Raw genomic sequence first — 57,671 nt, forward strand, 5'->3', positions numbered from 1 at the left:
CTAAATTTTATGCCTTGTAATTATCCATTTTTCCTCATGAAAAAGTAGATCACTTCATTAATCAAATTGGTATAATTAATTTAAACTACCCCTTACGCCAGGTGGTTTTACCTGCTGAATCTTCAAGTATGACATTCATGGCTTTAAGTTTGTCTCTTGCTTCATCTGCTAATGCCCAGTCTTTATTAGCACGCGCATCGTTACGTTGTTTAATTAACGCTTCAATTTCTTCAGCTTCAGAATCATTTGCAACACTACCTTTAAAGAACTCTTCTGGTGAGCTTTGTGCAATACCTAACACTTTACCTAATTCAATAAGAATATAAGCTAGCTCCCCTGCTTTGTTTGCATCTTGCTCTTTTATGCGGTTAATCTCTTTAGATAATTCAAAGATAACTGGCATAGCTTCTGGACAATTAAAGTCATCATCCATCGCTTTTTCAAAACGATTAACGTACTCATTACCAGCCAATTCTACTTTTACAGGTGTTACATCACGTAATGCCGTGTATAAACGCTCTAAGCTAGAACGTGCTTGCGTTAAGTTGTCTTGCGAGTAGTTTAATTGGCTACGATAATGACTCGATGTTAAAAAGAATCGCACGGTTTCAGCATCATACTCATCTAAGACACTACGTAATGTGAAAAAGTTGTTTAATGATTTAGACATTTTCTCTTTGTTAATTTGCACCATGCCGCCGTGCATCCAGTAATTAACATAAGGCGTATTGGTAGCACAGCACGATTGTGCGATTTCATTTTCATGATGTGGAAATTGTAGATCTGAACCACCACCATGAATATCAAAATGATCGCCTAAATGCTTTTGGTTCATGGCAGAACATTCAATATGCCATCCTGGTCGACCTTTACCCCAAGGTGAATCCCAGCTTGGCTCATCAGGTTTAGCCATTTTCCATAAAACAAAATCTAACGGACTTCTTTTAGCTTCATCAACATCAACACGAGAACCGGCTTGAAGCATATCAAGATTTTGCATACTCAACTGACCATAATCTTCGTATGTACTAACCTCAAACATCACGTCGCCATTTGAAGCAACATATGCATGACCTTTTTCAATAAGTGTAGAAACAAGGTTAATAATTTCAGGCATATGCCCTGTAACTGTTGGTGCAATATCAGGTCGCATGATATTTAAATCATCAAAGTCTTGATACATTTGAGCTGTCATTCGAGTTGTTAAAGACTCACAACTTTCGTTATTCTCAAGAGCGCGTTTAATAATTTTATCGTCAACGTCAGTAATATTACGAACATGCGTAAGTTCGTACCCAGAATACTTTAAGTAACGAGCAATAATATCAAAAGCCACATAAGTTCTAGCATGCCCTATATGGCATCGGTCATAAATGGTGATACCACAAACATACAAGCCAACCTTCCCTTCTGTGATAGGTTTAAAGATCTCTTTTTTTCGGCTAAGCGTATTAAAAATTTGCAGCATAACTATTTTGTATTCCTATTATTGTGCTTATAAAAATCTGTGTGGCACTTATTGAAGTTGGTTAATTGTATTTAAACAAAAAATCGAAGCGTAATTGTACATCAACATTTCTTTTGAATCATCAGATGGATAGATTTTAGCAGAGAAATAATTGAAATCTTGAGGTACAATCTCCACATTATAAATATCGTACAAATAGAGAGAACATATAGTGATTACTTTTAAAACAACATTAGGCGACATCAAAATCGCATTAGACTTTGATAAAGCCCCTGTTACAGCTAAAAACTTCCAACAATATGCTGAAGATGGCTTTTACAATGGCACTATTTTTCATCGCGTAATTAAAGGTTTTATGGCGCAAGGTGGTGGTTTTTCATCTGGCTTAGAAGAGAAAAGCACGAAAGAAACAATTAAAAACGAAGCAAACAATGGCGTAAGTAACACACGTTGTACTTTAGCAATGGCTCGTACACAAGACCCTCATTCAGCTTCTGCTCAATTTTTTATTAACCTAGTCGATAACACCTTTTTAGACTTCTCAAGCGAAACAGTTCAAGGTTGGGGTTACTGTGTTTTTGGTGAAGTAGTAGAAGGCATGGACATCGTAGATAAAATGACTTTAGTTGATACCGGTCGCTTAGGTCATCATGATGATGTTCCAAAAGAAGAAATTGTTATCACTGAAACCGTTATCGAAGAATAGTCGAAACTGAAATTTCGATTGAATAATTGGATTTAAATCTTTAGTGAAAAATAAAGAACAAGTCACTTACTTTATTGCTGACTTACATTTAGCAGAAAACAGGCCCGATATTACGGCCTGTTTTTTAGCTTTCATGAAAAATGACGCAATAAAAGCTGAAAAGCTTTACATCTTAGGTGACTTATTTGAAGTTTGGTTTGGTGATGATTACAAAACAGAACTTACTGAAGCGGTAATTAATGCGGTAAAAACATTAAATAGCTCAGGTACAAAGGTTTATTTTATTCACGGTAATAGAGATTTCTTGCTTGGTAATCATTACGCCAAACAAGCAAATATGATTTTATTACCTGAAAAACAATTGATCGACCTTTACGATGAAAAAGTATTACTTATGCATGGCGATACCCTTTGCACACGCGATGTTGATTATCAGAAGTTTAGAAAAAAATCACGAAGCTGGTGGTGGCAAGGTTTTATGAAAAGTCTTCCATTATGGTTAAGAAAGCGAATTGCAGATAACTATCGAGCAAAAAGCAAGCAAGCACAACAAACTAAATCTCTTGATATCATGGATGTTACAGAGTCTGAAGTTGTTAAAGACTTAGAAGAATATAATTGCCAGCTTATGATCCACGGTCATACCCACAGACCAAATATTCATAACCTAACAGCAAATAATGGCCCGGCTCAAAGAATTGTTTTAGGCGATTGGTATGAACAAGGTGCTTGGTTAAAGGTTACCCCTACAGAAAAAACACTGCTCAACACACACTTCAACTAAATTCACCTACTATATATATCATTTAAAAACATTTAGTTTGATAAGTATGCGAAAACATTGATAAACTCATTTACTTCAAGGAAGATAAATCAGTTTAGTTAAAATTCATTTTGGCTAAATATAAAATTGGATTTTGTTATTACTCATCTTTGAGGAAAAACAAGTGGTAGATCAAAATTTTAAAGTCGCAGTAAAACATGCACAACTCACTAATGAATTATTAAATAAACACCAGTTAGCACCAACACCGATTAATTATTCAGTTTTTTTTGTTTATGTTAAAGGCAGCAACTCCACTTTAACTAAACAATTAGAATTACTAGTAGAATCCAATCAAATTGATGATACTTCCATTAATGAGCTTTACGAATTACATGTTTCTCAAGTAACACAAATAGATGAAGAAATTTTATCACCTTTAAGTGAATCTATTGGCTTAGTTCTTGGTAAGTTACAACAACAGGTTAGTTCTGAAGAAGAAGCGGTAACTAACTTACAAAAGATAGATAAAGTCCTCGCCAAATCAAAACAAAACAGCTCATTACAACAGATTATTAATTACGTTCAAAATACAGTTAATGGCTCTGTTACTCAGCATAAAAGTTTGTCCCAAGATTTAACTAAAACCAATAATGAAATAAACGAATTAAAATCTAAATTAAGTGAAGCTAAGGAACAAGCTATTTCAGACCCATTAACTGGTTTCTTAAACCGAAGAGGTGGAGATGAAAAACTTGCTGAAATTGATATTGAAGATACACACACAACATTGATTATCGATATAGATCATTTTAAATCAATTAATGACAATTTTGGTCACCCTATTGGCGATAAAGTTATTCAAAAAGTCACTCAGTTAATCAGAAAACAGCTAACTGATGAAGATATTACAGTACGTTACGGTGGCGAAGAATTTGTTGTTGTGGCAGTAAATAAAGCCCTATATGAAGCTCAAGACATTGCCGAGAAGATAAGATTAGCTATTAGCCAATTAAAACTTAAGCAAAAAAACTCTGATAAATTTTTACCTAAAATCTCTGTTTCAATTGGTATTGCTGAAAATAAAAATGAAAAATATTGGCAAGACATTATAGAGCGTGCTGATAAAGCTCTTTATGAAGCCAAAAACTCAGGTAGAAACTGTATAAAAATTGCAGCTTAAACTTTATGAAATGAGTTAAGTTGAACTATAAGTGACGTTTTCAAAAGAGATCACGTCACATTTCTTGAAAACGTAAATCTAAAAATTCACACTAGTTTCTATCGTAATATATTTAACGAATGAAAAGTTAACCTCATCTAGAACATACCTGTAAGATTAAATAACCTGAGATCGGCTTAATATACTCTTCTCTAACAACTACGTTTAATTGCTCGATCGTTAAATTTACTTGCAATAGGCTAGCTATTGACGCGAAATTACCTTAAAGAAAGAAAAACTATCGAGCTAGAATATAAGTTAAATTTTATGAGTAATAATTTCAACGAATTAAAAACACCTTAAACCGAGTGCAGGTTAAATAGGCTTACCGCTATGAAACTTAAAATCAGCATCTTCAGAACAAATAAGCTCAGCTTCAACTTGTCCAAAGTATTCAACTTTATCCGTAATATCTTTCGCTGAAATAGACTGTGCTAAAGCCAAGTAGTCTTGATAATGCCTAGCTTCTGAGCGTAATAAAGAGATATAAAAATCACCTAATCGCTTATCTACATGAGGAGCGACTTTTGCAAAACGTTCACACGATCGCGCTTCAATATAAGCACCACAAATTAACTTATCAATTAACGTATCAGGTTCATGAGTTTTAACATGAGTTAACATACCTTTAGCATATCGACATGGTGTAATACTTTTATATTCAATGTTGTAATGTTCCATCATTTCTAATACTTGATAAAAATGATGTAATTCTTCTTTGATCAATAACACCATTTTATCAATAAGATCTTGTCCGTAAGGTGAATCTGATTTTGGAATAACAGATTTTGTGAGCTTATTTTTGGCTGCAAGATCACGCCAGTTACCTTCACGTTTATATATAAGTTGTTCAAAAGGCTGTAACCAGTCTAATAAGGCATGACCACTTGCTTTGTCCACGGCATACTTACGGATCAAAAACATCGCAGATTGCGCAGCTTTTAATTCGCAAATTAAATGGTCAATTAATAAAACATTTAAGTTTTCGGGTTTGATCGCTTCATCAATCCATTCTTGAGGGGTTTCACATTTTAAAAATGACAGTATGGGTGTTAATAATTCTGCAGTCGACATTCAACCAAACTCTTTAAACTTTACATTAGGTAATGCCTAATTTTATCATATTCATTGTGCTAGCTAGTCTAATTTTTATAATAAATTTGGTTAATTAAAAAATACTGAGACCTTGTAGCCATTATTTAGCTTTGTTGTTGTGTATTTCCAGCCAAACTGTTTTGTTAGCTTTTCAACTAACTGCATTCCTAAGCCAAACCCTAATTCTTTTTGTATAGATGTGTCACTTGTATTTATTGATTCTAAACCAGTTTCAATATTAGTTATCAACACTTCATTGCCTTTCTGAACAATATCAACAGTGCCTTGTTGTGTATGTTGAAATGCATTTCTAATAAGGTTATTAAGTACAATTAAACTAGGCACTAAGGCTAACTCAACCTCGCTATCATCAACCTTAATATTAACCTCTACAGATTTACCCATAAGTAAATACGACAATTCTGTTTGTGTGTTATTTAACAAAGTACCCAAGCTTGTTATTTCTCTGGGCATTTCAGCATTACCCTCACGACTTAACCAAAGCAAAGTTTCTGTCATGGACTTCATGGTTAAACTTGCTCTTTGAATACGGTCGCGTATCTTTCTCTCTCTTTCTGAAGGGTTAGGATTAACCTTTTCAAGCAATGCGCTATTACTTCTGAGTACAGCAATAGGAGTACGTAATTCATGGCTAGCGTAACTTAAAAAGGTTTGTTCACGTTCTACAGAATCTGCAACCGATCCTAAGTTTTCAAGAATAAGTTTTGCTAACGAGTTTAGTTCTTTAAATTTAAAATCAGGATGTGTTTGTTTAAGATCGTCAATGGTTAAGGTTTTAGACCATTTTTGTAATGACTGAACAGGCACTGTAATTTTTTTAAAAATAAGCAATAACACAAGCACAAAAATAATAAGACCTGATAAACCCAACAAAATAATAACCATAATGGGGTCTAAAAGAATGCCATCTTCATTGTGCTTTTTAATGATGTACTCTTGAAATTTTTCATTGAATTGAGAAACAAACACTCGTTGCCCATCCCTCTCATAAATAACAAGCGCATAAATTTCTTTTGGAGGAGCAATATAAATCCAATCAACAAATTTCGAATAATACACATTGCTTTCAGTTGATATATCTTCAAATTGCTTTTGAACAGGTTTAGGTACACGCTGCCAATCAGTGGTTACATGAAATTGCAAAACTGTTTGTTCTACTTTTCCTTGTTCTGGATATTTTTTAGCAACCTCTGTCATCAATTTTTCTGTCATTCGATCAAAAGAACCAAGGAATATATTGGCGCTTTGATATGAGAAAACCACGGCGATTAATAAAACTAAGCTGGTGAGAAAAACAAATGTATAAGTACGAATACTCGTTTGATTACCTAATATTTTCATTTATTGAATTACTCGAAGTACAAAACCAAAGCCAGGTTCATTTTCAATAGATAAGTTGGCATTTACAGAATTTAATTGTTTACGTAAATGGTGCAGATGAACTTTCAAACTATTACTATCAGGTTGTTCATCTCCCCATATTTCTTGCATCAAAATTTCTCGAGATACAGGGTTTGGAGTTTCACGCATTAACTTTTGTAATATCTTAAAGGTAATTGGTGTTAGTTTTAGTTGATTGCCAGCATAGGTAGCACTTCGACTTTGTGTGTTGAGCTCTAAATCACCTGTAGTTAATTTACTTATTTGACCACTTTTACGTGTGGATAATGCGATAACGCGTAAAAGTAATTCTTCAATCTCAAACGGTTTAACAAGATAATCGTCTGTTCCTGCCTTAAAGCCAGCGATTTTATCATCTAAGGTATCCCGCGCAGTTAACATTAAAATAGGTGTATCATTACCACTGCTTCGCACTTTTTGACAAACAGACAAACCATCTAACCTCGGTAAATTAAGGTCTAATAAAACGACTTGATAGCTATTTACTTCAAAAAGTGAAAGTCCCTGTAAGCCATTAGAAGCATGGTCACAAGATATTCCTTCTATTTCCAAGTAATCAACCACTGTAGTTGCTAAATCAATATCGTCTTCAACCAGTAATACATTAATGCTCATGCATTAACCTCTTTAATTTTATTAATCAGATTAACCAAGTTTTTCATTATCAGTAACTATGGTAATACAGCTATAGATGAATTGCTGTTACATGATAAAGCATGCTCGTTAAAAACGATAAAACTCATAATATAGATTAAGTCTAATTAAAGTTAGGTTAAGTGACGGTTAAGAGTCAGGATATTGAGAAAAGGAGTTTGATGCAGACCAAAGTAAAAATGATGTCATTATAAATCAGCTTATTTGGAAGGTAATTTATAATGACTGAGTACTAGTGCTTAGATTGACAATACTGATCACCGTAATAATTATTAGCGTAATTACAGTTAACTGATTTTGTACTATTTTTATTTGAATTAAATAATGATTTTATGCTGTTAAATAATGATTTCATTTTTCATCACCTTGTTTAGTTGAGATATAACTATTCTGCCCCACCACCAAAGTTCAGTAAAATCATATTAATCTATAACATCATTCTAAAAAAATGAACATAGTTTTTATACTCAACAAATCAATTTTAATAGTTCCGTCGTTTACCTATCTGCCTAGTATTACTCTCTCTTCTCTCACATCAGAATCATAATCCCTAAAAGAGATTCTTAAGTGTTTTTTTGAAAATTTACTATTATTAACACAAATTTCAAAAATGATATGTGGCAACTATTCAACATAGTGATAATATGATTATCGAAAGGTTAACTTAATAAGCCTGATAATTTGCCATAAGTGATATTAAAAATCATTTATAAACAAGTCGTTATAGCGACAGGAGCAAACTCACATTTGTTATTTAATTATATCATTGGGGGGAATAAGTTAGAGTGAAATATTTATTTAACTTAAACCTGGAATAATTAAATAATAATTTGGGAATAAAATACACACAGAGGATTTAAAAATGAGTAAAAAGTTAACTACCGCAGCAGGTTGTCCTGTCGCACACAATCAAAATGTTGAAACGGCAGGAAAACGAGGACCACAGTTATTACAAGATGTTTGGTTTCTTGAAAAACTTGCGCATTTTGATCGTGAAGTGATACCTGAACGTCGTATGCATGCTAAAGGATCTGGCGCCTACGGTACATTTACAGTAACTCATGACATTACTAAATATACAAAAGCAAAAATATTTTCTGAAATAGGTAAGAAAACAGACCTATTCACACGTTTCACAACGGTTGCAGGTGAGCGTGGCGCAGCAGATGCAGAGAGAGATATTCGAGGTTTTGCTATTAAATTTTACACTGAAGAAGGCAACTGGGATCTTGTTGGTAACAACACCCCTGTTTTCTTTTTAAGAGACCCACTTAAATTTCCAGATTTAAACCATGCTGTTAAGCGTGACCCAAGAACTAACATGCGTAGCGCAAAAAACAATTGGGATTTTTGGACATCATTACCTGAAGCTTTACACCAAATTACTATTGTAATGAGTGATCGTGGTATTCCTGAAACCTATCGCCATATGCATGGTTTTGGTAGCCACACATTTAGTTTTATTAACAGTGACAACGAACGTTATTGGGTTAAGTTTCACTTTAAATCTCAGCAAGGTATTAAAAACTTATCAGATGCTGAAGCTGAAGCTGTTGTAGGTAAAGATAGAGAAAGTCATCACCGCGACTTACTTGAAAGTATTGATAATAAAGACTTCCCTAAATGGAAAATGCAAGTTCAAATAATGCCTGAAGATGATGCTTCTAAAGTGCCTTATAATCCTTTCGATCTTACCAAAATTTGGCCTCATAAAGATTACCCGTTAATTGATGTTGGTGAATTAGAGCTAAACCGTAATCCTGAGAACTTCTTTGCTGAAGTAGAGCAATCAGCTTTTAACCCTGCAGCTGTAGTACCTGGCATCAGTTTCTCACCTGATAAAATGTTACAAGGTCGTTTATTTTCATATGGCGATGCACAACGTTATCGTTTAGGTGTTAACCATCATAGTATTCCTGTAAACGCGCCTCGTTGTCCGGTACATAGTTATCATCGTGATGGCGCAATGCGTGTTGACGGTAACCATGGCAGCACATTAGGTTATGAACCAAATGATCAAGGCGAATGGGCTGAACAGCCAGATTTTTCTGAGCCTCCACTAAGCTTAGATGGTGCTGCAGCACATTGGGACCATAGAGAAGACGAAGATTACTTCTCTCAACCTGGTGATTTGTTCAGATTAATGACACCTGAAAAACAAGCCATATTATTTGATAATACAGCACGTAATATTGATGGTGTACCAAAAGAAATTCAATTACGTCACTTAAGACACTGTTACAAAGCAGATCCAGCTTATGGTGAAGGAATTGGTAAATTATTAGGTATTGATGTAAGTGAGTTTAGTTCTTAATCTTGTAAATTAAATCCTACGTTATCTGATTAATTGATAGATAACGTTAACTAAAATCAGAATAACAAAAGCAGACAAAATTTAGTTTTATCTGCTTTTTTTTCATCTATGTTTTATTAAATCTTTTAAGTTCTCCATAAAGATCGCCAACATAAATATTTTTCAAAAATGATTAAATTAGAAATCCTTTGATAATTTTTCCCGCTTAAAACAAAAAAACCTCTATTTTCATAGAGGTTTTCATATTTAATATTAACTACATACTAAAAATCATTAGGTGTAGAAAGGGTCTTTCATAGGACCAGCAGACTTAGATCGTACAGGCTGCAATGGTGCTGGGTCTTGTGTACCTGGGTAGTCTGGTCCCCAGTTTACAGGATCACCATGCATTTCCATTCTTGCATTATCTGTATACCAATCCACTAAACGACCATCACAACGTAATAACCATGTAGCACCTTCAGGGCCAGCTTTAAAATCGCCATGACGAATTAGAGGTGGGCGATAAAAGTATATACCAGGCCATTGTGGACCAAAGTTAAAATCAAAACTTCCTTGCAACGTATATGCTTCTTCAGAACAAGGATGATGAGCTAGAGGATGTTCTACCCAATCAGCTTTTGCTTTAATTAAACGTGTATAGAAATCAGTTTTCTCATCTCTCCATAATAATTTAATAAATAAACCAGGAACAGGTGTTCCACCTGCAGAAAAGTCCATCGGGCTACCTATTTCAACAGGTATCCATTCCATTAAATTACTATGTTTAATAACAAGTTTTTGATCTTCACGTACGAAGTCTTTTTGCTTTGCACCAGCTTCAAACTCCCAGCCAGCAAACTCGCGGAAATAAAGAATTTCAGTACCTTCTTGTACTTCTAACGCCGGACATACAACTCCCGGAGGAGTACACCAATAACCGCCTTCAATAAGAATTTCGTCGCCAATTTTTACTTCGCCACTTAACACGAACCACTCAGTTTGCGCTTTGTGTACACCTTCAGGACGAGTCCAAAAAGATTCGAATTGTATTTTAGCTGAAACCGCACCATTTTCTTCATCATAAGAGAGGTTACGTTGCTTAGCACTACCAGCTGTAGCACCGACTAATTCAGATGGATGCCAAATCAGATCTTTTTCATCTATTTGTTCTACATGAGGACGCATATATTTTCCTATAATTATTATTTGGTAAAGTATGAACAAACTTTGACTGATACTTGATAACTCAACAATGACTTATGTCATGTTTATAAAATATTTTTGATTACGTCTAAAAATCGCTAAATACAATTTACTTTATCTACTGTATTAAAATTAAAAACCATCCTCAAATAAAAAACAAACCATTGAATAAAAACAAATAAAACCAAAAACAATGTATAAAACCAGGAATTTCACTCATCACTTGTTAAACCACTAAATGAAAATTTACATAAATCATGTTTTCTATCACGTGAAGACATTTAAATAAAATTAAGTATAATGACATCTCATTAATACAAATATTGAAGTTGATAATGATCTTAGTTTTTGGTGCAACAGGTAAAACAGGTAGCGAAATTATTAAAAAATTATTAGCCCGTAGCGCTTCAATCAGAGTTCTAATACGTGATGCTGATAAAGCAGCTTATTTTAAAGAAAAAGGTATTGATGTTGTTATAGGTGATGCTAATGATATTGCAGCAGTAACATTAGCATTAACAGGAGTAACAAAGGTTTACCTTGTACTTGCTAATAGTCAGCATCAACTTGAGCAAGAAAAACTTATTACCGATTGTGCAAAAAAGTCAGCGGTAAAATTATTAGTTAAACAATCATCTTTAGAAACCATGATTTATCCAAACAACCCTATCCCTAAAGCTCACCTTGAATCAGAACAATACATTAAAAGTTCAGGTCTTAACTGGGTAATTATACGCCCAACGTTCTTCAATCAAATGTTATTAATGTGTGCTTATAATATTAAAGCTAATGACACATTAATTTTCCCGATGGCAAACGGTTGTGTTGCCGCTACAGATGTTAGAGATGTAGCCGAAATAGCGGCTACAGTACTTACAGAGTCTGGTCATAACAATAAAACTTATGATATTTCTGGTACTGAATTTTTATCCTTTAACACCATCGCCGCTATTTTTTCAAAAATACTTAATCGACAGATTACTTATGTTAGCCAATCCCTTTCAGAATATAGAAAAATGTTAGAAACAAGACTTAATGACGAATGGCGTATTAATGCAGTTTGCGAAGAATTAAATAGTTTATCAACATGCTCTGTTAACTATGTTTCTCGCGATAATATACAAAGAATTTTAGGACGCCCAGCAAGATCAGTTGAGCAGTTTGTTGAAGACTATAAAGAAGCTTTCGTTAAAGAATAAAGAGAAAGAATAAGGGGATAAGTACCTTTGGCTAAATTTTAACTTCAACCGGAGTATAACCAAAGGTACTTAATTAAAACAGATTGATAAAGAGAGCTTAGCACTTACGCATTACCTTTAAACAAATATGTAATCACCATAAATATCTCATCATCAATAAAGCCAAGATCTTCTTTTAGAATATAAGCTTTCAAAGTTCACAATGTCAGCGCCCTGTCGCATGGTTACACCAATTTGATCTAAACCTTCTAACAGCATCTCTCTACAGCCTTTAGAGATAATAAAAGGATGCTTTTCACCTTTAACCGAGATTACAACTTTTTCTGCCAAATCGACTGTAACTTTGTCTTTTTGAGGGTCTTCAATTTGTGCCGCAAGTTCAACAATAACCTCATCGGGTAACACAACAGGCAAAATACCATTACGAGTACAGTTACCATAAAAAATAGCACCAAAACTTGATGCGATAATAACACGTATTCCGTACTCAGCTAAAGCCCATACCGCATGCTCTCGTGAAGAACCACAACCAAAGTTTTTACTCGATAATAAAATACTTGTGTTTTTATAGGCTTCTTTATTTAAAATAAAATCGGGATTAGGTGTTCTTCCTCCAGCTTCCGTATAACGCCAACCAGCAAATAAACCTTCACCTAAACCTTTTTTAGAAACTAGCTTCATTTCTCGAGATGGGATAATGGCATCAGTATCAATATTTGTTCTTAATAATGGTGCTGTTACACCTTGATGTGTCACCAGTTTCTTCATTATAAAAACTTCCTTGGGTCGGTAATTTTACCTGTAATAGCTGAAGCAGCCACCGTAATAGGGCTCGCTAAATGTGAACGAGTTTCAGGGCCTTGTCTGCCCTCGAAATTACGATTGGTACTGCTGATCACACGTTTTCGGAAACCAAAGTTCTCTCCTCCAGCAAAAAAGCACATAGAGCAACCAGGTTCACGCCATTCAAAACCAGCATCAATAAATATTTTATCTAAGCCCTCTTTCTCTGCCATACGTTTAACTTCTTTAGACCCTGGTACACAAATCGCGTTTACACCTTCAGCAACTTTACGGCCTTTCAGTATACCTGCAGCTTCACGTAAATCACTGATTCGACTATTAGTACAAGAACCAATAAAAGCAGCGTCAATCGATAAGCTTTCTATTAATTGCTCTGCATGCAGATCCATATACTGATAAGCCCGTGCATAACTTGCCTTTTCATTAGCATCGACAGTAAAGGGAATACTAGGAACATTATCGGTAACGCCACATGCGTGTTGTGGGCTTGTCCCCCAAGTAACAACTGGAGATAAATCATCACAAATAATGGTTATTTCTTTATCAAAAACTGCACCAGCATCTGTAGATAAGGTTGCCCAATATTTATTAGCTTCAAGCCATTTATCACCTGTTGGCGCATATTGTTTACCTTGTAGATATTCTATCGTTTTTTGATCGGGTGCGATCAATCCAGTAAAGGCAGAAAACTCAACAGCCATATTACATAAAGTTAAACGTGCTTCAATACTTAGGTTTTCAACCACTTCACCAGCAAATTCAATGGCACAACCAGAGCCACCTGCCGCTCCGTATTTAGAAATAAGGTGTAAAATTAAATCTTTTGCCGTTAATCCAGATGGTAATTTACCAGTAAAATTAACGCGCATTGTATTAGGTCGTTTTACTACTAGAGTATTCGTTGCCATAGCATGTTCAGCTTCACTAGAACCGACACCCCAAGCTAATGCGCCTAAAGCACCTTGTGAACAAGTGTGACTGTCAGGACAAATTAACGTACAACCTGGCTGAACTATGCCTAATTCAGGTGAAATAACATGAGCTATACCCTGCCAAGGATCTGTAATATCAAATAACTTTATCCCAGCAGCTTTACTAGCGGCACGCGTTGACTGAATAAATTGCTTTCCACCAGGAACTAAAGTTTCATCTGTTCTTCCTGTATGAGTATCAACAATATGATCCATAGTACAAAAAACTTTTTCAGGGTTTCTAACAACACGATCGTCGCTAGCTAAACTTTCCAGAGCAATAGATCCGGTACGTTCGTGGAGGAAAATTCTATCAATATAAAGTAGTGATACATTGTCTTCCAAGACGGCTACTTCATGATCTGTCCACAATTTATCAAATAATGTTTTTGCCATATTCGTTAACTCATCAAAAAACAAAACAACAATTGTTATAACTATATACGTTTATATCCTTTATTTCAATTTTGTTACTAAACTACTTATGTTGATACGTAAGCAATACCTGAAAAGTTTTAACTATTTTGAAGGCAATTGACATTTGTTAAAGCGGCTTATTGCTGCTTCAGATAATTTGACCCTATCTTATTCTTATAATTTTGTGAGAGATCAATGGTTGAATTAACTGTACTACGTTGGTTGCATATAGTTTGCATGGTTTATTGGCTTGGTGGTGAATGGGGAGTCTTTCAAACATCTTATAATATCGTTAACCGAAAATTATCGATGGAAGAAAGAAAACGTCATTTAGAAACCGCATATCGAATAGATATATTAGCTAGAACCGGCATTTTATTATTATTCCCTCTAGGTTTTCATATGGGGACATATTGGGGTGTACAACCTCATGGTGGTTGGGCTTTAGTAGCAAGTTGGAGTATTTTTACTGCTTGGGTATTATTATGTTGGTCTGCATTTTACTTTCGTGAAACAGATCGAGGTATTATGTTAACTAAAATAGATGAGCGTCTTAGATTTATTTTAATCCCTGTTATTATTATTTGCTCAGTTTCATCTTTGTTAGGTCATGGACCATTTGTAGCATTAGAAGGTATGCGCTGGTTCTCTGTGAAGATATTAATTTTCTCAGGACTATTGATGATAGGCTTATACCTTAGATTTATTATGCGTGAATGGACTACTGTGTTTAGACAACTAGCCATAAAACATGATGACGAATTAGAAGCTAAATTAGAAAAATCAATACGTACATCAAGATATATAGCTTACTTATATTGGGTTGGTATTCTTTCAGTTGCTTTCTTAGGTGCAACTAAACCTTTCTAAATATATATAACCTCACGTATTAAAAAGCCTTAACTTCAATGTGAAGTTAAGGCTTTTGTGTAAATCTAATCTTATTTCAAAATCACTTTACTTTAAAAGCAATATTATTCAACTTCACCTAAATCAGTTACACCATCTAAATCTTCAATTTTTAATATATGTGGTGAAGGAATACTAATTAAGCCTTCTTTTTTTAACTTGGCTAACGCTCTACTTACTGTCTCAACAGTTAAACCTAGGTAATCACCAATATCTTGTCGTGTCATAGGTAAGTGAATATAGTCAGGTGTTGCGCCAGGTAAGCGCTCTAACAATTGTAAAAATAAAAAGCATAATCTTTCTTCTGCCTTCTTTTGCCCTAAAATAAAAACCTGATCTAAAGCACGCGCTAATACATTAGCACCAATATCTGACACGTTTTTTTTAAGCTGAGGAATTGCTTCAGTTAACGCCGTAAACTCACTTCGCTTAAATGCATAAGCTTGCATTTCAGTTATACACTTCACACCATATTCAAAATGTTCAGATTGAGTTAAACCAACAAAATCACCTGGGAAAATAAACGCTAATACCTGCCTGTCGCCATTACTCGCAATACGCTCAATTAAAGCAATGCCGCTGGCAATATTAAACACTTGCAGTGCCGGAGAATACTGAGACAGTAAATACTGTTTTTCACTCAGTATTTTTATTTTTGACAAAGATGACAAACGATCTAATTCATCAGCTTTCAATTCTTTGAACAGCACATACTCACGGGTATGAGTCCCATTACCAGTTAAATCGGTTGGGTGAGTAATTAATGTACGGGGCATTAAACCCTCTCCTATAAGTATTTTTTAGAGTTTAGATTAAATATCTGATAAGTGATATCACATTTTAAATGGCATATTGATAGAACATTATATACAATCAATAATATACTTTGTCAAATATCAGTTCATATCGCATATATAACATACAAAATAAACATGGGAATTTTAGTGGGAAACCTAAGGTTGGAAATATTAAATTAAAAGTAAATCGTAGCCTATTTAAAAACAATTAGTCGTACTAATACTAATAAAAATACCCATTTAAATTTAGCCTAATGTAAATAGATTAATCATCTATATAAAAAGAACCAAACTAACAGGGATTTAGGATAATGATAAGTGAATATTATTTTCTTATTAACCAATTAAAAATTGTTTTTCATTAATAATATTCAGAGTATATTTGACCTATGAAAAAGCATACACAACACGCTCATGGTGAAACAGTAAAATATAAATAATTTTTGAAGCTCTAGATATTAGGTAATGATATTTATTAAGAGTGAAATAACAACCTGATTATTAAGGTCAAGTAACTAGCACTTGCCATTAATAAAATATATTTCATTAATGATCCTCAGCCTAACCCAATTTATTCGGCTAAAAAGATAAAATAAAAAACTGATGGATAACAATTTATCTAACTAAAAGGTCCTAGTTAGAACAACAAAACCATTAAATCAACTTTAGCTTAAACATTAACTAAATATGAATGAGTAATAAACTAATGACACAAAAATACATCACCATGCTGGATGGGAAAAAAATCCCTCAAATTGGTTTAGGCGTATGGCAAGCAACAAACGATGAAACTGAAAGAGCTGTAACCACTGCATTCGAAGCGGGTTATCGTTCTATAGATACGGCAACAGTTTATGAAAATGAAAAAGGTGTGGGCGCGGCAATTAAAAGTAGCGTATTAAACAGAAAAGAAATGTTTATCACTACTAAACTTTGGAACCCTGAACATAACAATGTTAGGGGAGCTATAAATAAAAGCTTAGAACTGCTTGAGCTCGACTATGTTGATTCTTATTTGATCCACTGGCCTGCGCCATCACAAAATTTATATGTTTCTGCTTGGGAAGAGCTTATTCGTGCCCAAGAAGATGGTTTAGTACGAAGCATAGGTGTGAGTAATTTCTTACCTGAACATATTGAACGCATCCTTAAAGAGACAGGTGTAAAACCTACTATTAATCAAATTGAGTTGCATCCATTACTTTCACAAAAAGAAATAACCCAATGGTGCACAAATCAAGGTATAAAAGTACAAGCTTGGAGCCCTCTTGCGCAAGGTGGTGAAGGTATATTTAAGCATAAAGACATTATCAAAATAGCCAATCACTATGGCAAGAGTCCAGCTCAAGTTGTTCTTCGTTGGCATATACAAAACAACATTATTGCTATTCCAAAATCGGTAACACCATCAAGAATTATCGAAAACTTTAATGTATTTGATTTTGAACTGACATTAGATGACTTAACGATTATTGATAACCTTAACCAAAATAAACGTTTAGGCCCGCATCCACTAGAGTTTGAATAAAGCAAAGTACTGACTGTAATTAATAAATACATGAGTAAGGTAAACCCAAAGATTACCTTACTAAAATAATAAACAAATGATTTTAGAGAACTAATAGTGTCAATAAAAGTTACATATAACACTTAGATGAATTATTTAATATACTAAGTGATTGATAATCAACATTGTTGATCTTTTGGCTCATTATTTGCTACAATATGTAGCTATCTGAATACCCTTTTTTATTTAAAACAAGTGATAACTAATGACTAAGTTTGCCGTAATCCTTTCTTCTTTATGTTTAACATTTACATCTTTTGTAAATGCGAGTTCGTTTGTACTAAACGATTATAATTTAATCACCGTTGATGATGTAAACTCTAGCAGCTTACACGTACACGGTAATGCTTTTATTGGCGGAGATCTTAATGCAGGTAATGCTGAGATCGGCAGTAGATTAAACAATACTGTTGCGCTTGAACTTGCGGGTGATTTAGACAGAAACCTTAAAATTCTTGGCAGCAATAATACTGCAGAAGTATTAGGAAGTGTTAGCACAGACCAAAATGGTAGACCAAGCGTTAACGGTAATACTATTGAAAGTGCAGCATCTGTAACTCAAAATACAAGTTTGTCAGCTAAGGCAGCAAGTATTGAAGCAGAAATTAACGCTATATCTAATGACTACAAGAACCTAGATGCTACAGGTACGGTATTAGTAAAAGGGCGAAATCAAGGTGGCAATAATTCAATTACTATTGATAGTCAAAATATAGATGCAAATGGTTTTGCTGTTTATGAGTTAGGTACTGCGACTGCATCGGGTGAAAACTCTTATTTAGTTGATAATCAAAATAAAGATTTAGAAGTTATCTATAACTTGTCTAATGAGAGCATAGACGATTTAAGTGCCATCATAATTAACGTACCAGGCACTACAATTGATTTCTCATCTAACAACAACAAGATTTCAGGTAATTCATTTTTAAGTTCACTTGAAGGTCGTTCTAAAGTTGTTTGGAACTTCTATGAAGCAACAACGATTAAACTAAGCTCAAATTTCTACGGCAACATTTTAGCACCATTAGCTGTGCTTACATCAAATAGTGATATTGATGGTTCTGTTGCGGTATATGGTCTTAGCGAACAGCACAGTGGTCAAATTCATTTACCAAATGCTGACTTAATAGCTTCAACTGGCAATGGTCCTGATCCTATAACGGTACCTGAACCTTCTTCATTAATTTTACTTGCTGGTGCACTGTTATTTATATTGCGTAAAAAAATACAACTTGCTTAGTTGTTAACAGTTAACTAATAATTATTACGGAGCACTTGTTGCTCCGTTTTTATTTGACTTTATTTTCCAAGGTTGTATTTAATGAAATTAGGCTTATTACACTCTGTATTATTTTTCTTATCATTTAATGTTATTGCTAATAGTAGCTCTACCTATGAAGATGCATTAAATAGCTTCAAAGCTTCTGATTACGATGCTTCAATAATCCATTTAAAAAATGCATTAAAAAACCAACCCGACCATTTACCTTCCATCGTATTATTTGCTGAAAACTTATTAGCAAAAGGTGAAAGCGAACAAGCTGAAATTCTTTTAATTGACGCTAAACAACAAGGCGCTGACGAAAGTCGTTTACTACCTTTATTTGCTAAAACCTATTTAATGCAACGTCGCTACGATAGTATTTTAGAATTAATTACTCCCTACAATGCGAATTCACGTTACAAAAGCGAAATGTTAACCTTTAATGGTTTAGCTTTACTTGGTAAAAAAGAATATACCGAATCATCAGAAGCTTTCGCCCAAGCACTTAAAATATCGCCTGTAAATTTCAATGCAATGCTTGGTTTATCAAAGCTTGATCTAGAAAGAAATAACATCACAGCTGCAAAAAACTGGATCGATAAAGCTTTATCTTTAGATCCAGAAAATAAACAAATCTTATTAACTGCCGCAATTATTTACAAAAAGAATAATGACATTACTCAAGCATTCGATCTTGTTCAGCGTTTGTTAGCACTAGAAGAAAATAACTATAATGCTTTATTAATACGTTCAGTATTATTTACTGACCAAGGTAAGTACCAAGAAGCCCTTGATGACATAAATACCATAGTAGAAGTGATCCCCAACGAACCTGTAACTAACTATGTTAAAAGCCTTTCGTCTTTATCTTTAGGTGATGAAGAAAGTTATAATACCGCCAATGAACACCTCAAAAATATCATTAATGGCTTACCCGAAGAACTTATTGAGCAACAGCCAATTTACTTGTTCATAGATGGTGTAGTTAATTTCAGACAGAACCTCATGCAAAAAGCTGATGACTCTTTAACTAAATACAATAAAAAGTTTCCTAAAGACATCACGGTAATCAAATTACTTGCCCGCGCTAAATTAGCATTAGGCAGCTATGGCACAGCACAAAAATTACTAAGAAAAGCACATTTAAATAATGCGAACGATGTTGAGATCATTAGTCTGCTCGCTCGTTCATATCTCTTATTAGGCAACAGTGCACGAGCAGAGCATTACTTTAGTGAAGTAGTAAGGCTTGCCCCAAATAGTGTTGAAGCGACTTTAGATTTAGCAAAATTATTAATACTGCAAAAGAACTTTTATCAAGCTAGTGAGTTAATTCGTAAACAATGGTTAGAAATACAACCATCATCTCAGCAAGAAATTGAATTACTGTTTATTTTAACCAAATCTTATAAAGAATTAAGACAATATAAAGCAGGCCTATTCCAAGCTAAAAAGCTCATTAAACTTGCACCAGACAATAGCTCTGCACATGAGATTCTAGGGACTTTCTATGGCGTTACAGGCGACCTTACTAACGCGCAAAAAAGCTATCAACAAGCCATCACATTGAACGAAAAGAATTTTACAGCGGTAACTTTATTAGCTCGTATTTATTTTAATAATAATCAGCAAGAGCAAGCAATTAACTTAATTAGAGAACAGTTAAAACTTGGTGACAACAGTGCATTATTTATTGAATTAGCCGAAATGTATCAAGTACTTAAAATGAACGATGAAGCTATGCAGCTTTATGAAAAGGCATTAATACATAACCCAAGCAGTGTTTTAGCGCTAACTCGCTTAACCCAAATCCACTTAGCTAAAAACAACGCAAAAAAAGCGATTGAAATAGTACAAAGTTTTCTTGAAAAATATAATGATAATAGCGATATCCATCATTTAGCTGCGCAAATTTATGTTAAAACAGGCCAACAAAAAGAAGCGTTATATGAAATGTCTCAAGCGGTAAAATATGCAGACCAAAAAGGTGAACGTTTATATTTATTAGCAAAATTACAATTAAACTATGGCGATCGAAACGCTGCAGTTGCTAACCTGCAACGAGCCATTTCTTGGCAAAATAGTTTTGTACCCGCTTACGTTCTATTAATCAGTATATATAACGAAAATAAAGATCAAGCATCTTCTGAGTCGTATATAGAAAAACTCACAAATGTTACTGACGACAATTCTCTTGTTAATCGCTTAAGAGGCGAAATGTATTGGGTACTTAACGATATAGATTCAGCAACAAAAAGTTTTAACTCATCGTACACACAGCAAGCCAATAAACCAGCACTTATCGGCTTATATCGTATCTATCGTCGCCAACAAAACTTCGATAATATATCCACATTACTTAATAAATGGTTAGTTACAAACCCCGATGATCAAATGGTAGTTGTTCTATTGGGCGAAAATTATCGAGATAAAGGTGAAAAAGCTAAAGCAGCCAATTACTATCAGCAGCTTGTCACTCAATATCCTACAAACCCAATATTACTTAATAATGCTGCATTAACGTCATTAGCTATTGGTGAGTTAGACAAAGCGAATAGTTATGCTGAAACGGCCTACGAACTAGCTAAAACCAATGTACAAATTATAGATACTAAAGCATGGCTAGCATTTCACAGTGGTAACTATAAAGAAGCCCTCGACTTATTAAGACAAGCTAATACTTTAGATTATGAAAACGCAGAAATTTTATATCATCTAGCGGCAACGTTAGACAAATTAGGTAAGCGCGCTGAAGCCAAAATTTATTTAGAAAATGCGGTGAACAGTGAACAACCTTTCAGAGATAAAGAAATAGCTAAAGCTTTATTAGCTAAATGGTAAAGCTAAAAAGTTAAGTCGCCCTATTGGTCTGGCGTAAAGTCAGACCAAAATAAAATACAACCGCCTCATTAAGTAATGGGTAAATAATGACAGTCGAATTAAAAACAGCAACCTTAAGCAATGTAGACGAAATTTTAACGTTACATTACAAATACCAAATAGACTCTATGAACGAAGAAGACAAGGCTGATGGTTTTATCACAACAGCTTTTACAGAGTCTCATTTAACCCGTTTAATAGAAGATGAAAAAGGTCTTTTCATTGCTTGTGTAGACAATAAGATTGTCGCTTATGCTATGGCCGCCTCTTGGCAATTTTGGTCACAATGGCCACTCTTTGAATACATGATCAAAAATTTAGACGACTCTACTTATTTAGATCAAGTTATAACCGCTGAGAATTCTTATCAATACGGCCCCGTATGTGTAGATAAATCTGTTCGTGGCTCAGGTATTTTCGAACAAATATTTAACTTTTCTTTAAGTGAAATGAATAAACGATACCCAATAATGGTCACTTTTATCAATAAAGTTAATCCAAGATCTTTCGAAGCTCATACACGTAAAACAGAGCTACAAGTAATAAAGCATTTTGAGTGGAATAATAACCACTATTACAAACTAGCTTGTAACACAAAACCTGCTTGAACTTAGATTAACAACTCAAATTAACTAATCAAAAATTAAAAACCAGAGGCTTAAAGACTCTGTTCTTTTTATTTGATATGAGTTTTTCAATATAAACTAAAGTCTAACTACTTAATCTCAAAACCCTTAGGTAAACCTGCTAATGGGGTAAAACCGTATAACTCTACATCAGGCATAAGTTCAGAAAAAACACGACGCGCATCACATAAAGCGTCAAAGTTGATCCCTGTGCTCAAGCCCATAGATTCAAGTAAAAACACTAAATCTTCAGTTACTATATTACCACTTGCACCAGGCGCAGCAGGACAACCACCAATCCCCCCCATAGATGAGTCAATAGTTTCAACGCCCATATCAATAGCAGCAAGTACATTAGCTAAACCTTGACCACGAGTATTATGTAAATGAACACCTGTTAATTTGTCTCTGCCAACCGCTTCCCATACTTTTCTAAGTAAACGTTTCAACTGAGCTGGGTTTCCGCTACCTGTGGTGTCTGACAGACCAACCTCATCACAACCTGCAGCTATTGATGCTTCAGCTAAACGTACCACTAAATCTTCTGAAACCGCACCTTCCAAACTACAGCCAAAAGCAGTAGAAAGCCCTACTTCAAAATGCGGACGATCAGCTTTAGGAATTGTTTTTACTAACTCGGCAATACGGGTAATTTCACTTATCATTTGTTCGTGTGAACGTTTTACATTTTTTAAACTATGAGTTTCACTCACCGACAAAGGAATACTGATTTTATGAGCACCCGCAGCAATCGCATTTTCAGCACCTCTGTAGTTAGGCACTAATACAGCGACTTGCACACCAGCAATACTTCTTGCATGAGCTACAATTTCAGCCGTATCGGCTAATTGAGGCAACACTTTCGCGGGAACAAAAGAGCCAACTTCTATTTCTTGAATACCTGATTTAGCTAAAGCCGTTATCCATTGTTTTTTAGCTTCGGTAGGCATAATGCCACTTAAGCTTTGTAAACCGTCTCTTGGCCCTACTTCACTTATTAATATATCAGTCTTTTTCATACCTTCTCCCAAGATAAAATTAATAAAATATTGAAAGTTTTTTTTGTTAATACTTAAACTTTACACTAGAATGATATAATATTATGACATTAACTCATTAATGGCTAGTTAAATTTAGTCAGCAAAACATAAAATACATAATCAAAGGGGAACATAAATGAGCAGCAACCAACCTTTAAAAGGTATAAAAGTAGTTGAATTTAGCCACATGGTTATGGGGCCAGCTACTGGACTAATTTTGGCTGACTTAGGCGCACAAGTAATAAAGATAGAACCCCTTAAAGGTGACAATACCCGAAGATTAAAAGGCTCGGGGACAGGTTATTTCTCAATGTATAACCGTAACAAACAAAGCATCTGTTTAGACATAAAGTCTGAAGAAGGCGCTAAAATCGCCAAAGACCTAGTGAATGAAGCCGATGTAGTTATCGAAAACTTCAGACCAGGCGGATTAAAATCAACAGGCCTAGATTATGAAACTATAGCAGCTACAAACCCAAGCGTGATTTACTGCTCTCTTAAAGGCTTTTTAAGTGGCCCATACGAACATAGAACAGCTTTAGATGAAGTAGCTCAAATGATGGGTGGTCTAGCTTACATGACAGGATTACCTGATAAGCCAATGCGCGCAGGTTCATCAGTTATAGACATCACAGGCGCAATGTTTGGCGTTATAGGTATTTTAGCGGCAATGGAAGAACGTCATACCACAGGTAAAGGTAAGTTAGTACAAAGTGCATTATTTGAAACTACAGCCTTCATGGTAGGGCAACACATTGCGCAAGGTGCAATAACAGGCATAGAGCCACCGCCAATGTCGGTTCGCCAATCAGCTTGGGGCGTATACGACTCATTCACCACAGCGAACAACGAACGTGTATTTGTTGCCGTTGTAAGTGACACACAATGGCGCAAGTTTTGTGAGGCGTTTAATTTAACTGACTTTGCCAGTGATACAACATTAGATACCAACACAGGTCGTTTTGATAACAGAGACAAAGTTATCCCACGCCTTACTGCATTATTCGCGCAAATGTCTACCCAGCAGCTGTCACAAACACTAGACACTATTGGTTTACCTTATGCACCGGTTAATAAGCCAAATGATCTAATTAATGATCCACACCTAAATGATGGCGGATTATTAAATATTACTCTTGAAGATGGTATGCAAGTTAAACTCCCTGCTCTACCAATTGAAATGAATCGCGAAAAGTTTGGTTTACGTTGCGATCCACCACGTGAAGGTGGTGATGCAAAAACTATTCTTGCCGATATGGGTTACTCTCAAGAAGAAATAGATAAACTCATCGCAGCTAATATATTAAGAGTTAGCTAGTAAAAAGAGTCAAAATTTAGAACACTAAAACTTAAAGAAAAAGAGCTCAATAGATGTTACGTCTATTGAGCTTTTTTATTTAAACAGCCCGGAGAAATTAACTCACTGACTTGGGTTTAAGGGGTTATGTAGAAATATTTTTATTACCTAGCTCTTAAGATAACCTTGCTATCAGGCTAAAACACTAATGCATGAAATAACTTCATGGTTCCATGAAATTAAATCAATTTTATTCATAATACAAACCACGTATAAAACACACAGTAAGCTTAACTCTAGGCAATATTACAGTTAATTCTTAGTTTGAACAGTAGATATAAATCAACAATATCTGTGAAAAACAATTAATAAGAAATTTCAGAAAATAACACTGTAAAGCCCAGAAAAAGCCATAAATATATGTAGGTTTTATCTCAATAAATTGGATACAAGATCATGAAGAACAAAGACTTTACCTTTTCTATAAAAAGCATTTGTCTCGATGAAAATTATCAACCATCAGACAATACGCGTATCACAACCAACTTTGCTAATTTGGCTCGAGGAAGTTATCGCCAAGCGAACTTACGCAACGCTTTAAAGATGATAGATAATAGTTTTAATGCTTTAGCCCACTGGGATAACCCTAAAGGCGATCGTTATTCTGTTGAGCTTGAAATCATTTCCGTTAATGTTGATATTGAAAACAGTGGGAAAAGCTTTCCTTCGATTGAAGTATTGAAAACCAATATTGTTGATCATCAAACAAACAAACGCACTGAAGGTATTGTAGGCAATAACTTTTCCTCTTACGTTCGAGATTATGATTTTAGCGTATTACTGCAAGAACATAATCAGGGTCAGTCGACATTTAGTATTCCAGATGATTTTGGCGAACTGCATGGAAAACTCTTTCAGAGCTTCATTAATTCAAACGTTTACAAACAAAACTTCAATAAAACACCCGTGATATGTCTGAGTGTTTCAGACAACAAAACCTATCATAGAACTGAAAATCAGCATCCTGTATTGGGTTTTGAATATCAGCCAAATGAATCCTCTTTAACTGAGCAATACTTCAAAAAAATGGGCTTACAAGTTCGTTATTTTATGCCTGCAAATAGTGTTGCCCCTTTAGCTTTTTATTTCTTGGGGGATTTACTTAATGATTACACAAGCCTTGAGCTAATTAGCACTATTAGCACAATGGGCACTTTTCAAAAAATCTATCGACCTGAGATTTATAATGCCAATGCAGCAGCAGGAAAATCCTATAAACCAAATTTGAAGAATCCAGATCATTCATTAACTCAAATTGTTTATGACCGACAAGAGCGAAGCAAATTAGGTAATGAGCAAGGACTATTTGCACAAGAGCACTTCATTAAACCATACCAAAAGGTATTAGAACAAAGGTCTGCTAATTACGTTTAATCAGTATTTTTAATAGCGGGTTAATACCTAGCCTTAGTAACTCAATTTAATAGTAACGTCGTTAGTCACCTTAAAAAACGACGTTCAACAATCACTCTATCTAATACGGCATCATTTTTATGAAAAAATTATTACCTACTTCAACTGCTGGCAGTTTACCTAAACCTTCTTGGCTTGCAGAGCCAGAAACACTTTGGTCACCTTGGAAATTAGAAGGTGAAGAACTCATTCAAGGCAAACACGACGCCTTGCGTTTGTCATTACAAGATCAACAACACGCAGGAATTGATATTGTTAGTGATGGCGAACAAACACGACAACATTTTGTAACTACCTTTATTGAGCACTTAAACGGTGTTGATTTTGAAAAACGTAAAACCGTTAAAATTCGTGACCGCTACGATGCTAGCGTACCTACAGTCGTTGGTCCTGTTAGTCGTCAAAAGTCAGTGTTTGTTGAAGATGCTAAATTCTTACGCCAGCAAACCAAGCAACCTATCAAATGGGCTTTACCAGGTCCTATGACGATGATAGATACCCTTTACGATGATCATTATAAAAGTCGTGAAAAGCTCGCGTGGGAATTTGCCATCATACTCAACCAAGAAGCCAAAGAATTAGAAGCCGCTGGCGTTGATATTATTCAATTTGATGAGCCTGCGTTCAATGTGTTTTTTGATGAGGTAAATGATTGGGGTATTGCCTGTTTAGAAAGAGCCATTGAAGGGCTTAAATGCGAAACAGCTGTACATATTTGTTATGGTTACGGCATCAAAGCTAATACAGATTGGAAAAAAACTTTAGGATCTGAATGGCGACAATATGAAGAAGCATTTCCTAAACTTCAACAATCTAGTATCGATATTATCTCACTAGAATGCCACAACTCGCATGTGCCAATTGAACTGCTTGAACTTATTCGAGGTAAAAAAGTAATGGTAGGCGCTATTGATGTTGCAACCCATACTATTGAAACACCAGAAGAAGTCGCCAATACTTTACGAAAAGCACTGAAGTACGTAGATGCAGATAAGCTCTACCCTTGTACAAACTGTGGCATGGCGCCGCTACCCCATCAAGTGGCAAGAGATAAATTAAATGCTTTAAGTGCGGGTGCAGAAATCGTTCGAAAAGAGTTATTGGCTTAGTTAAAAAATTTTATAACCTTACTTCATTACAAAAAATGAATATTAAAAAGCTCAATAGGTGATAAACCTATTGAGCTTTTTTAAGTGTGGTTAACTTAGAGTGGGTAACTAAAGCAACTAGATAAATAGCCTATAATTATCCTATTTACACATTTTATCTGCTTAACTTTCACATACACTATAGTCAAAATCCTCAGGGACTTCTTGTGGCATTTTACCTGCTTCAAAATATCCCCAAACAGAAAAAACAATAAAACAAAAAGTTATTAATAAAAAGAATAGTGCTTGTGCATTTGCTTGCCAGCCTCGACGAATTTTAGTCGGTTTATAGACTTTCATACCTTGTGGTGGGAACTGTTGTTGGCGTATTGCTCTTATACAAATAAAATCGTAAGGGATGCTTAGCAAAACAACTAATAATGGTATCCCAACAAATAAAGAATACCAGAGAAGAGAAATACCAGAGTATCCAAAAGGCTGATGACAATAAACAGTATCAACATACCAATTTAAAAATGGAAGGAACCACTTTTCATTAATAATTACACATAAACCACCTAATAATATAAATAAAAATACTCTCTTGTATTTCTCAGTTTTTGGGTACTCTTCAGCGTATTCGATCACACTATTTCCTTGAGTTAAGGCTAATGCCTAAATAACCATTTAATTTAAATAGTTGAATAAAATAGCATAGTAAACACAATGACCTCGAATTTTAAACGTTACGATTTATCTTTTTATAAACCCGTTTTAGCGCGAGTAATATGATTTTCATGCTTCAAACTGATAGGCATAACTTTAAACGGGCTAACATTTGAACCGCCCGTATTTCCACTTGGAATAAAACCAAAAGCTGTTTTTGTTGCAGCTCCTACAACACGAAATACTTGCCCTAAAAGTTCACGTAAATCATGTTCTTTTATAGCCCAACACAACATAAGAAAATGAACTTTAACGTGAAAATAAGTAGATTCTTGGCCGAGAACATGAGCATTTTCTAAATGCTTAAATGCCAGCACCGAATCACCATTATTATTAGCTATTCGAGCTATAGCTAATTCTGCTTCAACATGAGGTTTAATGTTTTTAGTAAATCGACCGAACATACCAACATCCTTATAAGTTATATTACTCAGAGTTCTTTATTAAATAATTATAATACAAATATAACTATTGCCTTAACGATTATAACTGAGCAATCTAAAAGTAATACATTCAAATCTACTAAGGTACTTCAATAATATCAAATAATTAATCATCTATATAAAAGTCATAACTTTAGATTAGATACTTGCTGGTAGAATTAAGGTTTGGAATTCAGAATTACTAAATAGGTTTAAAAAACAGCTAAGTTTTTTATCTCTCAGCTGTATTTTATTTATTAGAGTTTTACGGGAGGTTTACTGGTTTTCGAACGCGTTTAAAATATCGCTTGCAGACGCTGACCACACTTTAGGATTTGACGTTAACTTTTCAAGTAAGGCTTCTAGCTTAGCAATACGATGCGGTTGCCCTAATAACCAAGGGTGAATATTCAAAGCGAGTATTCTTCCGCCAGAAGTTTCAGCCTCTTTAATTAACAAATCACACGAATCTTCAATCTGTTCAACGTACGATTGCTCTGAATGTAGGTTGTTCATTAAAATGAATTGGTCGTCTAACTCGTTCGATAAAGGCATTGCGACTAATGGACCATTTTCAGTGTTAAAACTGTACGGCATGTCGTCGTTTACCCAATCACAAAAGTAACGTACGTTATTTTGTTTAAGTAGTTCAGGGGTTATCGAACTTTCATTACGCGCAGGACTTAACCAACCTTCTACCTTTTGACCACTAAGTTCACGTAATCTATCTAACGATTTACTCACTAATTCAGCTTCTTCACCTTCAGCTAAACCATCGTGATGTAACGCATCCATGTGGTAGCCATGACAAATAATTTCATCACCACGTTCTACTACTTTTTTTAATAGGTAAGGATATTTTTCAGCTAAACGGGTGTTCATCGCAATTGTAGGTTTAATACCAAAACGATCAAAAGCTTTAAAGAATCGATAAATGCCGACTCGGTTACCATAATCACGTAACGAATAATGACGTAAATCAGGATAAGGCATTGTCATGCCGCCAGGTACTTTAAAAGGAATGCCTTTTTGATCTAACGGGAAATATTGCAAACTCACATTAACCCATAAAGCTAACGATTTTCCATCAGGCCAATTCACTTTAGGGCGATCTTCTAACATGCTCCAGCTATAGCGGTCGTGGTCCATTCCATACTGACGCTTTGAGTATTCTAAATATTCTTTATCAAGTGCCATTATTTTGCTCCCACTATTTTACTAGCGATATCATCATTTATTGTATCGTAATGATTATCTAAAAAGTGTTGTGCTATTTCTTTACCCGTAGTTATCCAAACATCACTATGACCAGTAATGTATTCAAGGGCTTCTTCAAACGCGCGTAAACGATGCGGACAACTTACTTGATAGTTATGCGTAGGAATACACATGATGGTGCCTGATTCTGCACCTTCTTGATAAAGTCTGTCGAAGTTGTCTTTGATCATTTGACCGTATCGACGAGGCTCAATTTTATTCACGACATAAGCGATGGTGTCGTTCATTTCTAACGAATAAGGAATAGAAACAAAACGCTTACCGCTGCGTAAATGAATAGGCGTAGGTTGGTCATCATGAAATAAGTCACAGGTATAAAAGCCTGCGTCATTACCAAATAACTCTGTACCTGCTTCAGCAAATAAATCGAGGGTATATTCAGAATGTGAGAGTGCTGGTGCTAGGTAACCAGCACATTTTTGCCCTGTGTGTTTGTAAATAGTTTCGATTGAGTCGCGTATCATATCGCGCTCTTGTTCTTCACTCATGCCATAGGTGTAACGTGTGTTGTAAATACCATGACTGAAAAATTCCCAGTTACGCTCTTTACACATTTCTATAATTTCTGGATGGTGATCACACAAGGCGGTAGACAGTGATATTGAACCTCTAATGCCGTATTTTTCTAACAACTGCATTTGACGCGTATGCCCTACTCTATTGCCGTAATCTCGAATAGAGTAACCGCCAACAGCCGGATAAGGCTGCGGCCAAGCTGCTCGATGCGGATTAGCTGGCGGATTTAGCTCATAAAATTCAATATTGGGTGCTACCCACAACGCAACGCGTGCGCCATTAGGCCATTTAATTTTAGGTCGGTTTTCGTAAGGCCAATAGTCGTAGTAACCTGGTTCTTCTTTCATGACTTACTCCTCACTATTTGCTTTGTTCAGCTAACCACGTAAGCGCTTCTTGCACGTCAATAACATCAGCATATTTAAGGGCTAAATCGGTTAAGTTAGCGTAATGATAACTTTCATGTTTGTCAGCAACACATTGCTCTGGAACCATAGTGCGGTAACCGCGAGAAAGGCTATCTACAGCTGCAGAACGAATACAGCCAGATGTAGACCCACCCGTTAAAATAACAGTGTCGACTTGGTGCCATACACATAAACTTTGTAGTTGTGTTTCGAAGAAAGGAGAAGGCATTTTTTTACAATAAAAAACGTCTTTTTTGCGGTCTAAAATTAAGCGGTCATCAAGTTCGCTACGTACGCTATCAAACTTAATATTTTGTAAGCTGTCTGGTGTATCGGTGCGTGTGCCCCAAATACCAGCATCTTCACCTGACTCCATGTAAGCAACATTTGTCCAAACAACAGGCCAATCTAATTCACGAAATGCGGCAGCTAATTCGTTGACGTAATCGATTTGTTTAGGATCGCTTTCGTAAGCTGTTTTGAATAAGTCGGTGCGGGTGTAAGCTTTTTGAATATCAATATTTACTAATATTGCTTGCTTACCAAAACCAAACTTTGCTCGTGCCGGATTCGATTTAACATCGAAATAGATTTCTTTAGCTGTTTTAGTGGTTGTTTCCATGTTGTCTCCAGGGATCAATAATTAAATATTACATTCAGCACAGTAGCTCACTTAAAGTTAGTGGTAAAAATTACACACAAAAATAAGTCAAACTACTGGCTTATACTTTTACAAAAGTTACCTTTTGCTTTAAATACTTTTGATTAGCCCTGGCTACGCTTATCTATAATATTAGATAAATAAACTATGAATTTTCATCAATGGTCAGGTCCATCTCAAATTGGAATCTTTCTGGATGATAGTAAACTTGCATGTAATCAAGTTGCTTTTCATCACTATCAAACGACTGACGTATCATGCTTAATAATGGCTCACCAATATCAGTATCTAAACTTTCAGCTAATACTTCATCAGCAGCGCATGCTGTTAGTGTTTGTTTCATGTGTGTAAAGTTAAGGCCTTTCTCTCTGAATATTTCTAAACGAGGGATAGATTCTAGTTTTTGAATGCTTGGTTTTTTATCTAAACCAACAGTCCAACTCACGTAATAACCAAAAGGCACACCATCACGTGATCTAACACGTACAATTTTTATGGCTGTTTCGTTAGGCTCTAGGGCTAACTTTTCACGAATATCTTCAGGTGGATTTAAAATATCAACAGACAACACACGCACTTTTGTTTGGCGTGCCATGCTTTCTATTTCTTGTAAAAGCCCAACGAGTGGAGCTTTAACTGAACCTGGCGTATATTTGAAAATTACATGAGTACCTTTACCACGACGACGCTCAACTAGTTTTTCAGCCGCAAGTTCATCCATCGCACGTTTAGAGGTAATACGAGATACATTAAATGCATCAGATAACTGCTGCTCTGTAGGCATAAATGCACCATGAGGTAAGGTGCCATTAAGTATCACTTTCTTGAAAAGACTATATAGTTGGTGATACAAAGGTGTATGACTGTTTGGGTCCAGAGACTTTTGCTGTTTTGGGCTAATTAGTTTATCAATTGGGCTCATTTAATATTCATCCTGATTATTAGTTATTATTTCTGTCGTTTAATTTCTATATTTTATTATTTTTATAATGATATAACAAATAGATATTATAATGATATGAAGTCCATATCAAACTCAATAATAATCATATTCTACAGGAGACCATTAATTCAATTTTTGTGATTTATGTAGTGAGCATTAATCATTTTTTAAATACTTATACACACATAGTATAATGATATAAGTATATGTCAATTGAATTCTATTCTTTTACTTATAGATAACCTTAAACTGTTAACTATATTAGAAAGTATTTGCTTGATGGGGAATCAAACATCATATTCTTTTAACCAATTACAGCCATAAACACGCCACACTAACAAGCCAGTTTTTACAAGATAGTCGATAAATACCGTGGCAAATATCCACTCAACAGGCGCTTCAAAATGTAATAAAACCATAGCTGCGCTAAATCTTATAATGACGTTACCTAACATCACACTCAACATAGGCCAGCGTGTATCCCCACTGCCCTGCAAAGCACCAGTTAACACAAAGTCTACAGCCATAACAGGTTGAATTATTGCATAAAATAATACGAGCACAGAGGTGTAATAAGCCACTTCACCTTCGCCAACCATCCAAATAGATATTTCTTGTGCAAAAATACCAATAACTAAACCAATAGCGCTCATAAAGATAACAGACGTTATAAGTGATGTTCGCAGGACTTGTTTAGCCAAATGAACAGTGCCTGCCCCTATAGCTTGTCCAACCATAACAGCTGTCGCCATAGATAAGCCAAAGCCAACAACTAAAGACACAGTGATCAACATAACACTGGCACCATAAGCAGCAAAAGGTGCTGTACCGTATTTAGCAACCACCCATAAAAAAGCTAAAACAGCGACTTGACGAAGTACTTGTTCAAAAATAGCTGGAGAACTGACTTTGAGTAAGCCTCTAGTATTTTTAAATGTCCATTTACCCACGAACATTTCCTGCAACCTAGAACGACTGAGGTACATCATAAAAACCAAGCCGAGTACATTACCAAGAATTGCTGCTAAGGCTAAACTTCCTGACCAGTGGCTTACAGGATTAATATTATATTCAACAAATACATAGGTGATGAATAAGGTACCAACATTTAATAAAATACCACTAAGCAAAGGTGTTTTCACAATGCCGCAAGCTCTTAAAGCACCAGCTAATATAAAGTAAAAACCAATTAACCAACCACAATAAGCCAGTACCTGAATATAACTAACACCTTCTGTAAGTGCCTCGCCTTCCATGCCTAAACTTTGCAATAAAAACTCAGGAATTGACCAAAATATAACACCGAAAATAATAGTTGTTATGACGGTAATTAATAACGAGAGGCGTATCCAAGCATTGGTTTGTTTATGATCTTTTTCACCATGGCTTCGAGAAATCAAGGCCAAAGATCCAACATTTAAACCTAATAAAACCGCCTGAATAATAAAATAAAGTCGCTGCCCTGCTGTAACACCAGCAAGTACCTCACTACCTAAAGGCGCAATAATCTTTATAGTTAAAATTCCAACCACAGCAATCATGGCTTGTACGCCACCCACAGAAAAAGCTAGAGAAAAGAGTTTTTTCACATCAACTTGTGGATCAATAGTTTGCTTTAATTCTGTCATGATGGCTCTTACTTAACGTTTTAACGGAATGATTTGGGCTATTAGCTTTGCTCAATAGCTCTGGAAATGTGCTGAAATAATGACGCTACACTAGGGTCAAATTAACTTAAATTAATTTAATTTGGCCTAATAACAAAAAGGTTTTCATCGATGAAATTTGTACTGATTTTGTGTATTGCTTGGAATAAAAAATAGGTAGGCCAAGCTGAATACTTAGACCTACCTATAACCCTCACAAAATAAATACTTAAAAACTCTTTATAAAGATTCTAAGTACTTAATAATGTCATTTTCGCTAACAACATCAGCATATTTAGCATTCATATCAAACAAGTTAGCATTATGTGGATCTTCATGACGATCGCCACACGCTTCTGCAACAACAGTAGGAATAAAGCCACTTGAAATTGCATCAACACAACTTGCTCTTACACAGCCACTTGTTGTTAAACCAGTAAGAATTACGCTATCTACGCCAGCTGCCGTTAATGTTGAAGCTAACGATGTACCAAAAAACGCACTTGGGTATTGTTTAGAAATAACCAGTTCATCTTCTCTTGGTGACAATTCGCCAGCCCAAGCTCCCATAGGAGAACCTTCAACTAAGTGCTCAAGAGGTAATATTTTTTCGAAGAATCTACCGCCGTTAACACCTGACTTGTGGTATACAACATTGGTATAAACCACTAAAACACCAGCTTTTCGTGCAGCTTCAAGTACACGTATTGCAGACGCTAAGGCATCTTCAACATCAGCATATAATGGGCAAGACTTGTCGTAATAAGCTTCAACAAAATCAATTAGAATAAGTGCAGGCTTTTTACCATAGCCTACTTTGTTGCCGTAAGCCGCTGCATAGTTTTGATCAATATCAGTATTAGTTGTCATTATTTATTTACCTTATCAACGTATTTAACAGAGAACTAAAGGCTACTTAGCCCATTTTTTCTCAAATTCCCAAACTTCATCAAAGCCAATCAATGAACAAAATTCTTTAAAATCACCAATAGGAACTCCTTCTGGTACTGGGCTGCCTTGCTGTTTGAAACCAACAAGCGCTTGTTCTACAGCATGAATAGCCGCTAAGCTTGTTAACGCTGGAGCAATAGCTAAAGCAAAGCCAATGTCTTTCATCTCTTCGGCGTCCATCATTGGTGTACAACCACCATTAGCCATGTTTGCCATCATTGGGCCATTAACTAAAGCACATGCACGACGCATTTCATCTTTGCTTTCTAATGCTTCAACAAACAATACATCTGCACCAGCTTCTTGATAGGCTTGAGCACGAGCAATAGCAGCATCAAAACCTTCGGCTTGGCGCGAATCGGTACGAGCGATAATTAACATATCTGGGTCAGTTCGAGCGTCAATTGCAACTTTAATTTTCTCAACCATATCTTCAAGAGGAATAACTTTACGATTAGGTGTGTGGCCACACTTTTTAGGGAACTCTTGATCTTCAATTTGAATAGCTGAAACGCCAGCTTCTTGATAACTACGTACTGTGTGATGCACGTTAAGTAAACCACCAAAGCCGGTATCCGCATCTGCAATAACTGCACTGTTACATGTTTTTACTAAGGTAGCCATACGATCAACCATTTGCGTAACACTAACAATCCCTGCATCAGGTAAACCATATGCTGAAGCTGTTGACCAGTAGCCAGAACCATAAACAACATCAAAACCGACTTTATTCGCTACACTAGCAGTGATCATGTCTTGAATACCTGGAGCAAATATAAATTCACCTTTATTAAGTTTTTCACGAAGTATTGGATTGGCCATTTACTTTTCCTATAGTTTTAACAAATAAACTCTCGCCCATTCCATTGCAACAAATAATATCAACATGTTGAACTCTTGGTAGCGAGGACATCTCTTGAGAAAAACCTCAAGTTTTTACAAATATTAGCCGCCATGAGATTCATGCAAAACATACGGCAAAACGAAAAAGGGACGACTTCCATGTCAATGTTTGTAATGTTTATTGCGTTCAAAATAATGTTAGCTTTAAAACCTGAATCATCCTGAAAGAGGTTTATTTTGAATAACACTGCATTAAAGATTCTACGATTTCAGTGACTACTTGAGAGCTTGTTATCTTTTTTGAGAAGCAATATTGATGGTATAAGTATCAACGATTGAAAAATATCAGCCATGACAATTATCAAAGACCATGCCGACTTTCAGAGAGTATCGTTGAACGTATCTAACATTACTTAAAAGTAATAAAACTCAGTTATCAGAAGTATTCTTTCTCTTAACAGAAGGCTTAAAAACATGAACAAAACAAGAATAATTACAACAACTAACGGTACAACCTTTGAGCAGTTAGAAGGTCAGTTGATTCTTGATGCGAGTATTGAAGCAAGCTCCCCGATTAATCATAGTTGTCGCTCAGGTCGTTGTGGCTTTTGTAAAGTAAAAGTACTCTCAGGTGAAAGCTTTGCCTACCGACAAGAAGAGTTAACACCTGAGGAATTAGCAGATAATTGGATACTCACCTGTGCTAGAAGCGCAAAATCAGACCTGCACATTGATGCAGGTAATTTAACTAAGATTAGTTTACCTAAAAGAGTAACGATACCCTGTGGTATTGCTCAACTGACTTTATTATCTAATGATGTTTTAAATGTCACTTTACGTTTGCCTTTAATAAGTAGGCTGGATTATTTAGCTGGTCAATATGTTGATATCACAAGCCCTAACGGTATTTGTCGAAGTTACTCGTTAGCTAAAGCTAAAGTAGATGAACAAACCATTGAAATACATATACGTAGGCTTGAACAAGGCGCCATGAGTAACTACTGGTTTAATCAGGCTAAAGTGAATGATTTACTGACACTGCAAGGACCGAAAGGCACCTTCTTTTTGCGTGACGATATTGCCCAAAAAGATTTATATTTTTTAGCCACAGGAACAGGTATAGCTCCAATTAACGCCCTATTAGAAACAATAGAAAGTTTACCTAAAAACCTACAACCTCATTCGATTACCGTGATTTGGGGTGAGAAAACAATAGAAAGGTTTTATATGGATTTAGCTAAGAGGTTTTCAAAAAAAACAGTAGATATCAAAATTATTTATACGCTAACAAAACCTCAATCGACTCAAACCTTGTTAACCCAAACCTCGCCAACTCATGTTCAGTCAACTCAAACATCTGTAGAACAATTATATTGCTCTGAACATCATGGTTACACTGATAGTTACGCTCAAGGTTATGTTCAAAAAGTATTATTAAGTTTAAAACCAGATCTAACGAATAGCAGAGTTTATGCGTGTGGCTCATCATTAATGATAAATGATGCCCAAGCCTTATTAATTGAAAAAGGGTTAGACGAAAAACACTTTTTGGCTGATGCCTTTGTTATTTCAAGAGCAACGAAATTGTAGAATGAATCATTTATTTATATTGTTTTAATCATATGAATTGTTTCAGGTTTAAATCCCAAGTTTTTATAAAAGCCTTTTGCGTTTTGATTATTTGCAAAAACCTCCAAATGCAATAACCTACACCCTGAATTTTTAGCCCAATTTTCAGCATATCCCATTAAAATTTTTCCTACACCTAAGCCTTGTGATTTAGGTAAAACAGCAAGTAGTGGTATCGTTCCACAAGTTTCGCCTGAAATGTCCATCTTTATGTGTACGTACATGAACAAAGCCCAGTTGAACATTATTACTTTCAGCAATAAATGTAACGTTTGGCTCTAGTGTCTCAGCTAGGATTTCAGAAATATAATCATCTTGCATTGTTCGAACAACATCGTCAGTGTGCCATTCTAGTTTTGCAACTTCGGCTAAATTTGGTGATAACTCAAAAATAAATGGATGATCATTATCTTGAGCTTCTCTAACAACAATTAAATTTTTCATACTACCTTTTGAATAAGTAACCTGAATTCTGGGTAATCGATTTTGTAAAAAATTGATTTAATTTGGTTTAGTTAAAATAATATATATTAAAACTGACTTAAATGATTCATTGCTCTCATAATCTTGGGATTTAATTCTTTAGCTATTAACAATAAAAATAACGACGTTAGAGGGGTAAATAACAATATTAGTCGTAATGGCTTATCCAGAGTTCAGATTTTTTAATGCCAGCCTCCTAAAATAGCTCCCATTATTGTAATTCCAGTGGCGTGATAACCAGCATTTATTGCGAATAGTTTGAAAGACCTTTGCTCAAAAAGATCATTTATTGCAAAAGACATAGCGACCCAACCGAAGCCAGCCAAAAAACCATAAAACATCCCAGTTTTTAAAGTACTGGTACTTCCTAAAAACATCGCTAAGTTAAAAGCAATGATTAAACTTGCAATAAAAGCAAAGCCAAATACTTTAGCCCCGTTCTGGTTTTTTACCGCTTCTTCCGTTATCCCTGTTTCCTTCATCCACACCTTCCCAAACAGTAAAGGTGAATACCACAAACCACCGAGAACAAAGCTTGATAAAGCTGAAACACCAATAGCTAAAAAATTCAATGTTGAGAAATCCATAAACGCCTCTTTTCTATTTAAATTATAAATTATAAAAAAAACAGTTAGTTAAAATCTCCTATAAATTCGAGTCTCATATCAAATTAAAGCTGCTTGATTTTATTGAGTTCTTTTTTATTAGGAATTTTAGCCATAAGTTCACTATTTCTGTTATAGCACGGTTTTATTGAAAACTTACCTTCTATATATTCTTTACGCCAACGCGAGAGCATTAACGGACGTATATCGAGCGCCTGAGCAATATCCTTTAATAAGACATCGTCTCTTAAGCTTAACTCGACGGCTTTAATTTTAAAATCTATTGGGTTTTTTAGATTGGGTATATTTGGGCATTGTAGTTTCCTCTGTGTGATGAAGAGGTGTCCACTAAAACGGGGGAACTACACAACCACATAACACCACCATCAGAGCGTTGGCGTTTAAGTGGATAAGAATATTATTTCGGTGTTGGAAAACAAGTACAGCTTATGATGAATCGACCTATCTAGCAGCTTTGAAAAACAAAGGCTCACCGCTTTTAAAATATGCGGTGGAAAGTAAGTTTTAACACTGGCTGTCCACCTCTGGGCGTGTTGTTAGCTTTTATATTGAGGCGCGAGATTAACTCATTTCTTTTTACCTTACAGTAATTTATTTTTTCTTGTATCGCTGAGCTTTTGTATTTATTGCCATTGAAAAGCGTAATAGAAATATAGCACCCCTTTCCACTTCTGTTGGTTGAACCAAAAGATATATATTCTATATTCCTTATTGAAATTGATTTATTTTTAGCTGGAGAAATATAACTTAAGTTTAAGTAATCCCCATTTTTTTCTAATGCGTAATATTTATTAGCTGCGGAATATGCCCAATAATAGAAAAAAACAAAGCAAAAAAGAGTGCCAATAATACTTCCTTTAAGGGAATACTCTTTATTTAGTAGTAAAGCTATAAACATTACTATTGAAGATATAGAGGCACAAAAAAGAAAAAAATTATAGTGGGCTAACGGTATATCTTGAGAAAGTGAAATTAAAGTCAAGAATAATCACCAGTAAAGAAAGCTAACGCCTTGCTTGTAATATTTTTTATGCCACTGAAAAGTTTACAGTATGAACATTAGCTAAATTAATTTGTTGTTTAGCATGCCAAAGGTCATAGTTATCTTGCATTGCTAACCAACTTTCCGGTGTTCTGCCGATTGCTTTAGATAAGCGAAGTGCCATTTCTGGTGAGATTGCACTTTGACCTTTTAAAACTCTATTTAATGTAGATGATGCTACATCGAGTTGTTTAGCCAAATAACGACAACTAAAGCCTGCGGGCTCTAGATATACATCGTAGATAAACTCTCCAGGATGTGGTGGATTATGCATAGTCATTAGTGATAGTCCTCATAGTTGAGAATATATGCATTACCATCGATAAACTCGAAAGTAATGCGCCAGTTACCATTTACAGTAATAGACCAAATCCCATCACGATCCCCTTTGAGAGGATGCAATTTAAAGCCGGGTAAATTGATATCATCAATTTCTTGAGCGGTATCTATTGCGGTAAGTTGCATTCGTAATTTACGTTGATGCTTAGCCTGAATCCCAGCAACACTTCCAGTTTGGAAATACTTCTTGAGGCCTTTGTGTTTAAAAGATTTAATCATACCACAAGTGTAGCGTGATGCGCATCAATCATCAAGAAAAATATAACGAGGCTGTAGAATTTATAAAAAATAACAAAAACACCTCTAAATCAGGGTATCAAATGCATTACCCACTTCGTGTTTGTATCTTATTTTGCATTACAGGAGCTTAATTTTCACCTGTTTTACACAAAACTATAAATTCTACAGCCTCAACGTTTTGCTAAGCGGCAATAAAATAGCTGGCTAAAATTAGCGAGGAACGAGCAAAAGCCAGCTGTTTTTTGTCCGTTTAAGCAACTTAACTGCCTTTTAGTTTGGTTATTTCAATATTTTTTATATTTATATCTGGTGTTTCTACTAAATTTGGAGATAAAAATGCTGGTAAGCCAACTTCTCCTTGTCCGTGAACCCAAATGAAAAGTTCCAACCCAGTAATTGTTGGATGTATTACAAATGCAAACTGATCAACTTCAATGTTTTCTTTTTTTAAGTCTTCTGGGTTTTGCAAAGCAAAACGCCCTCCTATTAAGTCTGCTTTAGCTAAACCAGACAATGAGTGAGCAATAAAAGGCATTTGATTTTGTTTGGCGTCGAGCTTAAATGTTTCTTCATAACACTTTATTGGTGCTACTAAAGTTAATTTTGCGCGATCTACATTGCTATTTAAATCAAGATCCTGTCCTTTAGCGTGGAACCACATAAGATAATAAAACAAATAGTGGCATCTCAGTTGATAACTAGACATTGATTTTACAATTTGAGAATAGTAAACACCTCTATCATCAATACCATCTTCCGTTCTAGCTGATGCTAATACACCACCAAAGTACTCAGCTAATAGCTCATCATCACTAAATCTAGCTTCATCATATACGTGCTTCATTACTCTCGCGTTGACCACACCAGGATTATCAATTTTAGAACCGCACTTTTTTTCGGCTTTCTTAAATACTGAAGCTATATTTTTTTGGCTTTTCTCTACAAGACTCTTCATTTCACCACCGAGATATTCAGCAGTTGGCCCGAGTAACTTTGAAACACCATCTTTCGAAAGGTACGCAGCAACGGCTGCACCACCTATAGTAGTAATTGGTTCTGGCACGATACCTCATTGGCAGTTAACGCCCCGCTTAGGGGCAAATACTTGCTGGTTATAATACCAAGCGAAGCGCCGGGAGCCAGCGAGAATTTGTTCCAGCGAACGCAGTGAGTGAACTACAGCGGCTTGTTAGTTTTACCTTTCTCGTACTCTAAGGATATATCAGCAATCCAATCCAAGAAGAATGAACCGAAAAATAGTACAAACGAAAAAATTGACCATGTAGTAGGGGCATAGTTATTTTCGATACTTAAAGTTACTGATTTTATTGTTGCTTCAGATAACTCAGGAGGAATAGATTTTATCGCTTCTTTTGTAGCGACACCCCATACAATCAGAACCATTAATATAAATCCAGAGATTGCCATTACTTTGTTTGATATATGCTTCTTAAAAACCTCAGGCCTTTGCCATGCTGCAATTAGAAGCATGGAGACAATACCTGTCATTATATATTTTTCTTCAAACAAATTAATACTCCGTGTAAAACTAACAATTTAATAGTGCGCAACTTGCGTATTTTCCTGCTTACAAGTTGCTCACTTTCTAATTTCTACTATTAATAACAAATTCAATAAAACTTATCTAGTTAAAGTACTTATGAATAATTGCTAAATAGTTAACAAAGACAAAAGTGCGCAATTTGCGCATTTGCATGAATATAGGGGGAAACACCAGGAACCTGTATAAAATCACAGGTTGTATTACTGAACAAATAAATAAAATTTGAATACAGTGCAGAGACAGCTTTGGTGATTTTATGCACATTCAGACTCTGTGAAACATTAATTAAAACTTTTAATGTAAACTCTCAAATTATAATGCCTTAAGGGTGGGAGAATGCGTATTAGCCGTATTAAATTTATTTTACCTGAACTCGATGCATGAAGTGTCGTATAAAGTTAGCAATGTTTTAGTACAGGCCAATACAATTACGTGACGCTGCTTTAATACCAAGTTGATTAATCAATCTCTCCCTTGCTAACTTTTCAGCTTTTTCATACCAACAAATCTGTTTTTACCTTAGCTCTTCCACTCAAGCAATTTAATTAGCAGGCATTTATTGACAATTATCATAGTGCACCCCCTCAGTTAGCTATAAGTTTAAGTTATGTTGATATATCTACCATACAAACAAAGTAATTAAATATTTTTGCTGAGTGGGATAAATAAAATCAACAAAAAAAAATAATAATAAAGAAGTTTAGTTTTTTAACCTGAAATACAAACATTGGGAATGTCATATGAAATATATTAACTCAAAAGTTTTTGTAAGTTGCTCTTTAGCTCTAGGTATTACAACAGGTGGATTCGTTCATGCAGAAGAAGTTCAAGACGATCTTGCCATTGAAAAAATCACCGTAACAGCTCAGCGTAAAGCTGAAAGTATTCAAAGCACACCCGTTTCTATTTCAGCACTTAGTCCAGAAGATATCGAAAGATTACAAATAGATAATACAAAAGACTTAAGTCAAGTTATGCCCAATGTAATGATCAAAGGTGTTAGTGGTGGAAGTGCCGGCATTACCCCATTTATTCGAGGTGGTGGCGTAACCGATGGCGCACTGATTACCTCAGAACCTGAAGTAGGCATTTACATTGATGATGTTTACCAACCACGTTCTGCTTCATCTTTTATTGAATCACTTGAACTAGAGCGCATTGAAGTATTACGTGGTCCACAAGGTACTCTTTATGGTCGAAATAGCTCAGCGGGTGCTTTAAAAATAATTTCTCGTGTCCCTGATGAATTGTTTAGATTTAAAAATGAAATAGGTATAGGCACTTGGGGCGAAATATATGACAAATTCAGTGTTAGTGGCGCCCTAAGTGATGATGAAAAGCTACGCGGTGGTATTACGGGTATGTTGCGCACCCGTGATGGCGGACGTCAATATAATGCAACATTAGATAAAGATGTTGGCGCAGAAGATTATGCAGGTTTTCAAGGCGACTTATTCTACGAAGGCGATGACTACACAGCGAGATGGAAATACTTTTATACAAAATATGAAAGTGACGGGCTTTACACTTCGGCTTTAGACCCTTTTCAAATAGATAATCCTTACGATCAAATACCTTTCACTTCTGGTGAGTTTGATACTGTTTTATCGCCATTCGAATCATCTACTAATGATAAGCAATACGGTACGAGCTTACATTTAACCAAAAACATTAATGACTCTCTAAAAGTGTTATCAATCACTTCATGGTCTAAATTACAAAATGATTGGGCAACAGGATTTGGCGGAGGAATTGACAATGCTCTTCTAGGAATGCCTGTGGCAGGCTTTTCTGAGTTGTTCTCTAGAGACTCAGTAAGTGATCAAACAAGCTTCACGCAAGAACTCCAACTTCAAGGTACTGCCTGGAATAGCCGAGTAAATTATATTGCTGGATTATATTACTTTAACGAATCTGGCGAGCAAATAATAAATTCAGAAGTTTTCTTCACTCCTTCTTTTAGTGATTTCGACGTTGACACAAAAAGCTATGCAGCATTTGGACAAGCTAGTATTAACGTAACAAACAAACTAGGTTTAACGGTAGGTGCTCGCTATACAATTGATGATAAGACCTTAGATGCCATTCTAGAAACTAGCTCTGTAAGCCGTGACGATACCTTTAAAAGATTTACCCCAAAAGTCGCTTTAAATTATCAAGCCAACAAAGACTTACTTTTTTACACAAGCTACACAGAAGGCTTTAAAGCTGGCGGATACAACAGTTTAGCTTCTACTCCAGAAGCATTAAACACTCCATTTGACATGCAAATTATGGATGCTTATGAAGCAGGCATTAAAAGTGAATGGTGGAACAACCGTCTACGTATAAATATCGCTGGTTTTTACAATGAATATTCAAGCCTACAACAACAATCTGTTGATGAATTTGGATCGTTTGTTACTGAAAACTATGACGCTGAACATAAAGGAATAGAGTTAGAACTTTATGTTCGCTTGAGCTCAAGTTTAAATTTATGGGCTAATGGTGTTTCTCAAGATGGTGAATACACAGGTGTCAGTATTAATGGAGTGGAAACAACAAGTGGATTGGTTGGTAACAAAATGACCAATGTATTTGAATATCAATATGCCGCAGGTTTGGATTTCACCAAAGATATTGGTAATGGAACCCTGATGCTAGGTACTAATATCAACCGTCGTGGTGATTACTTTTCTACAGCAGACAACTCAAACACAGGGCATATAGCGCCAGTTACTTTAATAGATGCTTATGCTTCATATACCGTTGATCGATGGAAACTCACACTTTCAGGTAAAAACTTAGGTAATGAAAAATACGCATTTACAGGCTTTGGATTTAGCTTAATTCAATCACGCTTTATGTCAGATCCTATGACATGGCGATTAAGTTTATCGTACGAATTATTTTAAGTACCTTTAAGTTAATTAAATGGAAAAGTGAGCAAGTATGCAAAATAACAAACACAAGAAAGACAAAAAGGCTATTCGCATCAATATTTCAGCCGCTACACAGCAGTTTTTAGATCAATCACATCAATTACTTATTGATGGTGTATGGGTCGATGGTGAAGCAAATGAAACAATTGAAACTCGCGATCCAGCCCGAAATCATGTGCTTGCCAGTGTTGCTATTGCTAGTCCAAAAGATGTTGACCAAGCGATAATTGCTGCGCGTAAAGCTTTAAAAGGCCCTTGGTCAAAGCTCACTCATTTTGAAAGAGCAAGGTTACTTAATCGCCTAGCCAAACTCATTGAATTAAATACAGACTTATTAACAGAAATTGAAGTGTTAGATGCTGGTATGCCTACACATATTGCCCGCCTTACCGTAAGTAACATTGTGGAAATGCTTGAATATTATGCGGGTGCTGCTCAGCGTATTGAAGGTAGTACAACTACATCACCTAGACATTTAACTGATTTATCAGAGGCATTAACTTACACATTGAAAGAACCTGTTGGTGTGGCTGGATTAATTATTCCATGGAATGCTCCTGCAATATCGGCCATGTTAAAGCTAGCTCCAGCACTTGCTGCAGGTTGCTCTGTCGTTTTAAAACCTTCAGAAGAAGCGCCATTGTCTTGTTTGTTATTAGGTCAATTATGTTTAGAAGCAGGCATTCCTGCAGGTGTTGTTAATGTAGTAAATGGCATAGGTAAAGTTGCAGGCGTAACACTTTCTACCCATTGTGATGTAGATAAAATCTCTTTTACTGGCTCAACAGAAACAGGTAGAAAAATTATTCTTGGGGCAACAGGAAACCTTAAAAAAGTATCCCTAGAACTAGGTGGGAAGTCGCCTGTTATTGTTATGCCCGATGTTAACTTTGATGAAGTAGTTCCTGGCATCGTCACTGCAGCATTTTTTATGCAGGGTCAAAATTCAATGGCAGGTTCGCGACTATTTATACATGAATCTATACATGATGAATTAATGGAGCGCGTTAAGTTTTATACCGAACAATTAGTTATTGGTCACGGTATTGACCCTGCAACGGTGATCGGTCCAATGATTTCAGAACAGCACTGTAAAAAAGTGCTCGCTTATATTGAATCAGGTATCAAAGAAGGCGCGACATTACTCACAGGTGGCAAACAACTTTCAGAGCAAGGGTTATATATTCAGCCAACAATATTTACCGATTGCACAGCTGATATGACCATAGTGCAAGAAGAAATATTTGGCCCTGTTATGACTGTACAAAAATTCTCAACACTTGATATCGACAAAATAGCCGAACTTGCAAACAACACAAATTATGGTTTATCGGGCAGTGTTTGGACAAAAGACTTAGCTGTTGCGCATGCACTCGTTGCCCGTATTCGTGCTGGGCAAGTATCAATTAATTGTCATGGAGCTATAGGCACAAATATTCCTTTTGGGGGCTATGGACAATCAGGTTGGGGTCGTGAATATGGCTTAGAAGGACTAAATGCCTACCTAGAAACTAAAGCTGTTACAGCTAAGTTATAGAAGAATCTAAGCTCGGCCTAAACGCGACTTATTGTCACCGTTTATAAGAGCTCGTTATTTCAAAATAAAACAGTTAATCAAAGTAATATCAACTGTTAAACAATAAGGTTAAAAGTCTATGAAATCTACTCAAGTTATCGTTGCTGGCGCTGGTCCAGTAGGAACCGTTACGGCATATCGCCTTGCGAGTATGGGTTTTGATGTAATTCTTTGTGAAGCTGGCGCTAACTGTGCTGTTGACTTACGAGCATCTACTTTTCATCCGCCAACATTAGAAATGCTTGACGAGTTAGGCATGGCGGATGAACTCATTGAACGCGGCTTAAAAGCGCCAGTTTATCATTTCCGTGAACGTGCTAGCGGCGAAGTAGTTGAGTTTGATTTGTCTGAACTTGAAGGCAAAGAGAAATACCCTTTCCGCCTGCAATGTGAACAACATGTATTATCAAGCATGGTGGCTAAAAAGTTAGAAAACCATCCTAAAGCTGAAGTACTTTTTAATCACAAAGTTGTTCATTTTGAACAAACAGAAGACGGAGTTGAAGTTTCCTTAGAAGGTCCATTCTCAATTGAAAAAATTAGAGCAAAATACCTTGTTGCTGCTGATGGCGGTAATTCAATTATTCGTAAATGGTTAGGTGTTGAATTTGAAGGGTTTACTTACCCAGAAAAATTCTTAACGCTATCAACCAAAGTAGAATTAAAAGACTACATAGATAACCTTGCTTACGTAAGTTACGTATCTGATCCGAAAGAATGGATGGTATTACTTCGTGTACCAAGTGTATGGCGAATTTTGGTTCCAGCAAGTGAAGATCAGCCTGATGAATACCTCCTTTCAGATGAAAAGAAAAACCAAGTTTTCCGCGATTTAATAGGTCGTGAAGATGTTGAAACTGAGCATCGAACTATCTACCGCGTGCATCAACGTGTTGCTAAAAAATTCAACCATGGTCGAGTGTGTTTAGTGGGCGATGCTTGTCACATGAACAACCCATTAGGTGGTTTTGGTATGAATAGTGGTATTCATGACGGTTGGAATTTAGCGGATAAAATTAAGCTAAACCTAACTGAAGGTCATGATGACGCTAACTTTGAGTTATTCGACGCGCAACGCCGTCCTGTAACTCACAGCTTTATTCAAGCTCAAACCATGCAAAATAAAAGATTATTAGAGCACAGCCCTGAAGAAAACCACGCGATGCGTTTACAAGAAATGCACGATATCTGTAATGACGACGAACAACGTTTAGCTTTCCTTAGACGACAAGCAATGTTTACTAGTCTTGAACAAGCCAACAATATTAAATAGGAAAATACTATGAGAGACGCACTCGGATATAGAGCTAAATTTGGTGTACTAGGTCCATCAACAAATACTATTGTACAACCAGAATTTGACGAAATGCGCCCTGCTGGCGTAACAAATCACTACAGCCGCATCGTTATTGAAAATGCAAAAGCTGTATCAAACGAAAGTTTTATGGCTGGTACCAAAATGATAGATGAAGGTACTGAAGAAGCAGTAAGAGGTGTAATGACTTGTGCTCCTGATTACCTTGTTATGGGTATGTCTGCTGTAACTTTTTACGGTGGAGCTGAAGGTGCACAAGCTTGGAAAAATCGTATCGAATCAGTTGCTGGCATAGGAATATCTATGGGTTCAGAGTCTGTAGCTGCTGCCTTACAAGCGATTGGCAGTATTAAAAAAATCGCCTTTTTATCTCCTTATTTTCCTGTTGCGAATACTGAAGTAAAAAACTATTTCAGTGACCACGGTTACGAGACTGTTCGAGATATACCTATGCAACGTCCTAGTTGGTTAGGCATAGCTGAAACACCATTTTCACTAACACGCGATACCGTTAAAAAATTAGATAGTGATGATGTTGATGCAATTATTCAAGTGGGTACTAACCTTTGTATGGCGCGATTAGCTCCAAAATTAGAGCTTGAATTAGGTAAACCTGTAATCGCTATCAACACAGCAACTTACTGGCATGCACTTCGTACATTTGGCATAACAGACAAAGTTGAAGGCTTTGGTAGATTATTAGAGGAATTTTAAGATGGAATATGATTACGTACCGATTAGTGAACGTGGCCAATTAAAATGGCCTGACGGTAAAAAAGTCGCTTTAGTGTTAACTTTTAATTTAGAAACTTGGGATCTGATCAAAGAAACTGATGCCCCTTATTATGCAGGCGGCCCAGCAATATTACCTGATACTTTACCTGGCAACATACCTGATTATCCAAACTTTAGCTGGCGCGAATATGGCCAACGTGTTGGTATTTGGCGCTTATACGATTTATTTGATGAGTTAGGCGTTAAAGCAAGTTGTACTACTAATGCGGTAACTTTTGAACGTCGTAACCCTATGGTTAAAGCCTGTTTAGATCGTGGTTGGGAACTTATTACTCATAACTACGAGCAAGGTGAATTACTAACAAACTTTGCTCACGAGCCAGAAAAAGAACAAGCTGTTATCTCACGCTCTATAGATATGTACGAAAGCTATGTAGGCAAGCGCCCTATCGGTTGGTTATCGTCATCTTTGCGTGGCACGTTAAATACGCCAGCAATTTTAGCGAAAGAAGGTTATAAGTTTTACTGTGACATTATGAATGACGATCAACCTTTCATGATCCGCACAGATAATGGCCCTATTGTTTCTGTTCCTTATTCTAACGAAATTAATGACTTCACTATTATTACTCGCCGTGGTCATACAACAGATGAATACCGTGACATTTTGATTGAAGAGTTAAATGTGCTTTATAAAGAAGGCGCAACTCAAGCACGTATTATGAATGTTGGCTTACACCCTCATGTTACTGGTCGAGCTTATCGCATTCGTGCCATTCGTGAATTTATAGAGTATGCAAAAACGCTACCTGATGTTTGGTGGGCAACCCGTGAAGAAATTGCTGATTGGTATTTAGAACAGCAAGAAACTCATATCCCCGGACAACTAAAAGACTAGCCGACAATTAAGGAGCCAATTATGACTGATGTGATACTCAACGATGGAGTTACCCCTGAAGCACAAACACAAGCGGTACGTGACTTACTTGCTACAACACCAGACAAGCAGTTATTTATTAACGGGGAATTTCGTGCGCCTAGAAGCGGACAATATCTTGAAACACACGATCCTGCTACAGGTAAAGTGATTGCGAGAATTGCTAATGCCTCTGAAGCCGATGTTAATGATGCTGTATCTTGTGCGCAAGCTGCTTTAAAAGGCCCTTGGTCTAAAATAACGCCAATGGAACGTGCAGGCATTTTAAATAAGGTTGCCGATTTAATTGAAGCGAATATTGACGAGTTATGTGAACTTGAAATATTAGATCAAGGTAAGCCTTGGTATGTTGCACGTTGGGCAGAAATTCCAGCCGCAGCAAATCAATTTCGTTATTTCGCTGGTCAAGCGATGAATATTGAGGGACAAATACTCAATACTTCAATTAATTACCAACCAGAAGGTCGCGATGTTCAAGCTTGGACGGTACGCGAACCTGTTGGTGTTGTAGCAGCTATTACTCCTTGGAATTCACCACTTGTTTTAACAGCAATGAAATTAGCGCCAGCATTAGCTGCAGGTTGTACTGTTGTACATAAACCTGCCGAGCTTACCTCATTAAGTGCTTTACGTTTAGCAGAGCTTATTCATCAAGCTGGTGTACCTGAAGGTGTTATGAACGTTATAACAGGTGAAGGTGCTAAAACAGGTTCTTGTTTAGCTAATCATATGGGCGTAAGTAAAGTAGCTTTTACCGGTTCAACTAGCACAGGTCGTGCAATTGTTGATGCAAGCAAGTCAAACCTTAAGCGCGTTACATTAGAATTAGGCGGAAAATCTCCTGCAATTGTTTTACCAGACGCAAATCTCGATTTAGCTATACCAGGCATAGCTAACGGTATATTTTTTAATAGCGGACAAGTGTGTGTAGCTAACTCTCGTACTTATATTCATCGTTCTATCTTTGATCAAGTATTAGAAGGTATTGCTGGATATGGAGCTGGCTTACAGCTAGGTCATGGTTTAAATCGTGAGACTCAAATGGGTCCGGTTGTATCAGTAGATCAAGCTGAAAAAATTGAAAGCTACATTAAAACGGCTAAGAATGAAGGCGCTACTATTGTTACCGGCGGTCAACGCTTAGGAAGCAATGGTACCTTTATTCAGCCTACCGTAGTTACTGGTACACAGTTAAACAGTGCCATTCATTGTGAAGAAGTATTTGGTCCAGTGATTGTAGCTGAACCTTATGACGATATAAATGATGCGATAGAGTGGAGTAACAACAGTGAATTTGGCTTGGCTTCAAGTATTTGGACTCAAGACTTCACTCACGCTCAGCGACTATCTCGTCAAATCCAAGCAGGTACAGTATGGATTAATAGTCATTCTATGTTTGATGCTTCAATGCCTATTGGTGGTATTAAACAGTCAGGTTACGGTCGTGATAGCGGTAAATTAGCTTTAGATAATTACCTTGATTGGAAAACTATTTGTGCCGTTGTATAACTTTACTCAATAACTTCTACTTCAGTACAAAAATGATTAATCTCCCCGATTAAAATGCAGTTTGAAAGCGATTTCAAACTGCATTTTCATATAGGCTTAATATTTTCATTAGGGCCTGTTGATCTTTCAGGGTTAAATTTTATTCGATTTAAATGAACCCAAAGGGCAGCAGGTGTTTGAAATACTTAACTTTGGATAGAAAGGGCGTTATCGTCTGTTCGAGTAGCCAGCTACACGTCACATACTCTGCCTTGTCTAAATATCAAACACCTTGCTGTAAAAACAATCTCGAAAGTTCAACAGACCCTAGACTTTATTTACTATTTCCAATACATTAATTTTAAGCGCCTTAGCAAGCATCACCCAGATCAAATTCAATAACAAAAAGGGTTTCTAATCAATGTCGTTAAATATCCCTTACCAAAGCGTAAACTTTGAAAATGATTGTTTATTGTTTCACGATTTAACTCAAAATAACCGAGAGCAGTTACTACAAATATCTCGTCTAAAAACGTTGTCGAAGCAACAATATCTAGTGATGCAAACCACACCTGCTGACAAGCTATTTAATATTGTGTCAGGCGTAGCGACAGTTGAAAAGATCTCAAGTAACGGACGCAGACAAGTGATATCTTTTTTGTTTCCAGGTGATTTTGTTGGTCTTTCTCACTCAGATACCTACGAATATAATATAAAAAGCTTAAGTGATTTAACGGTTTATGAATTTAAACGTAAAGATTTATCATCTCTGTCTGAAAAAATCCCTAGGTTAAAAATGAATTTGAAAAACATAGATTCTTTGGTGTTATCTATCGCGTTAGAGCAAGTCTATTTACTCGGACAATTAAAAGCCTACGAACGAATATGCTTTCTCCTCAACCAGTTATTAAAACGTATTCCTGATGCCAGCCCAGAGAAAATAGAACTGCCGATGTCACGCAATGATATCGCAGACTATTTAGGTCTTACTGTCGAAACAGTAAGTCGCTCTATAAGCCAGTTAAAGCGAGATGGTGTTATTTCAACACTTAGCCCAAACTGTATATGTATTTTGAAGTTAGATACTATAGAAGAGCTTGCTGCTACAGACTAATTAACCTGAGATCTGCTTAATATATTCTTCTCTAACAGCTACTTTTACTTTCTTCATCGTTAAATTTACTTGCAATAGGCTAGCTATTGACGCGAAATTTGCCTTGAAGAAAGAAAAACGATTAAGTTAGAGTATGAGTTAAATTTTATTAGTAATTATTGCAATGGATTAAAAACATCTTCAACCGAGTTCAGGTTAATTAACCGATAAAGAATGTCGTCTACATTTCAAAATAATAGTTTTATCTTGAAGCTCTCCTAACTATTCTTTACTCATATCTTAAAAATACAACAAAAAAAATCACACGCTAAAGGTGTGATTTTATAGAATGAGTAAAACGAATTGCTTAAACTTTTATTTGCTTAAACTTCTATTTTCTTGAACAACCAAGGTTCTCTTTCTTCAAGTAAATCTTCAAAGTTATGAATAGCATCAGAATGAGCAAGAGTTAAGGCGATATCATCTTTACCTTGTAATAGGTTTTGACGACGCCCTTCATCCATAGTGAACGAGGCAATTTTTTCATCACCTAAATGCACTTCACATTTTTCTAGATCAATACTTAATACCAAGTCATCTGCAGCTGTACAACGCTCAAATAAATCGTCAACTATAGCTTCGGATAAGGTAATAGGTAAAATGCCATTTTTATTACAGTTGTTATAGAATATATCTGCAAAGCTAGGAGCGATTAACGCTCGGATCCCGTAATCTCTAAACGCCCATGCAGCATGTTCCCTGCTTGAACCACAGCCAAAGTTATCACGTGCTAATAAGATGCTAGCACCTTGGTATTCTGGTTTATTAAGAATAAAGTCAGGGTTAATTCTACGGGTTTTAATATCGGTAGTTACGGAGCCTTCATCAAGGTAACGAAAGTCATCAAATAACCAATCGCCGTAACCAAACTTGCTGATAGATTTAAGGTATTGTTTAGGCAAGATAGCATCGGTATCAACGTTGTTACGATCAAATGGCAACACTTTACCTGTATGAGATGTAAAAGCTTGCATAATTATATGCCTCCTTGGGTAATATCAACAAAATGACCAGCGATTGCCGCTGCTGCAGCCATTGCAGGACTCACTAAATGTGTTCTACCTCCACTGCCTTGACGCCCTTCAAAATTACGATTTGACGTTGATGCACAATGCTCTTTCGCCATTAATCTATCGGCATTCATAGCTAAACACATTGAACAACCTGGTTCACGCCACTCAAAACCAGCATCTAAAATAATTTTATCTAAACCTTCTTTTTCGGCTTGCTGCTTTACTAAACCAGAGCCAGGTACAACCATGGCTTGGGTTATACTTTTAGCTACTTTTTTGCCATTAACGACTTTAGCGACAGCACGAATATCTTCAATACGTGAATTAGTACAAGAGCCTATAAATATACGGTCTAAATAGATATCGCTTATGGCTTGTCCTGCTTTTAAGCCCATGTAATTAAGAGCGTTTTGGTAATCAACAGCTTTTGTACCAAAGTCTTTAGGATCGGGTACACAAGTATCAACAGCAGTAACCATTTCCGGAGAGGTTCCCCAGCTAACTTGTGGTTTTATATCGGCAGCGTTAAAACGGTATTCAATATCAAATATGGCGCCATCATCACTGTGTAAATCTTTCCAGATAGATATTGCTTGCTGCCATTCATCACCTTTTGGTGCATAAGGTCGACCTTCAATATAATCTTCAGTGACTTGATCGTAAGCCACTAAACCTGCGCGTGCGCCAGCTTCGATCGCCATATTACATAAGCTCATTCGGCCTTCCATGGTTAAACCACGAACTGCGCTACCTGCAAATTCAATGGTAAAACCTGTTCCGCCAGCCGTACCAATTTGACCAATTACGTATAAAACAACATCTTTGGCGGTAACACCAAAAGAAAGCTCGCCATTCACTTCAATTAATAAGTTTTTAGCTTTACGTTGTAATAAACATTGAGTCGCCAATACATGTTCAACTTCAGAGGTTCCAATACCTACACCGAGTGCGGCGAAAGCTCCATGAGTTGCGGTATGCGAGTCACCACAAACAACGGTAGTGCCGGGTAAAGTTAAACCTTGCTCTGGTGCAATAACATGCACAATGCCTTGGCGAATGTCGGTAAGTTGAAACTGAGGAACATCAAATGCATTACAGTTATCATCTAATGTTTTAACTTGTATACGCGATGTTTCATCTTCAATGCCTGCAATACCAGCTGCTCGATTTGTAGTAGGTACATTATGATCAGGTGTGGCAATAATAGATGATAAACGCCAAGGTTTTCTGTTTTCAGCACGCAAACCTTCAAAAGCTTGTGCTGAAGATACTTCGTGAACAATGTGACGATCTATATAGATCAAAGACATTCCGTCGTCATAAGTTTTTACGCAACGACGTTCCCATAATTTGTCGTATAAAGTTTTTGCTGAACTCATGTTTCTCTCTCCAAACACCGTAGATAAATTACGGGCTAGGTTAATTTAGTTTTTATAAGAATATTATCGCCGACGACTGCCGGCGATTATTTGGATAATTAGAAGATTTTCTAATTAAGTTTTAGCTTTTTATTTTCTAAAAGATGGTGTGATTGGCGGCTCGAGATGTGTTTCTTCTAAACAACGCGCTTTAATTTCTTCAATCGTACCGCCGTGGTTAAATAAAGGTATTTCACCACGCTCACTGATCAACTTACTACGTAATGCTGCTGTAGCTGCTTCATCAACAGCACCATCAATAACAATTACACCGTAAGCTTTAGCGCCTTCAACCGTTGCTAGATTACGATTTATATCGTCTAGTACCAGCTGAGGTTCACGCTCGTATGGGTCACCCCAACCGCCGCCGCCCCAGGTATTAAAGTATAATAAGTCGCCGGCTTTAACTTTTACGTTTTCACATTTAGACGGTAACCATTCTTCACTACCATCTGCACGCACCATACGTTTATTTGAACGCATGCCAGGATCACCACCGTTAACTCCCCAAGGATGCACTAACCAGCGATCATCATGGATAGCAATTTGACCATCACATAAGAAACGATACGCAACACTTAAGCCGTTACCACCACGATGTAAACCAGCACCACCTGAGTCAGGAATAGTTTCATAGTTTTCAATACGCATTGGGAAGTATGATTCAATGAACTCATTTGGTACGTTAGTAAAACCTGGCCACAATGAATGACCATCAGGACCATCGCCCACTGGGCGTCCAGGAATACCACCAAAACCAATTTGGAATAACTGGAACCATTCGTTATTGTCGTCATAACCTGAGTAGAATAAATGTGGAGAATCAGAGAATCCCGCAGCATTTAACATTTCTTTTGGAGCCCCCATACCTAATAAAGCGCCTAGAATATCGAAGATACGACCTAATGCATGTGTACGACCCGATAATGCTGCTGGGTATTTAGGCTTAAGTAATGTGCCTTCAGGAATACGCACATCAACAAGGTCATAAAAACCATCATTAAAGATAATTTGAGGATCGACCACGTTAATGGTGAATGATCCAAAGAACATTTTGAACATGTCTTCATTCAAATAAAAGTTAACTGAGCTTTGTGCTTGAGGATCTGTACCATCAAAGTCGAAAATAACCTTTTCGCCCTCACGCCACATTTTACAATTGATCTTGTAAGGACCCATGCCCATGCCGTCATCACATAAGTAATCAGCAAATTCACGAGGTTCTTCAGGAATGAACATTTTGATGATTTGACCCATCGCCATTTTGTTTCGTTCTAGCATGATCTGCATGGTTGAATCGAACACATCATCACTAAAACGTTCAGCAAGTTCATTACAACGTAGTGCTGCAGTTTTACAAGCTGCAACTAAGGCATTTAAATCGAAACGGTTCCACTGTGGCGTTCTTACGTTATGCAGAATAAGTTCTAATACTTCTTCTTGTAAAACACCTTTTTTGTAAAGTTTAACAGGTGGAATTCTTACGCCTTCTTGGAATATAGTTGTTGCTTCAATTGGCATTGAACCAGGTACCATACCACCGTTATCAGACATATGACCAAACATAGCAGACCAAGCGATATGACGACCATCTTTAAATACAGGCACTAATACTAACCAGTCATTAAGATGCGAAACAGCCGCATTACACATATACGGATCATTGGTTAAAATGATATCGCCTTCTTCTAATGTCCCGTCGTAAGCGTCGGTAAAACCATTAATAAAAGACCCCATTTGACCAACAACCATTTTACCTTCGCGATTAGCGATAAGTGGGAAACAGTCACCTTGCTCACGAATACCTGGAGACATGGCGGTACGGAATAAAACCGCATCCATTTCTTCACGCGCATTTCGTAATGCATTTTCAATAATATCTACCGTTACACCATCTACATCAACACGTTGTAGGCGGGTTGGGTTTGTTTCTATAATCTGAGCAGTCATTTTTATATCCCCACTTATTTCACTGGATTGATTAACAGATTGCCAACCGCGTCAATATTCGCCTGATAACCAGGTAAAACAACAGTAGTTGAGTCCATTTCACTCACAATAGCAGGACCTGCTACAACGAGTTTTTGGTGCAATTTACTACGATCATATAAAGCACCTTCATGCCACTGACCTTCGTAGAAGAAACGTGTATTTTGAATTTTACAATCTTCTAATGTGAAGTTTTCTTCACCTTGTAAACGCTCTGCTATCTCACCAGAAACCGCTTTAACAACGGCTCTGATCATTAATATTTCATGACCATCATCTAGTTTAAAAGTGAAAAGCTTTTCGTGCTCATCATCAAAATGCCCCGTTAATAAAGCTAAACCTTGGTCTTTCAAATCTTGCTCTGTAAAGTCAACACTGATTTCAAATGCTTGACCTGCGTAACGTAAGTCAGCTTGGAAGGTAACTTCTAAGTCAGCTTCAGCAATACCATCAGCAATAAGAGATTCCGAAGCACGACTTCTTAATTCAGCTAAATCGTTAAGTAGAACATCTGCTGTAGTTTTTTGAGCTAGAGTAAGATAAGTACGTGTAGCTTCATCTTGAACTTGAGTTGTAGCATCACCGTAAGCACAAAGTACACCCGGACCTGGCGGTACAATAACAGGCCATGCGTCAGTTAAAATACCTAAGGCATTAGCATGTAATGGGCCAGCGCCACCAAAACCAACAAGTGCAAAATCTCGTGGGTCGTAACCTTGCTCAACAGAGACTAAACGTAAAGCACCAAACATAGCTTCATTAGCAATTTTGATAATACCTTCAGCAGCTTCCATGGTATCTATCCCCATAGCGTCAGCTACTTTTTTCACTGCAGTAACAGCAGCTTCACGGTCTATCGCCATCGCGCCACCTAATTGTGCATCAGAAGGCAAGTAACCCAATACAACGTTAGCGTCACACACTGTTGGCTCTGTGCCGCCTTTCATGTAAGCAGCAGGACCAGGAACAGCACCCGCTGATTCTGGACCAACACGTAAGGCTTTCGTTAGTTCAGGCACAAATGCGATTGAGCCACCACCAGCACCTACTGTACGAACATCAACTGAAGGCGCACGTACACGTACATCGCCAACAATAGTTTCGCGACGCACTTTAGCTTTGGAGTTTTGAATTAAGGCAACATCGGTAGACGTACCACCCATGTCGAAAGTAAGAATATTGTCATAACCTGCACGACTACAGAAATAGATAGCACCTGCTACACCACCTGCTGGGCCTGACATTAATAAGTTAACAGGTGAATCACCTGAAGCACGACCTGACGCTAAGCCCCCATCTGAACGAAGAATAGATAATTGAACGTCATCTCCCATACGTGCTTTAAGTGCTTGTTGTAAATTGTTAACGTATTTAGCGACTTCTGGACGAACATATGAGTTAACTACAGTAGTTTCTGTACGTTCATATTCCTGCATTTCAGGAACAACTTCGCTTGATATTGAGATTGGCATATCGCCAAAAATTTCTTGAGCAATCGCTTTAGCACGTTGTTCATGCTTATCGCTTAAGTAAGAATTAATAAAACAGATGGTAAGAGCTTCTACTTCACCTTTATCAGCAAGCTTTTGCATATCAACACGCAAAGCGGCTTCATCTAAATCTCTTACCACATTACCTTTAGCATCAAT

General features: G+C 36.3%; 51 protein-coding genes and 2 pseudogenes (1 of these 53 running past the window's edge). 22 read left to right on the forward strand and 31 right to left on the reverse strand.

The genetic code is table 11. From position 1 onward, the window contains the following. Nucleotides 1–85 precede the first annotated feature (85 nt). Entirely contained in the window at nucleotides 86–1,468 is a 1,383-nt protein-coding gene (gene cysS, locus Q5N69_RS10555; RefSeq protein ID WP_304368882.1) for a cysteine--tRNA ligase, read from the reverse strand. 211 nt (nucleotides 1,469–1,679) lie between these two features. Between cysS and Q5N69_RS10560 the strand changes: the two genes are divergently transcribed. The 3 genes from Q5N69_RS10560 to Q5N69_RS10570 all read left to right on the forward strand — a co-directional run bounded on the left by Q5N69_RS10560 (nucleotide 1,680) and on the right by Q5N69_RS10570 (nucleotide 4,120). Continuing rightward, nucleotides 1,680–2,174 (forward strand): peptidylprolyl isomerase, encoded by a 495-nt coding sequence (locus tag Q5N69_RS10560; protein WP_304368883.1) that lies wholly within the window; start codon nucleotides 1,680–1,682, stop codon nucleotides 2,172–2,174. Nucleotides 2,175–2,217: 43 nt separating this feature from the next. Beyond that, entirely contained in the window at nucleotides 2,218–2,958 is a 741-nt protein-coding gene (gene lpxH, locus Q5N69_RS10565; protein ID WP_304368884.1) for a UDP-2,3-diacylglucosamine diphosphatase, read from the forward strand. A 163-nt stretch (nucleotides 2,959–3,121) separates the two neighbouring features. Then, entirely contained in the window at nucleotides 3,122–4,120 is a 999-nt protein-coding gene (locus Q5N69_RS10570) for a GGDEF domain-containing protein (protein ID WP_304368885.1), read from the forward strand. A gap of 354 nt (nucleotides 4,121–4,474) precedes the next feature. Here Q5N69_RS10570 and miaE read toward each other — a convergent pair whose 3' ends face one another. The 3 genes from miaE to Q5N69_RS10585 all read right to left on the reverse strand — a co-directional run bounded on the left by miaE (nucleotide 4,475) and on the right by Q5N69_RS10585 (nucleotide 7,291). Beyond that, nucleotides 4,475–5,233, reverse strand: a complete 759-nt coding sequence (miaE, locus tag Q5N69_RS10575; protein WP_304368886.1) for a tRNA isopentenyl-2-thiomethyl-A-37 hydroxylase MiaE — start codon at nucleotides 5,231–5,233, stop codon at nucleotides 4,475–4,477. A 90-nt stretch (nucleotides 5,234–5,323) separates the two neighbouring features. Further along, nucleotides 5,324–6,616 carry a HAMP domain-containing sensor histidine kinase gene (locus Q5N69_RS10580; RefSeq protein WP_304368887.1) on the reverse strand — a complete coding sequence of 431 codons (1,293 nt, stop codon included), beginning with the start codon at nucleotides 6,614–6,616 and terminating at the stop codon, nucleotides 5,324–5,326. Then, entirely contained in the window at nucleotides 6,617–7,291 is a 675-nt protein-coding gene (locus Q5N69_RS10585) for a response regulator transcription factor (RefSeq protein ID WP_304368888.1), read from the reverse strand. It abuts the gene before it with no gap. 901 nt (nucleotides 7,292–8,192) lie between these two features. On the opposite strand from Q5N69_RS10585, the gene Q5N69_RS10590 reads away from it, so the two are divergent. After that, nucleotides 8,193–9,644 (forward strand): catalase, encoded by a 1,452-nt coding sequence (locus Q5N69_RS10590; protein ID WP_304368889.1) that lies wholly within the window; start codon nucleotides 8,193–8,195, stop codon nucleotides 9,642–9,644. 273 nt (nucleotides 9,645–9,917) lie between these two features. Here the strand turns inward: Q5N69_RS10590 and Q5N69_RS10595 are convergent, their stop codons facing one another. Further along, nucleotides 9,918–10,811 carry a DUF4437 domain-containing protein gene (locus Q5N69_RS10595; RefSeq protein ID WP_304368890.1) on the reverse strand — a complete coding sequence of 298 codons (894 nt, stop codon included), beginning with the start codon at nucleotides 10,809–10,811 and terminating at the stop codon, nucleotides 9,918–9,920. A 353-nt stretch (nucleotides 10,812–11,164) separates the two neighbouring features. Between Q5N69_RS10595 and Q5N69_RS10600 the strand changes: the two genes are divergently transcribed. After that, complete coding sequence (locus tag Q5N69_RS10600) at nucleotides 11,165–12,028, forward strand: NmrA family NAD(P)-binding protein (protein ID WP_304368891.1); 864 nt, start codon at nucleotides 11,165–11,167, stop codon at nucleotides 12,026–12,028. Nucleotides 12,029–12,181: 153 nt separating this feature from the next. Here Q5N69_RS10600 and leuD (Q5N69_RS10605) read toward each other — a convergent pair whose 3' ends face one another. Then, nucleotides 12,182–12,796: a 3-isopropylmalate dehydratase small subunit gene (gene leuD / locus Q5N69_RS10605; protein WP_304368892.1), complete on the reverse strand. Its 615-nt coding sequence runs from the start codon at nucleotides 12,794–12,796 to the stop codon at nucleotides 12,182–12,184. Further along, entirely contained in the window at nucleotides 12,796–14,199 is a 1,404-nt protein-coding gene (locus Q5N69_RS10610) for a 3-isopropylmalate dehydratase large subunit (RefSeq protein ID WP_304368893.1), read from the reverse strand. The genes leuD (Q5N69_RS10605) and Q5N69_RS10610 overlap by 1 nt, the downstream gene beginning before the upstream one ends. Before the next feature lie 216 nt (nucleotides 14,200–14,415). On the opposite strand from Q5N69_RS10610, the gene Q5N69_RS10615 reads away from it, so the two are divergent. After that, nucleotides 14,416–15,090, forward strand: a complete 675-nt coding sequence (locus tag Q5N69_RS10615) for a hypothetical protein (protein ID WP_304368894.1) — start codon at nucleotides 14,416–14,418, stop codon at nucleotides 15,088–15,090. Between the two features lie 104 nt (nucleotides 15,091–15,194). Here Q5N69_RS10615 and Q5N69_RS10620 read toward each other — a convergent pair whose 3' ends face one another. Beyond that, nucleotides 15,195–15,905: a Crp/Fnr family transcriptional regulator gene (locus Q5N69_RS10620; protein WP_304368895.1), complete on the reverse strand. Its 711-nt coding sequence runs from the start codon at nucleotides 15,903–15,905 to the stop codon at nucleotides 15,195–15,197. A 727-nt stretch (nucleotides 15,906–16,632) separates the two neighbouring features. Between Q5N69_RS10620 and Q5N69_RS10625 the strand changes: the two genes are divergently transcribed. From Q5N69_RS10625 to Q5N69_RS10640, 4 genes are all read left to right on the forward strand, one after another. Beyond that, nucleotides 16,633–17,454 carry an aldo/keto reductase gene (locus tag Q5N69_RS10625; protein ID WP_304368896.1) on the forward strand — a complete coding sequence of 274 codons (822 nt, stop codon included), beginning with the start codon at nucleotides 16,633–16,635 and terminating at the stop codon, nucleotides 17,452–17,454. A 244-nt stretch (nucleotides 17,455–17,698) separates the two neighbouring features. After that, nucleotides 17,699–18,733, forward strand: coding sequence for a choice-of-anchor A family protein (locus Q5N69_RS10630; RefSeq protein ID WP_304368897.1), 1,035 nt, complete (start codon nucleotides 17,699–17,701; stop codon nucleotides 18,731–18,733). An 81-nt stretch (nucleotides 18,734–18,814) separates the two neighbouring features. After that, nucleotides 18,815–21,598 (forward strand): XrtA/PEP-CTERM system TPR-repeat protein PrsT, encoded by a 2,784-nt coding sequence (prsT, locus tag Q5N69_RS10635; protein WP_304368898.1) that lies wholly within the window; start codon nucleotides 18,815–18,817, stop codon nucleotides 21,596–21,598. Between the two features lie 86 nt (nucleotides 21,599–21,684). Then, nucleotides 21,685–22,245, forward strand: coding sequence for a GNAT family acetyltransferase (locus Q5N69_RS10640; protein ID WP_304368899.1), 561 nt, complete (start codon nucleotides 21,685–21,687; stop codon nucleotides 22,243–22,245). Nucleotides 22,246–22,352: 107 nt separating this feature from the next. Here the strand turns inward: Q5N69_RS10640 and Q5N69_RS10645 are convergent, their stop codons facing one another. Then, complete coding sequence (locus Q5N69_RS10645; protein WP_304368900.1) at nucleotides 22,353–23,282, reverse strand: hydroxymethylglutaryl-CoA lyase; 930 nt, start codon at nucleotides 23,280–23,282, stop codon at nucleotides 22,353–22,355. A gap of 157 nt (nucleotides 23,283–23,439) precedes the next feature. Between Q5N69_RS10645 and Q5N69_RS10650 the strand changes: the two genes are divergently transcribed. From Q5N69_RS10650 to Q5N69_RS10660, 3 genes are all read left to right on the forward strand, one after another. Continuing rightward, nucleotides 23,440–24,621 (forward strand): CaiB/BaiF CoA-transferase family protein, encoded by a 1,182-nt coding sequence (locus tag Q5N69_RS10650; protein WP_304368901.1) that lies wholly within the window; start codon nucleotides 23,440–23,442, stop codon nucleotides 24,619–24,621. A 435-nt stretch (nucleotides 24,622–25,056) separates the two neighbouring features. Beyond that, complete coding sequence (locus Q5N69_RS10655; RefSeq protein WP_304368902.1) at nucleotides 25,057–26,034, forward strand: DUF1852 domain-containing protein; 978 nt, start codon at nucleotides 25,057–25,059, stop codon at nucleotides 26,032–26,034. Between the two features lie 119 nt (nucleotides 26,035–26,153). Beyond that, the gene (locus Q5N69_RS10660) at nucleotides 26,154–27,182 is read left to right on the forward strand and encodes a methionine synthase (RefSeq protein ID WP_304368903.1); all 1,029 of its coding nucleotides are present in this window, start codon (nucleotides 26,154–26,156) and stop codon (nucleotides 27,180–27,182) included. A gap of 162 nt (nucleotides 27,183–27,344) precedes the next feature. Here Q5N69_RS10660 and Q5N69_RS10665 read toward each other — a convergent pair whose 3' ends face one another. The 9 genes from Q5N69_RS10665 to Q5N69_RS10705 all read right to left on the reverse strand — a co-directional run bounded on the left by Q5N69_RS10665 (nucleotide 27,345) and on the right by Q5N69_RS10705 (nucleotide 35,533). Next, nucleotides 27,345–27,809, reverse strand: a complete 465-nt coding sequence (locus Q5N69_RS10665) for a hypothetical protein (RefSeq protein WP_304368904.1) — start codon at nucleotides 27,807–27,809, stop codon at nucleotides 27,345–27,347. A 113-nt stretch (nucleotides 27,810–27,922) separates the two neighbouring features. Next, nucleotides 27,923–28,291: a DUF3703 domain-containing protein gene (locus Q5N69_RS10670; protein WP_304368905.1), complete on the reverse strand. Its 369-nt coding sequence runs from the start codon at nucleotides 28,289–28,291 to the stop codon at nucleotides 27,923–27,925. Between the two features lie 294 nt (nucleotides 28,292–28,585). Then, nucleotides 28,586–29,506, reverse strand: a complete 921-nt coding sequence (locus Q5N69_RS10675; protein WP_304368906.1) for a polysaccharide deacetylase family protein — start codon at nucleotides 29,504–29,506, stop codon at nucleotides 28,586–28,588. Continuing rightward, entirely contained in the window at nucleotides 29,506–30,450 is a 945-nt protein-coding gene (locus Q5N69_RS10680) for a polysaccharide deacetylase family protein (RefSeq protein ID WP_304368907.1), read from the reverse strand. The genes Q5N69_RS10675 and Q5N69_RS10680 overlap by 1 nt, the downstream gene beginning before the upstream one ends. Nucleotides 30,451–30,463: 13 nt before the next feature. Continuing rightward, a complete protein-coding gene (locus tag Q5N69_RS10685) occupies nucleotides 30,464–31,132 on the reverse strand; it encodes an isochorismatase family protein (RefSeq protein WP_304368908.1) in 669 nt (222 codons plus the stop codon). A gap of 184 nt (nucleotides 31,133–31,316) precedes the next feature. Then, nucleotides 31,317–32,093, reverse strand: coding sequence for a GntR family transcriptional regulator (locus tag Q5N69_RS10690; RefSeq protein WP_304368909.1), 777 nt, complete (start codon nucleotides 32,091–32,093; stop codon nucleotides 31,317–31,319). 308 nt (nucleotides 32,094–32,401) lie between these two features. Further along, entirely contained in the window at nucleotides 32,402–33,742 is a 1,341-nt protein-coding gene (locus tag Q5N69_RS10695; RefSeq protein ID WP_304368910.1) for an MATE family efflux transporter, read from the reverse strand. Between the two features lie 258 nt (nucleotides 33,743–34,000). Beyond that, nucleotides 34,001–34,630, reverse strand: coding sequence for an isochorismatase family protein (locus tag Q5N69_RS10700; protein WP_304368911.1), 630 nt, complete (start codon nucleotides 34,628–34,630; stop codon nucleotides 34,001–34,003). Between the two features lie 42 nt (nucleotides 34,631–34,672). Beyond that, nucleotides 34,673–35,533: an oxaloacetate decarboxylase gene (locus Q5N69_RS10705; RefSeq protein WP_304368912.1), complete on the reverse strand. Its 861-nt coding sequence runs from the start codon at nucleotides 35,531–35,533 to the stop codon at nucleotides 34,673–34,675. Between the two features lie 495 nt (nucleotides 35,534–36,028). Between Q5N69_RS10705 and Q5N69_RS10710 the strand changes: the two genes are divergently transcribed. Further along, nucleotides 36,029–37,144 carry an FAD-binding oxidoreductase gene (locus Q5N69_RS10710; RefSeq protein WP_304368913.1) on the forward strand — a complete coding sequence of 372 codons (1,116 nt, stop codon included), beginning with the start codon at nucleotides 36,029–36,031 and terminating at the stop codon, nucleotides 37,142–37,144. 14 nt (nucleotides 37,145–37,158) lie between these two features. On the opposite strand, the gene Q5N69_RS10715 is transcribed toward Q5N69_RS10710, so the two are convergent. The 4 genes and pseudogenes from Q5N69_RS10715 to Q5N69_RS10730 all read right to left on the reverse strand — a co-directional run. Next, nucleotides 37,159–37,389 (reverse strand): N-acetyltransferase, encoded by a 231-nt coding sequence (locus Q5N69_RS10715; protein WP_304368914.1) that lies wholly within the window; start codon nucleotides 37,387–37,389, stop codon nucleotides 37,159–37,161. After that, entirely contained in the window at nucleotides 37,334–37,627 is a 294-nt protein-coding gene (locus tag Q5N69_RS10720) for a hypothetical protein (RefSeq protein ID WP_304368915.1), read from the reverse strand. Before Q5N69_RS10720 ends, Q5N69_RS10715 begins: the two co-directional genes overlap by 56 nt. 221 nt (nucleotides 37,628–37,848) lie before the next feature. After that, entirely contained in the window at nucleotides 37,849–38,253 is a 405-nt protein-coding gene (locus Q5N69_RS10725; RefSeq protein ID WP_304368916.1) for a DUF1761 domain-containing protein, read from the reverse strand. A gap of 86 nt (nucleotides 38,254–38,339) precedes the next feature. Next, nucleotides 38,340–38,586: pseudogene (locus Q5N69_RS10730) on the reverse strand (transposase); the annotation flags it as partial. Between the two features lie 58 nt (nucleotides 38,587–38,644). Here Q5N69_RS10730 and Q5N69_RS10735 point away from each other — a divergent pair. Beyond that, nucleotides 38,645–38,800: pseudogene (locus tag Q5N69_RS10735) on the forward strand (IS110 family transposase); the annotation flags it as partial. Here the strand turns inward: Q5N69_RS10735 and Q5N69_RS10740 are convergent. From Q5N69_RS10740 to Q5N69_RS10760, 5 genes are all read right to left on the reverse strand, one after another. After that, a complete protein-coding gene (locus tag Q5N69_RS10740; RefSeq protein WP_304368917.1) occupies nucleotides 38,771–39,274 on the reverse strand; it encodes a hypothetical protein in 504 nt (167 codons plus the stop codon). The pseudogene Q5N69_RS10735 and the gene Q5N69_RS10740 sit on opposite strands and share 30 nt — an antisense overlap. 46 nt (nucleotides 39,275–39,320) lie before the next feature. Then, complete coding sequence (locus Q5N69_RS10745; RefSeq protein ID WP_304368918.1) at nucleotides 39,321–39,614, reverse strand: HigA family addiction module antitoxin; 294 nt, start codon at nucleotides 39,612–39,614, stop codon at nucleotides 39,321–39,323. Beyond that, the gene (locus tag Q5N69_RS10750) at nucleotides 39,614–39,892 is read right to left on the reverse strand and encodes a type II toxin-antitoxin system RelE/ParE family toxin (protein ID WP_068547700.1); all 279 of its coding nucleotides are present in this window, start codon (nucleotides 39,890–39,892) and stop codon (nucleotides 39,614–39,616) included. Before Q5N69_RS10750 ends, Q5N69_RS10745 begins: the two co-directional genes overlap by 1 nt. Before the next feature lie 280 nt (nucleotides 39,893–40,172). Continuing rightward, nucleotides 40,173–40,976: a hypothetical protein gene (locus Q5N69_RS10755; protein WP_304368919.1), complete on the reverse strand. Its 804-nt coding sequence runs from the start codon at nucleotides 40,974–40,976 to the stop codon at nucleotides 40,173–40,175. Nucleotides 40,977–41,089: 113 nt separating this feature from the next. After that, a complete protein-coding gene (locus tag Q5N69_RS10760; RefSeq protein WP_304368920.1) occupies nucleotides 41,090–41,443 on the reverse strand; it encodes a hypothetical protein in 354 nt (117 codons plus the stop codon). 774 nt (nucleotides 41,444–42,217) lie between these two features. On the opposite strand from Q5N69_RS10760, the gene Q5N69_RS10765 reads away from it, so the two are divergent. The 7 genes from Q5N69_RS10765 (at nucleotide 42,218) to Q5N69_RS10795 (ending at nucleotide 51,563) form a co-directional block, all read left to right on the forward strand. Further along, complete coding sequence (locus Q5N69_RS10765) at nucleotides 42,218–44,371, forward strand: TonB-dependent receptor (protein ID WP_304368921.1); 2,154 nt, start codon at nucleotides 42,218–42,220, stop codon at nucleotides 44,369–44,371. Nucleotides 44,372–44,408: 37 nt separating this feature from the next. Continuing rightward, nucleotides 44,409–45,935, forward strand: coding sequence for an aldehyde dehydrogenase (locus tag Q5N69_RS10770; protein WP_304368922.1), 1,527 nt, complete (start codon nucleotides 44,409–44,411; stop codon nucleotides 45,933–45,935). Nucleotides 45,936–46,053: 118 nt separating this feature from the next. Then, nucleotides 46,054–47,247, forward strand: coding sequence for an NAD(P)/FAD-dependent oxidoreductase (locus Q5N69_RS10775; RefSeq protein WP_304368923.1), 1,194 nt, complete (start codon nucleotides 46,054–46,056; stop codon nucleotides 47,245–47,247). A 9-nt stretch (nucleotides 47,248–47,256) separates the two neighbouring features. Next, a complete protein-coding gene (locus Q5N69_RS10780) occupies nucleotides 47,257–48,003 on the forward strand; it encodes a hypothetical protein (protein WP_304368924.1) in 747 nt (248 codons plus the stop codon). Between the two features lies 1 nt (nucleotide 48,004). Then, the gene (locus tag Q5N69_RS10785; RefSeq protein ID WP_304368925.1) at nucleotides 48,005–48,922 is read left to right on the forward strand and encodes a polysaccharide deacetylase family protein; all 918 of its coding nucleotides are present in this window, start codon (nucleotides 48,005–48,007) and stop codon (nucleotides 48,920–48,922) included. A 21-nt stretch (nucleotides 48,923–48,943) separates the two neighbouring features. Next, complete coding sequence (locus Q5N69_RS10790; protein WP_304368926.1) at nucleotides 48,944–50,470, forward strand: aldehyde dehydrogenase; 1,527 nt, start codon at nucleotides 48,944–48,946, stop codon at nucleotides 50,468–50,470. A gap of 400 nt (nucleotides 50,471–50,870) precedes the next feature. Next, complete coding sequence (locus Q5N69_RS10795; protein WP_304368927.1) at nucleotides 50,871–51,563, forward strand: Crp/Fnr family transcriptional regulator; 693 nt, start codon at nucleotides 50,871–50,873, stop codon at nucleotides 51,561–51,563. Nucleotides 51,564–51,925: 362 nt separating this feature from the next. On the opposite strand, the gene leuD (Q5N69_RS10800) is transcribed toward Q5N69_RS10795, so the two are convergent. From leuD (Q5N69_RS10800) to Q5N69_RS10815, 4 genes are all read right to left on the reverse strand, one after another. Next, nucleotides 51,926–52,576: a 3-isopropylmalate dehydratase small subunit gene (leuD, locus tag Q5N69_RS10800; RefSeq protein WP_304368928.1), complete on the reverse strand. Its 651-nt coding sequence runs from the start codon at nucleotides 52,574–52,576 to the stop codon at nucleotides 51,926–51,928. Between the two features lie 2 nt (nucleotides 52,577–52,578). Beyond that, nucleotides 52,579–53,994: a 3-isopropylmalate dehydratase large subunit gene (leuC, locus tag Q5N69_RS10805; RefSeq protein ID WP_304368929.1), complete on the reverse strand. Its 1,416-nt coding sequence runs from the start codon at nucleotides 53,992–53,994 to the stop codon at nucleotides 52,579–52,581. Between the two features lie 129 nt (nucleotides 53,995–54,123). Further along, entirely contained in the window at nucleotides 54,124–55,983 is a 1,860-nt protein-coding gene (locus Q5N69_RS10810) for a hydantoinase B/oxoprolinase family protein (RefSeq protein WP_304368930.1), read from the reverse strand. 14 nt (nucleotides 55,984–55,997) lie between these two features. Then, nucleotides 55,998–57,671, reverse strand: partial view of a hydantoinase/oxoprolinase family protein gene (locus Q5N69_RS10815; protein ID WP_304368931.1) — the 3' portion only. Its footprint extends 387 nt past the window's final position; only the last 1,674 of its 2,061 coding nucleotides appear in the window; the start codon falls outside the window, past its right edge; the stop codon is at nucleotides 55,998–56,000.

Origin of the sequence: Pseudocolwellia sp. AS88, assembly GCF_030551755.1 — a bacterium.
In the GTDB taxonomy this organism is placed as follows: domain Bacteria; phylum Pseudomonadota; class Gammaproteobacteria; order Enterobacterales; family Alteromonadaceae; genus Pseudocolwellia.

Bases quoted from the DNA above. Each gene is read 5' to 3' on its own strand.
- Q5N69_RS10750 (WP_068547700.1), bottom strand. From the start codon at position 39,892: ATGATTAAATCTTTTAAACACAAAGGCCTCAAGAAGTATTTCCAAACT.
- Q5N69_RS10640 (WP_304368899.1), top strand. From the start codon at position 21,685: ATGACAGTCGAATTAAAAACAGCAACCTTAAGCAATGTAGACGAAATT.
- leuC (WP_304368929.1), bottom strand. From the start codon at position 53,994: ATGAGTTCAGCAAAAACTTTATACGACAAATTATGGGAACGTCGTTGC.
- leuD (WP_304368892.1), bottom strand. From the start codon at position 12,796: ATGAAGAAACTGGTGACACATCAAGGTGTAACAGCACCATTATTAAGA.
- prsT (WP_304368898.1), top strand. From the start codon at position 18,815: ATGAAATTAGGCTTATTACACTCTGTATTATTTTTCTTATCATTTAAT.
- Q5N69_RS10715 (WP_304368914.1), bottom strand. From the start codon at position 37,389: ATGGACATTTCAGGCGAAACTTGTGGAACGATACCACTACTTGCTGTT.
- cysS (WP_304368882.1), bottom strand. From the start codon at position 1,468: ATGCTGCAAATTTTTAATACGCTTAGCCGAAAAAAAGAGATCTTTAAA.
- Q5N69_RS10785 (WP_304368925.1), top strand. From the start codon at position 48,005: ATGGAATATGATTACGTACCGATTAGTGAACGTGGCCAATTAAAATGG.
- Q5N69_RS10790 (WP_304368926.1), top strand. From the start codon at position 48,944: ATGACTGATGTGATACTCAACGATGGAGTTACCCCTGAAGCACAAACA.
- Q5N69_RS10810 (WP_304368930.1), bottom strand. From the start codon at position 55,983: ATGACTGCTCAGATTATAGAAACAAACCCAACCCGCCTACAACGTGTT.
- Q5N69_RS10705 (WP_304368912.1), bottom strand. From the start codon at position 35,533: ATGGCCAATCCAATACTTCGTGAAAAACTTAATAAAGGTGAATTTATA.
- leuD (WP_304368928.1), bottom strand. From the start codon at position 52,576: ATGCAAGCTTTTACATCTCATACAGGTAAAGTGTTGCCATTTGATCGT.
- Q5N69_RS10610 (WP_304368893.1), bottom strand. From the start codon at position 14,199: ATGGCAAAAACATTATTTGATAAATTGTGGACAGATCATGAAGTAGCC.
- Q5N69_RS10765 (WP_304368921.1), top strand. From the start codon at position 42,218: ATGAAATATATTAACTCAAAAGTTTTTGTAAGTTGCTCTTTAGCTCTA.
- Q5N69_RS10700 (WP_304368911.1), bottom strand. From the start codon at position 34,630: ATGACAACTAATACTGATATTGATCAAAACTATGCAGCGGCTTACGGC.
- Q5N69_RS10745 (WP_304368918.1), bottom strand. From the start codon at position 39,614: ATGACTATGCATAATCCACCACATCCTGGAGAGTTTATCTACGATGTA.
- Q5N69_RS10630 (WP_304368897.1), top strand. From the start codon at position 17,699: ATGACTAAGTTTGCCGTAATCCTTTCTTCTTTATGTTTAACATTTACA.
- Q5N69_RS10585 (WP_304368888.1), bottom strand. From the start codon at position 7,291: ATGAGCATTAATGTATTACTGGTTGAAGACGATATTGATTTAGCAACT.
- Q5N69_RS10615 (WP_304368894.1), top strand. From the start codon at position 14,416: ATGGTTGAATTAACTGTACTACGTTGGTTGCATATAGTTTGCATGGTT.
- Q5N69_RS10655 (WP_304368902.1), top strand. From the start codon at position 25,057: ATGAAGAACAAAGACTTTACCTTTTCTATAAAAAGCATTTGTCTCGAT.
- Q5N69_RS10780 (WP_304368924.1), top strand. From the start codon at position 47,257: ATGAGAGACGCACTCGGATATAGAGCTAAATTTGGTGTACTAGGTCCA.
- Q5N69_RS10675 (WP_304368906.1), bottom strand. From the start codon at position 29,506: ATGGCACTTGATAAAGAATATTTAGAATACTCAAAGCGTCAGTATGGA.
- Q5N69_RS10710 (WP_304368913.1), top strand. From the start codon at position 36,029: ATGAACAAAACAAGAATAATTACAACAACTAACGGTACAACCTTTGAG.
- Q5N69_RS10690 (WP_304368909.1), bottom strand. From the start codon at position 32,093: ATGAGCCCAATTGATAAACTAATTAGCCCAAAACAGCAAAAGTCTCTG.
- Q5N69_RS10600 (WP_304368891.1), top strand. From the start codon at position 11,165: ATGATCTTAGTTTTTGGTGCAACAGGTAAAACAGGTAGCGAAATTATT.
- Q5N69_RS10620 (WP_304368895.1), bottom strand. From the start codon at position 15,905: ATGCCCCGTACATTAATTACTCACCCAACCGATTTAACTGGTAATGGG.
- Q5N69_RS10795 (WP_304368927.1), top strand. From the start codon at position 50,871: ATGTCGTTAAATATCCCTTACCAAAGCGTAAACTTTGAAAATGATTGT.
- Q5N69_RS10770 (WP_304368922.1), top strand. From the start codon at position 44,409: ATGCAAAATAACAAACACAAGAAAGACAAAAAGGCTATTCGCATCAAT.
- Q5N69_RS10775 (WP_304368923.1), top strand. From the start codon at position 46,054: ATGAAATCTACTCAAGTTATCGTTGCTGGCGCTGGTCCAGTAGGAACC.
- Q5N69_RS10725 (WP_304368916.1), bottom strand. From the start codon at position 38,253: ATGGATTTCTCAACATTGAATTTTTTAGCTATTGGTGTTTCAGCTTTA.
- Q5N69_RS10595 (WP_304368890.1), bottom strand. From the start codon at position 10,811: ATGCGTCCTCATGTAGAACAAATAGATGAAAAAGATCTGATTTGGCAT.
- Q5N69_RS10580 (WP_304368887.1), bottom strand. From the start codon at position 6,616: ATGAAAATATTAGGTAATCAAACGAGTATTCGTACTTATACATTTGTT.
- miaE (WP_304368886.1), bottom strand. From the start codon at position 5,233: ATGTCGACTGCAGAATTATTAACACCCATACTGTCATTTTTAAAATGT.
- Q5N69_RS10685 (WP_304368908.1), bottom strand. From the start codon at position 31,132: ATGGAAACAACCACTAAAACAGCTAAAGAAATCTATTTCGATGTTAAA.
- Q5N69_RS10680 (WP_304368907.1), bottom strand. From the start codon at position 30,450: ATGAAAGAAGAACCAGGTTACTACGACTATTGGCCTTACGAAAACCGA.
- Q5N69_RS10650 (WP_304368901.1), top strand. From the start codon at position 23,440: ATGAGCAGCAACCAACCTTTAAAAGGTATAAAAGTAGTTGAATTTAGC.
- Q5N69_RS10670 (WP_304368905.1), bottom strand. From the start codon at position 28,291: ATGTTCGGTCGATTTACTAAAAACATTAAACCTCATGTTGAAGCAGAA.
- Q5N69_RS10590 (WP_304368889.1), top strand. From the start codon at position 8,193: ATGAGTAAAAAGTTAACTACCGCAGCAGGTTGTCCTGTCGCACACAAT.
- Q5N69_RS10645 (WP_304368900.1), bottom strand. From the start codon at position 23,282: ATGAAAAAGACTGATATATTAATAAGTGAAGTAGGGCCAAGAGACGGT.
- Q5N69_RS10660 (WP_304368903.1), top strand. From the start codon at position 26,154: ATGAAAAAATTATTACCTACTTCAACTGCTGGCAGTTTACCTAAACCT.
- Q5N69_RS10720 (WP_304368915.1), bottom strand. From the start codon at position 37,627: ATGAAAAATTTAATTGTTGTTAGAGAAGCTCAAGATAATGATCATCCA.
- Q5N69_RS10625 (WP_304368896.1), top strand. From the start codon at position 16,633: ATGACACAAAAATACATCACCATGCTGGATGGGAAAAAAATCCCTCAA.
- Q5N69_RS10695 (WP_304368910.1), bottom strand. From the start codon at position 33,742: ATGACAGAATTAAAGCAAACTATTGATCCACAAGTTGATGTGAAAAAA.